This is a genomic window from Autumnicola patrickiae, assembly GCF_031846525.1.
Taxonomy (GTDB): Bacteria; Bacteroidota; Bacteroidia; order Flavobacteriales; family Flavobacteriaceae; genus Autumnicola; species Autumnicola patrickiae.
The window spans coordinates 519,043-576,061 of record NZ_JAVRHM010000001.1; the positions used below are offsets into that span (position 1 = coordinate 519,043).

Below are 57,019 nucleotides of genomic sequence, written 5' to 3' on the forward strand. Positions count from 1 at the left end.
TCCACTTTCTTAAATATCCTTACCGGCGAGATGGAACCAGATTCCGGTAAAGTCGTCATTGGCGATACCATCAAATTCGGATATTACACTCAGCGTGGCATAAAAATCAAACCCGGACAAAAAGTTATTGAAGTTATTCGAGAGTTCGGGGATTTTATTCCGCTAAAGAAAGGGAAACAGATTTCGGCACAACAACTGCTGGAACGCTTTCTGTTTGATCGCAAGAAGCAGTACGATTTTGTGGAGAAACTTAGTGGAGGTGAGAAAAAGCGACTTTATTTATGTACGGTCCTTATTCAGAATCCTAACTTCCTGATCCTGGATGAGCCTACAAACGACCTTGATATCGTGACTCTAAATGTACTGGAGAGTTTTCTGCTTGATTTCCCAGGCTGCGTAATTGTGGTTTCCCACGACAGGTATTTTATGGATAAGATCGTTGACCACCTTTTCGTTTTTAAAGGTGATGCTGAAGTTGAAGATTTTCCCGGAAATTATACCGACTACAGGAGTTATGAGGAAAGTGCTTCCCAGGACACCGAAACTTCTACAGAAAAAGCTGAAGCCAAACAGGATAAAAATGACTGGAAAAAGAACTCTTCAGGATCTAAACTGACGTACAACGAGCAGAAAGAATACGGCAGGCTGGAAAAAGAAATCGCAAAACTGGAAAAGAAAAAAGAAGAAATTCAGAAGGAATTCCTGAAGGATCTTAGCGGCGAAGAAGTCGACAAAACCTCATTAATATTAAAAGATGTTGAAGAAAAAATAGAGCAAAAAACCCAAAGATGGTTTGAGTTGATGGAGAAGAGCGAGATGTGAAATTAGTGGAAGGGAATAATTAATAAATAATTTTAATCAAAATCTCTTTAGGCCGGCTGTCCGATAAAAGAAGTCTGAAATTGTAAGGTTTGGGGGATTCTACCTTCTAATTAAATGCATTCCATCAGCGGAAATGCGAGTTAAATTAAAATATATGTTGCAGAATATTTCCTATAACCGTCCCGCTATCAAGGCTAAAATTGATGCTGAAGTAGGTAAAACATTTACACTCCTGGAGAGAATGCGGTTAAATGGTATAGGTTCTCCTAAGCTGCATATCACCGCCTCCAGTATTGAAATTCAAAATTTACTCATCCTGGATAACAATGCAAAAACCTGTAATATTGAAATGCGTCCCAACGGGATAATTGTCATGTTCCGCAGTATCTTAGAGACTTATGCTTTAATAATCCCATATTACAAGCTTACGCTGTACAAGGGAAAGGCTGAAGAATATTCCATATACCGGGATCATTATTACATAAAAGTTAAGGCTAATTCCCCAGCCATTCATAAATTCTTCAGAAAAGTTATTGATTATAAGGCTGATAACGCACCGTCTCAAATCGATGATCTCTAATTAACAAGCTTCTCTTTAAAACCTGCTGAAAGCATTTTTGGCGTTTGTTTAGACATTTTTCCGCTTAAATCATCGCCGTCTAAAAGCCAGTCCGCCTATAAGTGCGAGTATCCCGAAGCCTATCATTGCATAAGCCTGAGTGTTATCACCATGTGCTTCTACCTGGATTGGTCCCGCATTAATAGCAAATTCCGGAGTAATTACAGCGTAAAGACCATAGGCTATAAGTCCGATGCCTATTAGTAAAAGCACGATCTTCAGGACGTTATTCATTTTATAAAGTTTTATTAAGCATAGGTGAAAGTACTAATATATTCTTTAAATTCTATGCTAAACTACTTACATGCGAATTCTACTTACAGGTGCAAATGGTTATATAGGAATGCGCCTGCTTCCCGAACTTCTGGAGCAGGGCCATGAAGTAGTATGCGCCGTCCGAAACAAAAATCGTTTTTCTTCTTCAAGGGAACTTAGAAAACAGGTGGAAATTGTGGAAATCGATTTTTTAGAAGATAATGAACCACCGGAAAAGGTTCTAAATATTGATATTGCCTACTATCTTATTCATTCTATGTCTGGCTCCACCACAGATTTTGAAGAAAAAGAGGCTAAAGCTGCACACAACTTTAATAAAATGATGGCTGCCACTTCTGTAAACCAGGTCATTTATTTAAGCGGAATTGTTAATGAGGAGCACCTCTCCAAACATTTGGAATCCCGAAAAAAAGTTGAAGACATTCTCTACAAAGGAGATTTTAACACTACAGTTTTAAGGGCAGCTATAATTATAGGTTCAGGGAGTTCCTCTTTTGAAATCTTAAGGGATCTTTGTGAAAAGTTACCGGTCATGATCACTCCGCAATGGGTGAGAACAAAGTGCCAGCCATTGGCAATTAGAGATGTGATCAAATTTCTTACAGGAGTGATTGGCAGGGAAGAATGTTATAATGAATCTTTTGATGTGGGCGGTCCGGACATCCTAAGCTATCAGGAGATGATGGAGCAATATGCAAAAGTGCGCGGATTAAAAATCTGGATATGGAGTGTACCTGTAATGTCACCAAAACTGTCTTCTTACTGGTTGTACTTTATTACCTCTACCTCTTACAAACTAGCGCAAAACCTGGTGGACAGCATGAAAATTGAAGTGGTTACCAAAGATAAGCGACTTCAGGAACTACTGGATATTGAACCTTTACATTATACTGAAGCCATAGAACTTGCTTTTTACAAAATCGAACAAAACCAGGTGATTTCCAGCTGGAAGGATTCCCTGAGCAGCGGACGTTTTAAGAAGGAACTTAATAAATACGTACAGGTACCTAAATACGGTTGTTTAAAAGACGAACAATCTGTAAAAGTTGATCATCCTGAAGAAGTCCTGGGCAGGATCTGGTCTATAGGCGGACTTAAAGGATGGTACTACGGAAACCAGCTTTGGAAATTCCGTGGTTACGTAGATAAATTATTTGGTGGCGTGGGCCTTCGCAGAGGTAGAACCCATCCCACAATGATCGCCAGCGGAGATTCATTGGATTTCTGGCGCGTTTTACTTGCAGACCGGGAAGAAAAACGGCTTCTGTTGTTTGCTGAAATGAAAGTTCCCGGGGAAGCATGGCTGGAATTTAAAATTGATGAAGAGAACATTCTCCATCAAACGGCCACCTTCCGGCCAAAAGGAATTTGGGGAAGACTCTACTGGTATTCTATGTATCCATTTCATTATTTTATCTTTGAAGGAATGCTGAACAGAATAGCCAAAGGAGAACCTCAAAATCAAAGAAGCATTGAACAACTTCAGGAATAAATTTAAAGAGAATCCGCTTTTTTATCTTTCCACCGGTATTCTTCTTATTTTTTCTCTTTTCATTTTCTTCTTTACGGAATTATTCTATGAAGTTATAGAAAGTGGTTCCATTTGGGTAAGGGAAATCTTTGGAGGATTTTATTTATGGCTCGGTCTTATTTGCGTGGTTTTTTTGCTCTTTATAGCATTCTCCAAATTCGGAAACATACGTTTGGGAAAATCCCCTCCGGAATTCGACAGGCTCTCCTGGATTGCAATGCTTTACAGTGCAGGAATGGGCGCAGGAGTACTTTTGCGAGCCGTCCAGGAACCGGTTTATATGTATCTGAATCCGCCACTTTCCACTTCTTCTTCCAATGAAGTTATTGCGCTGGAATACACGTTTTATCAATGGGGCTTTACCGCCTGGGCATTTTATGGCGTTTTTGCCATTGTTATTGGTTCCTCAATTTTTGTAGAAAAAGCAGATGTACGGCTAAGCTCGGGATTAACTAATAGTCGAAAATTGCCATTTTTGGCACTGCCCATAGATCTGCTTACCATTCTTACCACCGTCTTTGGTTTGGTGGCAGCGATTGCGTTAGGAACCACACAAATTGAAGGTGGATTAAGTCATTTATTGCAAAAACCTGCCGGAGAACTTGCTCCTGTTATAGGAATCGTGTTTCTCGTTTGTCTGCTTGCATTCTTTTCTGCCTGGGCAGGTGTACAAAAGGGAATCAGGAGAATTTCAAACCTGAATATCTACACCACGGTTCTCCTTATGCTGTTCGTCCTACTTTCTGGTGATCTTTCGGCGATTTTCAACAACTTTTTCCAGTCGCTTTACCACTATGTGGTAGATTTTATCCCGTTGAGCCTTGCTTTGGGTAATTATGATCCCGGAAAACAGTTCCTAACCGACTGGACGTATTACTACTGGGCATTTTGGCTGGCGTGGGCACCATTTACGGGAATCTTTATCGCCCGGATTTCCAAAGGTCGCAGTCTACGGGAGATGATAATTGCCATTTTACTGGTGCCATCTTTAGGAAGCTTTTTCTGGTTTAGCGTGTTTGGAACTTCAGCATTTGATATTATAGAAGGAATGACTATTTACAATGATGAATTCAGTAATGTTTTCACATCGATGTTCGTCTTTTTTGAAAATTTGCCGTTTTCGGGAATCTCTAGTCTGGTCGTTATTCTACTGCTTATCAGCTTCCTGGTCACTTCGGTAGATTCGGCAATATTTGTGCTGAGTATGTTTAGTGATAAAGGAAAGGAAGAGCCAAAAAAGAAATTGCGACTGGTTTGGGCAATCCTTATCCTTGTTTTTTCTGAAGCTATTATTCTGTTGGGAAATATTAAACCCGAAAGTGACGTACTAACAGCCATGCAGAAGTTTTTAATCATCAGTTCCCTCCCGTTTGCCATTTTTACGGCAGGAATGCTCATTCTTTTTCTGAAGAAACTATTACAGAAAAATTAATCCTTCGGAAGAAAAACTTCGGCCATCATACAACGCGCGCTACCGCCGCCACAGGTTTCAATCATATTTAAATCACTGCTCAAAATTTCACAATGCTTCTCGATTTTCGCAATCTGATCTTTTGTCAAACTCCCGTGGGCCTTTGCACTCATTACAAGGTATTTTTTATCAAAAGCTCCCTGCACCTGCAGCATATTACCGGCAAATTCGTGCATCTGTGCTTCAGAAATTGCAATTATCTCCTTGCCGTCCTGCTTCAGGTGTTTAAGAACATTTTTTCGTTCCTTCGCATCATCTATTGCATCCAGGCAAATCACTGTAAATTCTTCAGCTAAACACATCATCACATTGGTGTGATAAATGGGCTTTCTTTTACCGCCCACGCTCTGGTTTGCTGTAAAAATTACCGGAGTAAATTCAAAATCCTCACAAAATTCAATAAGCAATTCTTCATCTGCGCGGGGAGAAATTGCGCAATAGGCTTTTTGGTTTATCCTGTCTAAAAGCATGCTTCCCGTACCCTCAAGAAATATATCATCTTCTTCGGCTGAAGTATAATCAACGATATTGTTGATTTTAAAGCCTGCTTCTTCAAGACGGGCAAAATATTCCATGCGGCGCTCCTTGCGGCGGTTTGGTGCAAACATGGGATAAAGCGCGATACTTCCGTTTTCATGAAAAGAAACCCAGTTATTCGGAAAAATAGAATCTGGCGTATCCTCTTCAATTACATCGTCTACAACAATTGTTTTAACGCCAACAGCATTTAGTTTCTTTACAAAATCATCAAACTCCTGCTGAGCCTGCTTGTTAACATCTGCATTTTTTATATCCTCCTGAAAATAGTTATTTACGGCTGTTTGTTCATTCATCCTGAATGCTACAGGCCTTACCATTAAGAGCGTATCTGTTATCTGCTTCATAATTGTCAAATTTTAGTCCCTTATCAGGGGTAATGTAGAACAGCGCAATAATCCTTCCTGTTTAGAAATTTCAGCATAAGGAACTTCTTCTACGGCAATGTTGTTCTCCTTTAACCAGTTGTTAAGCCTGCTGAAATTTCTTTCTGAAATCACTACATCTTCAGAAATAGAGAAAACATTGGAATACATGTGGTACATCTCATCCCGCGTAATCTCGAAGATGTTTTTGCTTCCGAAGAGGTTTACCAGCCATCTGTATTCTTTTTCATCCAGGAATCCACCTTTATAGATAATGGCTTTATCCTTCCCTACCTGCTGAAAGCAACAGTCAAGATGCAAAGCATTATCCCTGGCTTCTGTATTTGATTTTTTCAGGTTAAACGGAACCACCTTTTTCTTCGGAAAAATCTCCCGAAGCGCATCTACCGCGTATTTGTTTGTTCTTGCAGTGATATAATTTTTATAATCCTCTCCGGTATACGTCCCCACAAGAATGTAATCCCCAAAAGGCATAACGTCTCCCCCTTCTATATGTGCATTTTCCGGTAGTTCGATAATTTTTTCTGATGGGATCTGGCTCATTATATGACTAATGGCTTCAATTTCCTGCTCCCTGTCTGGCAAGATATTGGCAGTTATAAATTTGTCCTCAATAACAAAAGCGATATCGCGGGCAAAAATCTGATTGTAATTCTCAATCACCTTAGGTCTGTAGACTTCAACATCGTGTTTCTTTAGAACAGCAGCAACAGATTCTATCTCGTTGATCATATCCTCTTCTTTAGGATACGTTCCCGCTTTTATATGTTCAATAGACTTAGGATCGTAAGCTTTAGAGACTTCTGGAATACCGCCTGTACTTTCTGCCGTCCCCAAAACAACCGCCCTTAAACGGCCTGTTTCATTATTGATATTTAGGTGCATCGTGCAATTTTTTGCAAATATAAAAAAAGCTTCATGCAGAGATGAAGCTTTTCTAAGAAATTAATAATATGAGAGCTGTGAATTATCTATTATCCACACTTTTAAATTCTCTATGGCCTTCGCCAATGTATATTTGACGTGGACGCCCAATTGGCTCCTTCATCAATCTCATTTCTCTCCATTGTGCAATCCATCCCGGTAGACGTCCCAGCGCAAACATTACTGTGAACATCTCTACAGGGATTCCCAATGCACGATAGATGATTCCAGAATAGAAATCTACGTTAGGATATAATTTTCTTTTTACGAAATAATCATCTTCCAGAGCTTCTTTTTCAAGACCTTTAGCAATTTCCAGTACAGGATCGTCAATTCCTAATTGTCCCAAAACTTCGTCTGCAGATTTCTTGATGATTTTAGCACGTGGATCGAAGTTTTTGTAAACTCTATGCCCAAAGCCCATTAATCGGAAAGGATCTTCTTTATCCTTAGCTTTAGCCATAAATTTTTTAGTATCCCCTCCATCTTCTTTAATTTTCTCCAGCATTTCAATAACTGCTTGGTTAGCACCTCCATGTAAAGGTCCCCAAAGTGCAGAAATACCTGCTGAAATTGAAGCAAATAGTCCGGCGTGAGAAGATCCAACCATTCTTACTGTTGAAGTAGAACAGTTTTGTTCATGATCTGCATGAAGAATTAAAAGTTTATCCAGAGCATCTATAACAGCTTTATCTACGTTATATTTTTTACCTGGCTTCTCGAACATCATTTTATGCAAATTCTCTACGTATCCAAGAGAGTCATCGCCATAATTAAGAGGATCGCTCTTTTTCTTTCTAAGTGTCCATGCCGCCAATACAGGGAATTTTCCAAGGATTTTCACTATTGCCCTGTACATATCTGCTTCTGAAGAAACATCTACAGAAGACGGGTTAAAAGCAATTAAAGCACTGGTAAGAGAAGAAAGTACACCCATTGGATGTGCAGATTTTGGAAAACCATCCAAAATCTTCTTCATTTCCTCATCTACTTCAGATTCTTCTTTAATATCTGAATAGAATTTGTCAAGCTGTTCCTTGGTTGGAAGCTCACCAAAAATCAACAAGTAAGCTACTTCAAGAAAATCTGCTTTTTCTGCAAGATCTTCAATAGCATATCCCCGGTATCTTAAAATACCTTTTTCCCCATCCAGGAAGGTAATTGCACTTTCGCAACTTCCGGTATTTTTATAACCGCGGTCCAGAGTAATAATACCAGCTTGAGCACGCAGCGTTTTTATATCTACTCCTATTTCATCTTCGGTGCCTTTGACGACCGGAAATTCATATTTTTTTCCTTGATATTCTAATGACGCTTTATCTGACATGTTGATTGTTTCTAATTAGACTTACTATAGTTGCGAAATTAAGAAAAATTAACAAGTATATCAATCGATATTTCGTCTTTAAGGTATAATTAACAGGGGGTGTAGGCGGTTTCACCGCATTATTTTTTTATTCTTCAGAAATTTAGAGAGTACAGGTATTTATAGTAATCGTCTACCGATTTTTTCCAGGTAAATTTTTGTTTTTTAGCATTAGCTGATATTTTTTTCCATTCTTTTTTATCTCTGAAAAAAAGATCTACGGTTTCAGAAAATACTTTTACAAAATCCTCTATCTTTTCCTCGAGAGTATTCCCTGTAAAACTGAAGCCGGTTTTCCCGTGGATCACTGTATCTTTTAACCCTCCCGTATGATGTACCAGACAAGGTTGACCATTCCTCATAGCCAACATTTGGCTAATACCACAGGGTTCAAAAAGACTCGGCATCAGATAAAGATCAGATTCCTGGTACAGCATATCGATAATACTCTCTGATTGTGCATTAATAAAAATAAAGTTTTTATGCTCATAACTGGCGGCCCTAAAAATAGTTTCATATTCTGGTGCACCGGTACCCAAAAGAATAAAAACTCCGTTGTTTTCATTCAGTTTTTCCATAAGTCTCGGCAGAAGATTGGGATCATCTTTAAAAAAATAAAATTTCTGCTCCGTAAGACGTGCGATACTTGCGCAAATAAAATCTGGTTGATCTTCCTGATACCTGGTAAGCTTCTCTCCCGTATGCGCCAGGTAATGCGCTTTGTAATCTTTTTTTTCTTCCTGCAGCCATCTAAATAACCTCCTGATACATTGCCGGAATAAAATTCCTTTCTCTACTTTATTAATATTGGAATAGTTGGATCCGTTTAAGATTCCAAATAGTCGGCCTTCTTTATCGGCCTGTTTCAGTTCTTCTTCCAAACCTTCCCCTCCAATAAACTCCGGTGGTGCGCTGGGCTTAAGAATGTCTTCTTTATAAGAAGGTGATACGGTATGTACAGCATCGGCAAAACGTATTCCTATAGCCATTAAATTTATACAGTCGCGAAACCTGTGATCCTGCAGTTCTTCATAATTAAGATTCAATTCGGGAAACCAGCTTTCAACAGAAGAATAACTTCCTGAGAATGGACGTATTCCCTGAATAGCGAGATTATGGATTGTATATACAAACCTAATCTCTTTTAGCTCTTGATAAGCAGGATGAAATTTCCTCAAAAATAAAACAAGGCTGGCATGCCAGTCATGGAGGTGCACGACATCCAGTTTACCAAAAGCTCCGCTCTTTATAGCTTCGGCTACTGCTGTACAAAAAATAAAAAATTTTATGGCGTCGGTGAAAAAAGGTTCAGTAAGGTCGTTGTGATAGATATGCGCAATATCCCCCGCTTTTATCTCGGGATGATGAATTAGGTAATGGGAAACATTTGCATATTCTTTTTTAGGATTTACCTCGTATAGCTCTGCCGTATAAGTTTCCCTTCTCAGTTGAAAAGTCAGATTAGCTTTAAAGGTTGCGTTTTGGTGTAGACGTGAATAAGATGGTGTTATTACATGAGCACCATCCCCTCTTTCTGAAATCTGCCGTGGCACATCGCGAACGACATCTCCCATTCCACCTGCCTTGCAGGAGGCAATACCATCATTTTCTGCAGCCACAAAAAGAAAATTATTCATAAAAGATCACAAGTTAGTTAGAACTATAAGTTAATTATTTATTTACAAAAATTCCGCTAATGAATTGATAAATATCACAAAAAAACCCCTCATTAAATGAGGGGTTTTGAATAATTTATGATACAAAAAACTATTTTAATTTAAATGCTTTTTCAGCAGGATAATAAGCCATATCCCCAAGCTCTTCTTCTATTCTAATTAACTGATTATATTTTGCCATACGATCACTACGTGAAGCTGATCCAGTTTTAATCTGACCTGTATTTAAAGCCACAGCAAGATCTGCAATCGTATTATCTTCAGTTTCACCGGAACGGTGAGACATTACAGAAGTATAACCTGCATTATGAGCCATATTCACAGCCGAAATAGTTTCGGTTAAAGTACCAATCTGGTTCACTTTAATAAGAATGGAGTTGGCGATTTTTTCGTTAATTCCGCGGGATAATCTTTCTACATTGGTTACAAACAAGTCGTCTCCTACAAGCTGTACTTTATCTCCAATCTTTTCAGTTAAAGCTTTCCAGCCTTCCCAGTCGTTCTCATCCATTCCATCTTCAATAGAAATGATTGGATATTTTGAAGAAAGTTCAGCAAGATAGTCTGCCTGTTCCTGGCTGCTTCTTATTTTTCCTGAATCTCCTTCAAATTTCTTATAATCATATTTTCCGTTCTCATAGAATTCAGCAGCGGCACAATCCAGGGCGATCATAACATCATCACCACCTTTGTAACCTGCATTTTCTATAGCTTTAAGAATAGTATCCAAAGCATCTTCTGTTCCGTCTAAAGTCGGCGCAAAACCACCTTCGTCACCTACAGCAGTACTTAAGCCTCTATCGTGAAGAACTTTTTTAAGGTTATGAAAAATTTCTGTACCCATTTTTAAAGCATGAGAGAAATCTTTAGCCTTTACCGGCATTACCATAAATTCCTGAAATGCGATTGGAGCATCACTATGTGAACCACCGTTGATAATGTTCATCATCGGCACAGGAAGCGTGTTTGCGCTCACTCCACCCACGTAACGATATAAAGGAAGTCCCAGCTCGTTCGCTGCAGCCTTAGCTACGGCAAGAGAAACTCCAAGAATAGCATTGGCTCCAAGCTGAGATTTATTTGGTGTACCATCTAAATCGATCATTGCCTGGTCGATCTGGTTTTGTTGAAAAACCGAGTATCCCAATAATTTTTCTGAAATAGTTTTATTTACATTCTCTACTGCCTTGGTTACTCCTTTTCCCATAAAATCACTTCCACCATCACGAAGCTCTACAGCCTCATGTTCACCTGTTGAAGCACCTGAAGGTACAGCAGCCCTTCCTAAAATTCCATTTTCTGTAATTACATCCACCTCTACTGTAGGATTTCCCCTAGAGTCAAAAATCTGACGTGCATGAATATCTACTATAACACTCATAGTCTGTTTTAATTAGTTAATTGATTAATGTGCAATATACAAAGAAGCCCCAAAAATTGCGAGGAATAGGCTTAGTTTTAAGGCTTTTATAAGAGAAAATCCACTAAATCGTTTTCTTAAGCCTCTTTAAATTAATTTTACAAGATAGAGATGCGGTTTTTTGAAACTTTTAATTCTGAAGTTGCATTTCTTGTAATTAATCAAGAAAATTATCAAAATGAGTCGGGTGAGGCTGAAAAAGTCATTATCACAAGTCGAAAATTGTCATTTTAGACTGAAGCTTTCAGATTAACCTGAAAAACTAGATCTGAAATTGGCTTTGCAGAGGAAAATCAGATCAAAACCCACGATTCTGAGGCAGAATTGCTTCAATTTCGGATATTTTTTGCCTGTTTCCACTCCAGAGAAGGTAAATTTAGGAATGGACTGTTATTCCGGAAGGAGAAAATGCTTTTTAGCCGTCACTTAGAGATGAAAGCGAAAAAAAGAGAGGGGCTAAAAATGACAATTATCGGCCTCACAGTACCTAAAAGTTCAGATATTGGAACGGAAGTAAAATCTTTTGATATCGATAAAAAACAAAGCCCGAAAAATTAAATTTTCGAGCTTTTAATAATATGAAATATATTTTTAACTACGCATTGACAGGCTGGAGCCTATCAAGAAACTCATCAAAGAGATAATGCGCATCATTTGGCCCCGGACTGGCTTCCGGATGATATTGAACTGAAAAACAGTTCTTATTCTTCATCTTTATTCCGGCAACAGTATGATCATTTAAGTGTGTATGGGTAACTTCCACATCGGGATGATTTTCTGCTTCTTCTTTATTGACAGAAAATCCGTGGTTTTGAGAAGTCATTTCCCCTTTTCCAGTCTGTAGGTTAAGGATCGGGTGATTTATACCTCTGTGACCGTGGTGCATTTTATAAGTGCCTATTCCGTTTGCAAGTGCAATGATCTGGTGGCCAAGACAGATACCCATAAGTGGCTTATCATCTTCCATAATATCTTTTGCCACTTGTATAGCGCTTTCCAGTGGTGCGGGATCACCAGGACCATTGGAGAGCAAATAACCATCTGCTTCCCATTCTTTCATTTCACTGTAACTGGTGTCGTATGGAAATACTTTACAGTAAACATCACGATTGGCCAGGTGCTTTAGAATACTCCTTTTCACTCCCACATCCAATACGGCTACTTTATGTTTAGCATCTTTATTTCCGAAGAAATATGGCTCTTTTGTGGAAACTTTCGAAGCCAACTCCAGACCATTCATGTCCGGAACATCAGCAAGTTGTTTTTTAAGTCCTTCAATATTATCAACATCGGAAGAAATAATGGCATTCATTGCACCGTTTTTTCGGATATAAGTTACCAGTGCACGGGTATCTACATCAGAAATAGCGAAAAGGTCACTTTTCTTCAGAAAATCCTGAAGGGACATATCTGCTGCCGGTCTTGAGTGAAAATAGCTAAAGTTTTTACAAATCAGTCCGGAAATTTGGGCTGTATCTGCTTCTTCTTCATTTTCATTGGTTCCATAATTCCCAATATGCCCATTTGTGGTCACCATAATTTGTCCGAAATAAGAAGGATCTGTAAATATTTCCTGATAACCAGTCATTCCTGTATTGAAACAGACTTCCCCAAAGGCAGTACCTCCTTTGTCTCCAACCAATTTTCCATGAAAAATTGTACCATCTGCCAGTAATACAATTGCTTTTTTCTTAGTTTGATATTTCATAGGTAAAAATAAACTTCAGTTAATTTCGCTTTAGTACTTTTTATTTGATCAATGTATATAAAAAAAGGATAAACTCACAGAGCCTATCCTTTTTTCTAATTTATGATTTAAAAGAATCATCTATTCTTCTTTTTTATCTTCTTTGTTTTCTGAAGTAGTTTCTTCAGATTTAGTTTCTTCAGATTTAGTTTCTGCCTGAGGAGCCGGTGTATCTGTAGTAGATTTTTTCTTACCTGCTCTACGAGTAGATTTTTTCTTCTCTGGTTTTTCAAGATTATAAGTTTCATTATAATCTACCAGTTCGATCATTGCCATATCGGCATTATCCCCCAATCTGTTCCCAAGTTTAATCACCCTTGTGTATCCACCCGGACGATCTCCAACTTTAGGAGCAACTTCCCGAAACAATTCACTTACTGAATCCTTATCACGAAGTTTACTAAAAACCAACCTTCTGTTATGAGTAGTGTCTTCTTTAGATTTAGTTACTAAAGGCTCAACAAATACTCTTAAAGCTTTGGCTTTGGCAACAGTGGTATTAATGCGTTTGTGTTCAATTAGGGAACATGCCATATTCGCCAACATAGACTTGCGATGCGCAGTTTTTCTTCCTAAATGATTTATTTTCTTTCCGTGTCTCATTACTATTCTCTTTTAGATCTAGAATTCATTAAAGAATGAACTAGTCTTTATCTAATTTATATTTTGAAAGGTCCATACCAAAGTTCAATCCTTTGTTATTAACAAGCTCTTCAAGTTCTGTCAAAGACTTCTTACCGAAGTTTCTGAATTTCATAAGATCATTCTTGTTATAAGACACGAGGTCTCCAAGGGTATCAACTTCAGCCGCTTTTAAACAATTCAATGCTCTTACTGAAAGGTCCATATCAACCAATTTGGTTTTCAATAATTGTCTCATGTGAAGGGATTCTTCATCATAAGTTTCAGTTTGAGCAATTTCATCAGCTTCAAGAGTTATGCGCTCGTCAGAGAACAACATGAAGTGGTGAATTAAAGTCTTGGCAGCCTCTGTTAAAGCATCTTTAGGATGAATAGAACCATCGCTTATGATTTCAAAAACCAACTTCTCATAGTCAGTTTTTTGCTCTACACGATAGTTTTCGATACTATACTTTACATTCTTTATTGGTGTGTAAATAGAGTCTGTAAAAATAGTTCCCAATGGTGCATTGGACTTTTTATTTTCTTCAGCCGGAACGTAACCTCTACCTTTTTCAATAGTGATTTCCATATTCACGTTCACCTTTTTATCAAGATGACACACAACAAGATCTGGGTTTAAAACCTGAAATCCTGAGATGAATTTCTGAAAATGACCTGCAGTAAGTTGATCCTCTCCGGAAACAGAAATTGTAACGGCTTCGTTATCTATTTCATCAATTTGCCTCTTGAACCTAACTTGCTTCAGGTTCAGTATAATTTCTGTTACATCTTCAACCACTCCCGGAATAGTAGAAAATTCGTGCTCTACTCCTTCAATTCTAACTGAAGTAATCGCGAATCCTTCTAATGAAGATAACAGCACTCTTCTTAAAGCGTTACCAACGGTCAATCCATATCCTGGTTCCAAAGGGCGAAACTCAAATTTCCCTTCGAAATCGGTGGAATCAATCATTATAACTTTATCGGGCTTCTGAAAATTTAGTATTGCCATATTACGACTTCTGTGAATTATTACTTCGAATATAATTCGACGATGAATTGTTCATTTATATTTTCCGGAATCTGAACCCTTCCAGGTACAGAAACGAAAGTTCCTTCTTTTGTCTCATTATTCCAGGTAATCCATTCGTAAACACTGCTAGAATTAGCAAGTGAATCCTGAATTGCCTGCAAAGATTTAGACTTTTCTCTTACTCCAACAACATCTCCAGCTTTTAACTGATAAGAAGGAATATTTACTTGTTCCCCATTTACGGTAATATGCCTGTGGGAAACTAATTGTCTGGCTCCTCTCCTGGATGGAGATATCCCCATTCTGTATACCACGTTATCTAAACGTGACTCACATAATTGTAAAAGCACCTCACCGGTAATTCCAGTTGATCTTGTTGCTTTTTCAAACATGTTTCTAAATTGACGCTCAAGAATACCATAAGTATATTTCGCTTTTTGTTTCTCCATTAACTGGATAGCGTACTCAGATTTCTTTCCACGACGACGGTTGTTCCCGTGCTGTCCCGGAGGATAATTTCTTTTTTCAAAAGATTTATCGTCTCCGAAAATAGCTTCACCGAATTTACGGGCTATTTTAGTCTTTGGACCAGTATATCTTGCCATTAAATTTTAATTTATTAGAAAGGGATTATGAATTAAGGTCACTGTCCTTCGATAATCGTAATATCCTTTCCTATTATTATACTTATTAATTAAACTCTACGTCTTTTTGGAGGACGACATCCATTGTGCGGAAGTGGTGTAACATCAATAATTTCAGTTACTTCAATACCACTGTTATGAAGAGAACGAATAGCAGATTCCCTACCATTCCCAGGTCCTTTCACATAAACTTTTACTTTACGCAAACCTGCTTCGTGAGCTACTTTAGAAGCATCTTCTGCTGCTAATTGAGCCGCATAAGGAGTATTCTTTTTAGAACCTCTAAAGCCCATTTTTCCAGCTGAAGACCAGGAAACAACGTCACCCTTTTTATTTGTTAAAGAGATAATGATGTTATTAAAAGAAGCAGTAACATGCGCCTCTCCATTAGCCTCAACAATAACTTTGCGTTTCTTCTGAACAGCCTTTTTTGTTGCCTTTGCCATATTACTTACTATTTAGTCGCTTTTTTCTTGTTAGCAACTGTTTTTCTTCTACCTTTTCTGGTTCTTGAGTTGTTTTTGGTTCTTTGACCTCTTAAAGGCAAACCAGATCTATGCCTGATCCCTCTATAACTTCCAATATCCATTAGACGTTTGATACTCAATTGAACCTCAGTACGTAATTCTCCTTCGATTTGATAATTACCTACAGCTTCACGAATACGACCAATTTCATCATCGTCCCAATCGGAAACCTTTTTACTCTCATCTACTTTGGCCTCTTCCAGGATGCTTTGAGCCCTGCTTTTGCCAATTCCGAAGATATAGGTCAATGCTATAACTCCTCGCTTTTGTTTAGGTATATCAACCCCTGCAATTCTTGCCATAATTAGCCTTGTCTTTGTTTAAATCTAGGATTCTTTTTGTTAATTACGTAAAGTCTGCCTTTCCTGCGTACAATCTTGCAGTCGGCGCTTCTCTTTTTTATTGATGCTCTAACTTTCATCTCTTCAGTTTTTTATGTTTACCAAATGTAAGGCCGTAACTTTACATCCAATATTTGTGCTAGATAATTTTTTTCAGGTTGCAAAAGTACTGAAAAAAAAATTAAATAGTTCAATTCTAAATTAGTATCTGTATGTAATTCGCGCCTTAGTTAAATCGTAAGGGCTCATTTCAAGCTTCACTTTATCTCCAGGCAACAATTTAATGTAGTGCATACGCATCTTACCAGAGATATGTGCAGTCACAACGTGACCATTTTCTAATTCAACACGAAACATCGCATTTGATAATGCTTCAATAATAGTTCCGTCCTGTTCAATTGCTGGTTGTTTTGCCATAATAATATTAAGCTACTGCTTTTCTGTTCTTACCTGATTTCATTAATCCATCATAATGCCTGTTAAGCAAATATGAGTTCACTTGTTGCATTGTATCAATTGCAACTCCTACCATAATTAAAAGCGAGGTACCTCCAAAAAACAAAGCCCAGTTTTGTTGCACACCCAACAAACTCACCACAATTGCAGGGAACACAGCAATTAAGGCAAGGAAAATAGAACCAGGTAAAGTAATTTGTGACATCACCCGATCTAAAAATTCAGCAGTTTCAGTTCCGGGACGAATTCCCGGTATAAAACCTCCGCTTCTTTTAAGGTCATCAGCCATCTTATTCGTAGGTACAGTGATTGCCGTATAGAAATATGTAAATATAATAATCAATAAAGCAAAAACCAGATTGTACCAAAATCCAAATATATCGCTAAATACCGTTGCTAAACCTTGTGCAGTATCAGAATCTGATACTCCAACCACTGCAAGAGGTATAAACATAATTGCCTGCGCAAAAATGATAGGCATAACTCCGGATGCATTTAGCTTTAACGGTATATATTGTCTTGAACCAAAAACGTTTTTCTCATAACCACCAGACGCACTTCTTCTAGCATATTGCACCGGAATTTGACGAACAGCCATAACCAGCATTACAGAAGCAAGAATAATTGCGAACCAGATTACCAATTCAATCAGTATCATAATTAGTCCTCCGTTAGATTCGAAAACCCTGGAAGCAAATTCCTGTATAAATGCTTGTGGCAGAGTGGCAATAATACCAACCATAATCAATAATGAAATACCATTACCAATACCCTTATCTGTTATTTTCTCTCCTAACCACATGGCGAAAATTGTTCCTGTTGTAAGGATTACCACAGAAGAAGCCACAAAAGTTACAGTATCCCCTAACAAAAAAGCACCCTGCGGAAGGGTAGCAAATAGGTTATAAATGTAACCAGGTCCCTGCACTAAAGTAATAGCTATGGTCAACCAGCGTGTAATTTGGTTAATCTTCCGTCTACCACTCTCACCTTCCTTCTGTAATTTCTGAAGATAAGGAATAGCGATCCCCATCAATTGAACTACAATGGAAGCCGAGATATAAGGCATAATCCCTAAAGCAAAAACAGAGGCATTAGAAAATGCCCCGCCTGTAAACGCATTGAGAAGACCTAAAAGTCCTCCATCGGTCTGATTGGCAAGATTAGCCAACTGAGATGCGTCTATCCCGGGAAGAACAACCTGTGCTCCAAAACGATAAACAAGGAGTAAACCGAGGGTTACTAAAATTCTATTTTTTAGTTCCTCGATTTTCCAAATATTCTGAATAGTATTGATGAATTTCATTTGAATATCTATTATAAAGTAACGACTTCACCTCCGGCAGCTTCAATAGCTTCTTTCGCTGAGGCAGTAAATTTATGAACAGATATTTTCAACTTTGCTTTTAATTCACCTCTACCTAATATCTTAACAAGCTCGTTTTTTCCAGCCAACCCGTTTTCAACAAGAACTTCCATATCTACAGTGTCTTTTATTCTACCCTCGTCTACAAGAGACTGAAGGGTATCCAAATTTACACCTTGATATACCTTACGATTTCTATTGTTGAATCCAAATTTAGGAACACGACGTTGAAGTGGCATCTGCCCACCTTCAAATCCAATCTTCTTGGAGTAACCAGAACGTGACTTGGCCCCTTTATGTCCCCTGGTAGCTGTACCACCTTTTCCGGATCCTTCTCCGCGGCCTACACGCTTGCTATTACTTTTAACTGAACCTTCTGCAGGTCTTAAGTTACTTAAATCCATGTGTATTATTATTTTGTTCCTTCTACAGAAACTAAATGTTTAACTTTATTTACCATACCAAGGATGTTTGGTGTGTCATCATGCTCCACCGTCTGACCAATCTTCTTAAGCCCTAATGATTCCAGGACTAATTTTTGGTTTTTACTACGGTTAATAGCACTTCTTACTTTTGTAACTTTAATCTTTCCCATCTCTGTCCTTGATTTATCCTTTAAAAACCTTATCTAACGAAATTCCCCTTTGCTTAGCAACAGTTTCTGCACTACGCAATTGTAATAAAGCATCAAAAGTTGCTTTAACTACGTTGTGAGGGTTAGAAGATCCCTGGTTTTTAGAAAGTACATCATGCACTCCTACTGATTCCAGTACTGCACGAATTGGACCACCAGCGATAATACCTGTACCGGTAGCAGCTGGAAGCAACAATACTCGCGCACCACCATACTTACCTTTTTGCTCGTGTGGAAGGGTTCCTTTAGTTAGAGGAATTCGCACTAAATTCTTTTTAGCATCTTCTACAGCTTTGGAAATAGCATCGGCAACTTCTTTGGATTTCCCTAAACCTTGCCCTACAACACCATTTTCGTCCCCTACTACTACAATAGCGGAAAAACCAAATGCCCTACCTCCTTTAGTAACTTTTGTAACACGTTGTACACCAACAAGACGATCTTTTAACTCCAATCCTCCCGGTTTTACGTGCTCTACGTTTTTATAATCTTGATACATAATTTCTTAGAATTTTAGTCCTCCTTCTCGAGCACCTTCTGCTAATGATTTAACTCTTCCGTGATACAAGTAACCACCTCTATCGAAAGAAATAGTTTCTATTCCAGCTTCTTTCGCTTTTTCAGCAAGGGCTTTACCTACCAAAGTAGCTTGTTCCATTTTACCTTCAGCTGAAGAAATATCTTTATCCCTTGAAGAAGCTGCGGCCAAAGTTTTACCTTCAACATCATCTATTATCTGAGCATAAATTTCTTTATTACTCCTAAAAACAGATAATCTTGGTCGGGTTCCAGTTCCTGCAATATCCCTACGGATACGCTTCCTTATTTTTTGTCTTCTCTTTTCTTTTGAAAATGCCATATCTAAACTTTATTAAGCTGATTTACCTGCTTTTCTTCTTAATTGTTCACCAACAAACTTAATACCTTTACCTTTGTAAGGCTCTGGAGTTCTAAATGAGCGGATTTTAGCCGCAATCTGTCCAACCAATTGTTTGTCGTAAGAAGTCAGCTTTATGACAGGGTTCTTCCCTTTTTCAGAAACTGTTTCTACTTTAACTTCAGGCGCCAAATCTAGCACAATATTATGGGAATACCCAACAGCCAAATCTAATTTTTGACCTTGGTTAGATGCTCTGTAACCTACACCTACCAATTCCAATTGTTTAGTATATCCTTCAGTAACACCAGTAATCATATTATTAACCAAGGCGCGGTACAAACCATGCTTTGCTTTCTGGTCACTCTTTTCAGAAGAACGCTCAAAAGTTATAACTCCTTCTTCGATTTTAAAATCGATATCGGTAATTTCCTGCTTAAGCTCTCCTAATTTTCCTTTTACCGTTATTACTTTTCCATCGATGTTAACATCAACACCTTCTGGAATCGTAATTGGGCTTTTACCTATTCTTGACATTATTTAAGTCTTTTAAGTATTAGTAAACGTAACACAATACTTCGCCACCAACTTTCTCAGCTTGCGCTTGCTTTCCTGTCATTACTCCATGAGAAGTAGAAACAATAGCAATACCTAAACCATTTAAAATTCTAGGTAGTTCGCCGGCACCGGAATACTTACGTAAACCAGGTTTACTTATTCTCTGAATATCTTTAATTACGGACTCTTTAGTAGTTTTATCGTACTTAAGAGCTATTTTTATACTTCCCTGAGCGGTAGTATCTTCAAATTTGTAACTAAGGATATATCCCTGATCGAATAAAATTTTTGTAATTTCCTTCTTAAGGTTAGAGGCTGGAATCGCAACAACTCTATGGTTTGCCGCAACAGCATTTCTAATCCTCGTCAAATAATCTGCAATCGGATCTGTATTCATTTTTGTTTATTTGTGGTAGTGGTTTTCGGAAAACCCGAACCTTCAACCCATTCTATATTCTTACCAGCTAGCTTTTCTTACTCCGGGAATTAATCCATTGTTAGCCATTTCCCTGAAAGTTACACGTGAAAGACCAAATTGTCTCATATAACCTCGTGGCCGGCCTGTTAGCTTACAACGATTGTGCAAACGTACGGGAGAAGCATTTTTTGGTAATTTTTGTAGCGCCTCGTAATCTCCAGCTTCCTTCAAAGCCTTCCGTTTTTCAGCGTACTTTTCCACCATTTTTTGTCTCTTCACCTCACGGGCTTTCATTGATTCTTTAGCCATAATTAATTCTTTTTAAAAGGTAATCCTAGTTCGGTTAACAATGATTTAGCTTCCTTATCAGTAGCAGCTGTGGTAACAAAAGTGATATCCATTCCAGCAATTCTGTTTACTGCATCAATATCAATTTCAGGAAAAATAATCTGTTCTGTAACACCCAGGTTATAATTTCCCCTACCGTCAAAACCGTTAGCCTTAATTCCATTAAAGTCACGTACACGTGGAAGTGCACTGGTTATCAAACGATCTAAAAATTCATACATTCTATATCCTCGTAAAGTAACTTTTGCCCCAATTGGCATACCTTTACGTAATTTAAATGAAGCAACATCCTTTTTAGAAATTGTAGATACTGCTTTTTGACCGCTAATAGCTGTTAATTCATCTACAGCATAGTCAATAAGTTTCTTATCTGCAACAGCTCCACCAACCCCACGGCTTATCACTATTTTCTCAAGCTTTGGCACTTCCATTATATTGGAGTAGCTAAATTCTTCTGTAAGAGCAGATTTTACTCTGTCATTATACTCTTGTCTAAGTCTTGGTACGTATGCCATAACTATATTACTTCATTAGATTTTTTGGAAAATCTCACTTTCTTTCCATCCTCCGTTTTGTAACCAACTCTTGTTGTCTCACCATTTTTATCGATAAGAGCAAGATTAGATATATGTATAGGAGCTTCTTTCTTTTTAATGCCTCCTTGCGGGTTAGCTGCACTTGGTTTCTCATGTTTAGAGATCTCATTTACACCTTCCACAATAGCCTTATTCTTGTCCAGAAGTACTTTTTGCACTTTACCTTCCTGCCCTTTATGCTCTCCGGCAATAACGCGAACTGTATCTCCTGATTTTATTTTAAGCTTTGTCATCTTTTTAATGTATTAAAGCACTTCTGGTGCCAATGATACAATTTTCATGAATTGCTTATCACGAAGTTCTCTCGCCACCGGGCCAAATACACGTGTACCACGCATTTCTCCGGTTGGGTTTAAAAGAACACAGGCATTATCATCAAAACGGATATAGGATCCATCTGGCCTGCGAACTTCTTTCCTGGTACGCACAACAACTGCTGTTGAAACTGCACCCTTCTTAATGTTTCCGTTAGGTGTAGCTTCTTTTACGCTGACAACTATCTTGTCTCCAACAGAAGCGTATCGTTTCTTTGTACCTCCTAATACACGTATAGCTAAAACTTCTTTAGCACCTGTATTATCTGCTACTCTTAGTCTGGACTCTTGTTGTACCATGGTTTACTTCGCTCTTTCAATTATTTCTACTAATCTCCAACTCTTGGATTTACTTAAAGGTCGTGTCTCCATGATCCTTACAGTATCACCTTCGTTGCAGTCGTTTGTCTCGTCGTGCGCTACGTACTTCTTAGTTTTTAAAACGAACTTTCCGTACATAGGGTGTTTTACTTTCTTAACTTCAGAAACCACAATTGATTTCTGCATTTTATTACTTGTAACCACGCCTACACGCTCTTTTCTTAAGTTTCTTTTTTCCATCTTTCAGCAGAATAACAATTATTGTTGTTCTCTTTTATTTAACTCTGTAGCTAGTCTCGCTATGCTTCTTCTTACAGCTCTTAACTGTATAGGGTTCTCCAGTGGCGAAACTGCATGAGCCATTTTCAAATCTGAATATGCTTTTCTAGATTTTCCAAGCTCTTCTTGTAATTCTGCCACAGACAGTTCTTTTACTTCTGATTGTTTCATAAAATTATATATTAAGCTTGATAATCTCTAGCTACAACAAATTTAGTTTTCACAGGAAGTTTTTGTGCTGCAAGACGCAAAGCCTCTTTAGCGACATCCATTGGCACTCCACCAATTTCAAACATAATTCTTCCTGGTTTTACAACAGCTGCCCAATACTCTACAGCACCTTTACCTTTACCCATACGTACTTCAAGAGGCTTCTTTGTAATTGGCTTATCTGGAAATATTTTAATCCAGATAGACCCTTCCCTTTTCATGTAACGAGTAGCAGCAATACGCGCAGCTTCTATTTGACGAGATGTAATGAAACTGGAATCCATTGATTTGATTCCGAAAGTTCCATTTGAAAGTCTATGCCCTCTTCCGGCATTTCCCTTCATGCGGCCTTTCTGTTGCTTACGATATTTTGTTCTTTTAGGTTGTAACATTTTTCTTTACTTTAAAAAATTACTTTCTACGACGTGATTTATTACCACCTCGTGCGGAACCTCCTCCTTTACCTCCTTGTTTCTTTGCAAGACCAACAAGTGGGGAAAGTTCTCTTTTTCCGTACACTTCACCTTTCATGATCCATACCTTAACACCCAGCCTACCATAAGTAGTATGAGCTTCAACTAAAGCATAATCAATATCGGCCCTAAAAGTAGACAAAGGAATTCTTCCATCTTTGTAGGATTCATTACGTGCCATTTCAGCACCGTTTAAACGCCCGGAAATCTGAATTTTGATTCCCTCAGCATTCATCCTCATTGCAGCCGCAACAGCCATTTTTATTGCACGACGGTAAGAGATACGATTCTCAATTTGTCTCGCAACACTAGACGCCACTAAATGCGCATCAAGCTCTGGCCTTTTAATTTCAAAGATGTTAATTTGAACCTCTTTATCGGTAATCTTCTTAAGCTCTTCTTTCAGCTTGTCTACCTCCTGGCCACCTTTCCCAATAATAATACCGGGTCTGGCAGTGGTGATAGTAACGGTTACAAGCTTTAGGGTACGCTCAATAATCACCCTGGATACACTCGCTTTCGAGAGGCGAGCATGGATATACTTTCTAATCTTATCGTCTTCGGCTAATTTATCGCCGTAGTCATTTCCTCCATACCAGTTGGATTCCCATCCTCTGATAATACCAAGGCGATTTCCGATTGGATTTGTCTTTTGTCCCATACTCTTCTTAGCTTTGTGTATTATTGTTTGCTCCAAGCACCAAAGTTACGTGATTGGATCTCTTTCTAATTCGGTGTGCTCGACCCTGTGGTGCCGGACGAAGTCTCTTCAACATACTCCCACCGTCTACACGAATCTCTTTCACAAATAATTCAGCCTCCTCAAGATTTGCATCTTCATTCTTAGCTTGCCAGTTAGCAATGGCTGAAAGCAAAAGCTTCTCAACGCGTCCCGATGCTTCTTTCTGACTGAATTTTAATATCTGAAGCGCTTTTTCTACTTTCTCTCCACGTACCAAATCCGCAACTAAGCGCATTTTCCTTGGCGAAGTAGGGCAGTTATTTAATTTTGCAAAAGCTACCTGTTTCTTGGCTTCCTTTATTTGCTCTGCTCTTTCTCTTTTACGAACTCCCATAGCTTCAATTATCTTTTACCTTTATTTTTTGCACCAGCATGCCCTCTAAACGAACGAGTTGGTGAAAATTCTCCTAATTTATGCCCTACCATGTTCTCCGTTACATAAACAGGAACAAATTGTTTTCCGTTATGCACCGCTATAGTTTGCCCAACAAAGTCTGGAGTAATCATAGAAGCGCGCGACCAGGTTTTGATAACCGCCTTCTTACCAGACTCAATATTTTGAGAAACTTTTTTATCTAATTTATAGTGAACGTAAGGTCCTTTTTTTAATGAACGTGCCATATCTTATTATTTCTTTCTACGTTCTACAATATATTTATTACTCGATTTTGTTTTAGAACGGGTTTTGAAACCTTTTGCAGGTAAACCTTTTCTAGAACGTGGGTGACCACCTGAAGCTCTACCTTCACCACCACCCATTGGGTGATCCACAGGGTTCATAACAACTGGTCTAGTTCTTGGTCTTCTACCCAACCATCGTTTCCTACCGGCTTTACCAGAAATCTGCAATTGATGATCACTATTTGAAACAGCACCAATTGTAGCCATACATGTAGAAAGTATCCTTCTAATCTCTCCAGAAGGAAGTTTAATAGTTGCATATTTTCCTTCTCTTGCCAATAACTGAGCAAAAGCACCAGCACTACGAGCCATCACCGCTCCCTGACCAGCTCTAAGCTCGATACAAGAAATAACGGTACCAAGAGGAATGTTAGCCAAAGGCATTGCATTTCCAATTTCCGGAGCTGCAGCCTCATTGCTTGATACAACATTTTGTCCTACCTGTAACCCGTTTTGAGCAATAATATACCTTTTTTCACCATCCTGATAATTCAATAAAGCGATAAAGGCCGTTCTATTAGGATCATACTGTATACTAGCTACAGTCGCAGGAATACCCTGCTTATCCCTTTTAAAATCAACTACTCTGTAACGTCTTTTATGACCACCACCTTTATAGCGCATGGTCATTTTTCCCTGACTGTTTCTACCACCTGATTTTTTTATCGGAGCCAATAAACTTTTCTCCGGCTTATCAGTAGTAATGGCGTCAAACCCATTAACTACTCTAAAACGCTGACCAGGGGTGATTGGTTTTAATTTTCTAACTGACATTTTTTAATCTTAAAGATTACTGTATAAATCAATAGTTTCACCTTCCGTCACCTGTACTAAAGCTTTCTTATAAGCTGAAGTTTTACCAGTAATCATACCAGACTTTGTATATCTGGTTTTACGATCCGGACGGACATTCATTGTGCGAACTTTAGTAACTGAAACGCCATAAGCAGACTCAACCGCGTCTTTAATTTCAATCTTATTCGCCTTATTATTTACCACAAAAGAATAGCAGTTATTCAACTCGCTATCAGCCGTGGCCTTCTCTGTAATAATAGGTTTTATTAAGACACTCATACCGTTTATTTACTTAAATTCGACTCAATTCCTTCTAGAGAACCTTCTAAAAACACAATATTATTTGCATTTAATATTTTATAAGTGCTTAATTCTGTGCTACTTATAACTTCTGAGGTTTTCAAATTTCGTGATGACAAATATACGTTTTTATTTGACCCACCCAACACTATCAGAGATTTTTTGTTTTCAATGCCTAAGGCCTTCAAAACATCTTTGAAATTCTTGGTTTTTGGTGCATCAAATTGGAAATCTTCCACAACGATGACTGATTTGTCATTTGCTTTAATAGATAAAGCAGATTTTCTTGCCAAACGCTTTAGGTTTTTATTTAATTTAAAACCATAGTTTCTGGGTCTTGGACCAAAAACACGTCCACCACCTCTAAAAATAGGAGACTTAATACTACCAGCACGTGCTGTACCAGTACCTTTTTGCTTCTTAATTTTTCGAGTACTACCAACAATCTCTGCACGCTCCTTAGCAGCGTGAGTTCCCTGACGCTGATTAGCCAGATACTGCTTAACATCAAGATAAACAGCGTGATCGTTTGGCTCTATAGCGAAAACAGCATCAGAAAGGTTTGCCTTTCTACCTGTTTCTTTTCCTTTTATATCTAAAACTGCTACTTCCATTACTTACTAATGATTACGTATGAGTTCTTGTGTCCCGGAACAGCTCCTTTTACAACCAGGAGGTTCTTATCTGCAACGACTTTTAAAACTCGAAGGTTTTCAACTTTTACTTTTTCTCCACCCATTCTGCCGGCCATCTTCATTCCTTTAAAAACTCTTGCAGGATATGATGCAGCACCAATTGAACCAGGAGCTCTTAAACGGTTATGTTGACCGTGAGTCGCCTGACCTACACCACCAAAACCGTGTCTCTTAACAACACCCTGAAAACCTTTACCTTTAGATGTACCTGCTATATCAACAAATTCACCTTCAGCAAAATGCTCCACAGTTATAGCGTCGCCTAATTTGTAATCCCCATCAAAACCCTGGAATTCAACGACTCTACGCTTTGGAGCGCTTCCTGCTTTTTTAGCGTGCCCTGTAGCAGCTTTATTTGCAGTCTTTGCGTCATCGAAACCAAGTTGAAGTGCTTCGTACCCGTCAACCTCATTGGTTCTGACTTGGGTAATTACGCATGGTCCTGCTTCTATCACGGTACAAGGGATGTTCTTCCCATTTTCGTCAAAGATGCTGGTCATGCCTATTTTTTTTCCTATTAACCCAGACATAATTCTTAATTATTATTATTTTATTTCCCTATTCTTTATCTAAAGTTACTCTCCCTATAGGGCTGGGGAAAGAAACTATTTTAAAAAATTCAGGGCAAAAAATACTTTCGCCCTGAATGTATTTTTTTCCGTTTTTCCCTCGCCAACTGCTCAGGACATGTCACCGAAAATGTCAATTTTCGGCCTGTGATTATCACACTTTGATCTCTACCTCTACCCCACTTGGTAATTCCAGTTTCATCAAAGCATCAATTGTTTTTGATGAAGAACTATAGATATCAAGAAGCCTTTTATAAGAGCTTAACTGAAACTGCTCTCTGGATTTCTTATTCACGTGAGGAGAACGTAATACTGTAAAGATTTTTTTATGTGTAGGTAACGGAATTGGGCCGGTAACTACAGCACCCGTAGTTTTTACGGTTTTTACAATCTTTTCAGCAGACTTGTCTACCAGGTTGTGATCGTAAGATTTTAATTTTATTCTTATTTTCTGACTCATGTTCCTAATATTATTCGTTTGATGTACCCTTTGCTGCTTTTATCACGCTTTCTGAAATATTAGAAGGTGTTTCAGCATAGTGAGAAAATTCCATAGTTGAAGTTGCTCTACCTGAAGACAATGTTCTTAGTGTGGTTACATAACCAAACATTTCAGAAAGTGGTACTTCAGCCTTTACAACTTTAGCTCCAGATCTGTCAGACATATTATTGACCTGACCTCTTCTTCTGTTAAGATCACCAACAATATCACCCATATTTTCTTCCGGAGTAACAACTTCCATTTTCATGATTGGTTCAAGAATAACAGCTCCTGCTTTTTTAGCAGCTGCCTTGTACCCCATTTTTGCAGCCAATTCAAAAGAAAGTTGATCAGAATCCACTGGGTGGAAAGATCCGTCTTTTAAAACAACTTTTAAAGTATCCATCTGGAATCCAGCAAGAGGACCATGTTTCATAGCCTCTGCAAATCCTTTTTGCACTGAAGGAACAAATTCTTTAGGAATACGCCCACCTTTAATTTCATCTACGAATTGCAGACCGGGACCCTCAAAGTCTGCGTCTGCAGGACCCATTTCAAAAACAATATCAGCAAACTTACCACGACCACCAGATTGTTTCTTATAAACCTCCCTATGATCTGCACTCCTGGTTACTGTCTCCTTGTATTCAACCTGAGGCTGACCTTCGTTCACCTCTACTTTAAATTCTCTTTTCAAACGATCCACCAAAATCTCGATATGCAATTCACCCATACCAGAAATGATAGTCTGTCCTGAATTTTCATCGGTTTTCACCTGGAAAGTTGGATCCTCTTCAGCTAATTTAGCCAAAGCCATACCCATCTTATCCACATCGGCCTTAGTTTTAGGCTCGACAGCAATACCAATTACCGGCGCAGGGAACGTCATAGATTCCAAAACAATAGGATGATTTACATCTGTAAGGGTATCTCCTGTTTTAATATCCTTAAATCCTACCGCTGCCCCAATATCTCCAGCTTCAATTTTATCTATAGGCTCCTGTTTGTTAGAATGCATCTGGTAAATACGGGAAATACGCTCTTTTTTACCTGAACGCACGTTTAACACGTAAGAACCAGCATCGAGAGTTCCCGAATACGTTCTAAAGAAAGCCAAACGCCCTACAAAAGGATCGGTAGCAATTTTAAAAGCAAGGGCTGAAAATGGAGAATCCACATTCGGCTTACGCTTCTCTTCTTCACCTGTTTCAGGGTTAGTACCCTCAATAGCTTCCACATCTACCGGAGAAGGCAAATATCTCATAACAGCATCAAGCATTGCCTGAACACCCTTATTTTTAAAGGCAGAACCGCACATCATAGGTATAATAGACATATCTATAGTAGCAGCTCTTAAGGCAGCAATGATCTCGTCTTCTGTAATAGATTCTTCATCTTCGAAGAACTTTTCCATTAATGCTTCATCATACTCGGCTACAGCTTCCACAAGCTCAGTACGGTATTTTTGAACATCTGCTTTAAGCTCTTCTGGAATATCGATGATCTCGTAAGTCATTCCCATATCCTCATCGCTCCAGATAACTGCCTTCTTAGAGATAAGATCTACAACCCCTTTGAAGTCAATTTCATCTCCAATTGGAACTTGCAATGGAACAGGATTACCTCCCAACATCTCTCTAACCTGCTTACACACATTAAAGAAATCGGCACCCTGACGGTCCATTTTATTTACAAATCCTAAACGTGGAACTTTGTACTTATCTGCCTGTCTCCATACAGTTTCAGACTGAGGCTCAACCCCGTCTACTGCACTAAACAAGGCAACCATACCATCCAAGACACGTAACGAACGCTCCACCTCTACAGTAAAGTCAACGTGTCCCGGAGTATCGATAATATTTACCGTAAATTCCTGATCTCTGTACATCCACTTACAATGAGTTGCAGCCGAAGTAATTGTAATACCTCTTTCCTGCTCTTGCTCCATCCAGTCCATTGTTGCTGCACCATCATGAACCTCACCAATTTTGTGACTTACTCCAGTATAATAAAGGATACGCTCTGTTGTCGTTGTTTTACCAGCATCAATATGAGCCGCAATTCCAATATTTCTTGTATATTTTAAATCTCTTTGTGCCATTTTTTTAGAATCTAAAGTGAGAGAATGCCTTATTAGCTTCAGCCATCTTATGAGTATCCACTCTTCTCTTAACTGCAGCACCTTCTTCTTTAGCAGCAGCAAGGATTTCCGCAGCTAATTTTTGAGCCATAGCCTTTTCATTTCTCTTACGAGCAAAGCTAATTAACCACTTCATAGCAGTTGAAACCTTTCTGTCTGGCCTAATTTGCATAGGGATTTGGAATGTTGCACCACCAACACGCCTGCTTCGCACCTCTACGTGCGGCATAACGTTAGAAAGAGCATCTTTCCAAATTTCCAAACCGGTTTTCTCTTCGTCTTGTTTCTTCTGTTCTACAACATCAATTGCGTCGTAGAAAATTTTAAAGGCAACCGACTTCTTTCCATCCCACATCATCATGTTCACAAAACGTGTAACAAGCTGATCATTAAACTTAGGATCTGGTAAAAGTGGTCTTTTTTTGGCCTGTCTTTTTCTCATTTCTTCTTTGTAATAAGTTAATCGTTAATTGTTATCAGTTAAAAAATTCTCTTCTTAACCTTTAACTTCTAACCTTTTGTTACTTCTTAGGGCGTTTTGCACCGTACTTAGATCTACGCTGTGTTCTTCCTTCGACACCAGCGGTATCCAAAGCACCACGAACGATGTGGTATCTAACTCCCGGCAAATCCTTTACCCTTCCACCTCTAACTAATACTATCGAGTGCTCTTGTAAATTGTGACCCTCTCCCGGAATATAAGCATTCACCTCTTTTCCGTTTGTCAACCTTACCCTTGCTACTTTTCTCATAGCCGAGTTAGGTTTTTTAGGAGTGGTAGTATACACACGTGTACACACCCCTCTCCTTTGAGGACACGAATCCAAAGCAGCCGATTTACTCTTCTTAGTTATTTTGGCTCTTCCTTTTCGTACTAATTGTGAAATTGTTGGCATAATTTCTTTTACCTAATTATTAATAAATTTTACCTCCCCATTTTTAAGGGTTTGCAAAGGTAGTAATAAAAACAAATTATTCAAACGATAATGAATTAATTTTCAGCAGTTTTTAATTTATTGTAGTCACCTCCTACAAAAAGAATAAGAAGCAAATTAAATTATTGAATTTTTCCATTAATAGCGAAAACGATGTGTTTAATTTAGATAAAATTAAATTTCATTGAAAATCACGTAAAAATATGAGGCAAAACAGCTCCTTTTTAAAATTTAACATAAAATATTATTAAATCTTACCTCCTCTAAATTAAGGTAGTAGGAGCAGATGATAGGAATTTTGTAGTAAAATGACGATAATTTGGAAATAACTACTTGTATAATAGACCATTTATCCTCACTTTTATAATGGCTAATTCAAACAAATTATAAAAATGAAAACAAAGTTAAGTAGTATTTTAACGCTATTACTGGCGTTTGTTGTGCACATATCCTTTGCACAGGAAAGGACTATTTCTGGTACGGTGACAGACGAAAATGGTCTGCCCCTGCCAGGAGTAAATGTCCTAATTCAGGGAACATCTACAGGTGTTCAAACGGATTTCGATGGAAACTATTCAATTACGGCAACCCAGGGGGACGTTTTGGTTTTTTCCTTTATAGGTCTGGAAACAGCAGAATATGCTGTGACAAACGTAGATGAAATTGATGTAGTTCTTGCTGAAGATGCATCACAGCTGGACGAAGTAGTAGTCACAGCCTTAGGTATTGAAAGAGAAAAGAAATCCTTAGGATATGCCACACAGGAAGTCGATGGTTCTGAAGTCTCTGATGTTCCTACCCAGAACTTCGTGAATTCTTTATCAGGTAAAGTAGCAGGCCTTAAAGTCAGCTCTTCAGGTACCTTAGGAGGATCATCGAACGTGGTTATAAGAGGTAGTTCCTCATTAACGGGAAACAACCAGGCACTTTTCGTTATTGATGGGACTCCAGTTAGTAATGCCAACAATAACTCAGTCGATCAACAAAGAGGAGCTGGAGGATATGATTATGGTAATGCGGCTTCCGATATTAACCCTAATGACATTGCGTCTATTAACGTATTAAAGGGTGCCGCGGCAACGGCGTTGTATGGAGCAAGAGCCGCCAACGGAGCCATTATTATTGAAACTAAGAGAGGTCGTAAAGGCAAAGGCATCGGAGTTTCTTTAACCTCTACATTGATGGTTTCAAACGTAGATAACAGTACACTTCCTACTTATCAGGATCAATATGGTGCTGGTTATGGACCCTATTATGATACTGGTTATTTCAACTTGTATGATGTGGACGGAGATGGCAATCTTGACGAAGTAACTCCATTTACAGAAGATGCTTCCTACGGTGCCGCGTTTGATGGGCAACCGATCTACCAGTGGAACTCAATTTATCCACAACTGGATACTTACCAACAGGCTACTCCTTGGGAAGCAGGAAGAAACACTCCTAACGCTATATGGGAAACAGGCTATACTTCTATAAATTCTGTGGCATTAGATGGAGGAACAGATAAAAGTTCTTTCCGTGTGAGTGCCACTAACTTTGACCAACAAGGGAATCTTCCGAACAGTGAAATCAAAAGAAATACCTTAATGTTTAGTGGTTCTCATGATTTTACAGACAAATTTACCGCACAAACCAATATCACCTATACCAAAACTGACGGTAAAGGCCGTTATGGCACAGGATATAGCTCGCTAAATATCATGCAGCAGTTCAGACAGTGGTATCAGACAAACGTAGATTTGTATGAGCAGAGAGAAGCTTATTTTGCAACAGGAGAAAATATCACGTGGAACCCAAATAGTCCAGAGAATTTATCTCCTATATATTCTGATAACCCATACTGGACATTGTATGAAAATTACCAGACAGATACCCGTAACAGGTATTTTGGTAATGTTAATCTTAACTATGAGATTAATGATGTATTTAGCGTATTGGGACGATTTACTTTTGACACTTTTGATGAGTTACAGGAAGAAAGAATAAATGTAGGTAGCGCTGGTGTTTCCGAGTACAGCAGGTATAATAATCGTGCAGCCGAGTATAACTATGATCTTATCCTCAACTTTAACAAAGACATTAATGAAGATCTTAATGTCGATGGAAATCTTGGTGCAAATATCAGAAGAAACGAAAGGACATATATTGATGCTGCTACAAACGGAGGACTTAATGCTCCTGGTTTTTACGCATTAACAAATTCTGTGAGTCCGATAAATCCACCTACAGAATATGAAATGGCACAAATGCTTGATGGTGTATATGCCAGAGCAGGTCTTGGATACTTAGATACTTACTATCTGGAAGGAACTATTAGGAGAGATCGTTCTTCAACCCTTCCTATGGAAAATAATACCTTCTGGTATCCTTCTATCTCTACCAGTATACTCCTATCTAACGTAATTGAAGCTGACTGGCTAGATTTTGCAAAATTGAGAGGTAACTATGCCGAGGTAGGTAACGATACTGACCCTTACAATGTCTTTAACACTTATCTTCTAGCAAGCCAAGCTGCTGGATCAGAATTCTCAGCATTTGGCAATGCAGGGTGGGCTACTAATGCATCTTCACTTAACAATTTAGAATTACGTCCAGAACGTATGAAATCTTATGAATTTGGCCTTGAAGTAAACTTCCTGCAAAGATTAATAGCTTTTGATGTTTCTTATTATAACTCCAAAACAGAAGACCAAATAACACCTGTTTCTGTTTCTGCTGCGACAGGGTTCACGTCTAAGTTGTTAAATGCCGGAACTATAGAGAATAAAGGTATTGAGGCTCAATTAACCCTTAATCCTATACGAACTGAAGATTTTCGTTGGACAATGAATTTTAACTGGGCTAAAAATGAAAGTGAAGTTCTTGAGCTAGCAGACGGTATAGATAACTTACAGCTAGATAATGGCCTCCAGGGAGGTATTACCATAAATGCTGCTCCAGGACAACCTTATGGTGCTATTAGAGGAACAGACTATGTTTATGATGATAATGGTAACAGACTAATTAATTCTTCAGGATATTATGAGGTTACACCGAACTCCAATTACATTATTGGAAATATTCAGCCAGACTGGACCGGAGGTGTATCAAACACTTTGCAATACAAGAATTTAATTCTTAGCTTTCTTGTTGACATACAAAAAGAGGAGACATTTTCTCCCTTGATACTTGGTACGGTAATGCTACAGGACTATATGAAAGTAGTGTAGGAATTAACGATCTTGGAAATCCTATGAGAAACACTATCTCAAATGGAGGTGGCGTGATTCTGGATGGTGTCCAGGGAGATGTAGAATATAATTCTGATGGGACTTATGATGTAACTAATACTTCACCTAATGGCACGCGAGCAAGAACAGATTATTACGGTAATCCTTTTGGTTATGCCAGAGATGCTAATGCAGGACATGTTTACGATGCTTCCTATGTAAAGCTGAGAGAAGCAAATCTCACCTATAACTTTGGAAATAAGTTTATAGACGCTACACCTTTTACCAGAGCATCTATTTCATTAATTGGAAGAAATTTATGGATTATCCATAAAAACATTCCATATTCTGATCCAGAGGCTGGTCTTAGTTCAGGAAATGTACAGGGATATCAATCAGGTGCGTATCCAACTATGAGAGAAATTGGTGCTAGTCTTAAGTTTAACTTTTAACAAAAACAACTATGAAAAAATATATAGTAGCTATCACAGCTCTTGTTACATTATGGTCCTGCCAGAGTGACGAGGAGTATGAGGATCTTAACAGAGATCCAAAGAATCCGACAGAAGTAGCTTCCGACTTTTTATTCACAGCAGCTACAGTAAGCTTATCCGATAATATGGCCAGTCCTAATGTAAATGATGGCTTGTACAGATTCCTGGCCCAGTATTGGACAACGACAACATATCTGGATGAACCAAACTACGATTTGACATCAAGACAAAACCCCGATAATGTGTGGTCTGAGATTTATAGGGATGTACTTTATGATCTAGAAGATGCGCGTAATATTGTAATGGAAAATGAAGAATTGAGTCAAGCTGAAAAAGATGCTCGTCTAGGACAAATAGAGGTAATTGAAATATATGCATGGCACGTATTGGTGGATACCTTTGGAGACATTCCTTATTCCGAAGCATTACAACCCGATAATTCACTACCTGTTTATGATGATGATTTGACCATTTATGAAGATCTTATAAGTAGATTAGAGTCAGTAGATGTTTTACTTTCTGCCGGTACTGGTTATACTACAGCTGATGTGATTTATGGTGGAGACATGGAACAATGGCTGAAATTTGCCAATTCATTAAGTCTAAGGTTAGGAATGAGAATTTCTCAGTCAAATCCTGATCTTTCCAAGGCCACAGTGGAGAACGCTGTCTCAGATGGAGTTTTCACTTCAAATAATGATAACGCAACTGTGGAATATTTGGGAACTTTTCCAAATACTAATCCATTATGGGAAGATCTGGTACAAAGTGGACGTTCTGATTTTCTTGCTTCTGCTACAATTGTAGATTACATGAACGCTTTGAACGACCCGAGACGGATGGCTTACTTTGATGATAATCTTGGTGAAGGTGTTTACACGGGAGGAGTTTATGGAGGAAGCAACAACTATTCGGCCTACACGCACATTGGAGATCCTTTTCTTGAGCCTACAAGAGAAGGTATTCTACTTGATTATGCAGAAGTAGAGTTTAACCTCTCACGCGCAGCTGAACTCAGTTATTCGGTTCCCGGTGATGCAGAAACGCACTATGAGAATGCAATAGAAGCTTCTATTTTATATTGGGGAGGAACTGAAGCTATGGTCACTGCATATCTTGCACAACCTGCAGTATCTTATGACGGTAGCATTGAACAATTTGCTACTCAATATTGGATTGCTATGTTTGATAACCCTTTTCAGGGGTGGTCATTATGGAGAAAATATGATAATCCCGATCTTGTCCTTCCACAAGAATTTGGAACTCCGGTACCATTGCGCTTCACTTATCCTGTAGACGAGCAGAATTTAAATAACACCAACTATATAGATGCTTCAGATGCTATTGGAGGAGATGATCAACAAACTCCACTCTTTTGGGATGTTGAGTCTGAACTTTAATTAAAATATAAAAACGAAAATAATGAGAAACAATATAAAATACTGGGGCCTTTGCTTATTTATTGCTGTAGGCCTAGCTTCATGTGAAAGCGAAGAAGACGATCTAAAGGACAGAACTTCAGATCTTGGTGGCTATGCGTTATTAACAGATCGTAGTCTTAGCCGTTTTGATACCAATGAAGAATTGAATATCGATCTAATTACTTCTGAAGGTGTTACTGCTGAAACTGTAGAAATTTTACAAGATGGTGAAGTAGTTGGTACTGCAACAGTATCTGGGGAAAGTGCCAGTTTTAATTCTTCCATTCTCGGAAATTTCACTTTTCCAGATGACGATGGAATAGACGAGGAAGAAGGAACTTATCCAGTAAGAATACGAACTACCTATTCAAATGGAAACGTTTCTGAAGACCCATTTACTATTTCTGTAGGAAAAGTTTTATCCCTTGGCAATGCAGCTGATGAATATGACAATCCTAACCAAATTACAATGGACAGTCTTTCATCTGTTAGTCTTGCCTACGAAGTATATTCTTTTTCTGCTCCAATAGATGACGTAAGTCTCATGCTTAAAAAGAATGAAGATGGCACTTATATGCCGAGTGGTGTAGAACTTTCGACAGACGGCGGATATGTGGAACTATCCGAAACTAACTATGAGGAATTGAACCTAATGGTTAATGACACTCTACATTATAAATTCACTGCCACGAGCGGTGAAATGACAGATGTTATCGAATCTACAATAGCGATAACACCCAAGGCTTTTACTACATCCAATTCAGTAACTTTAACTGATGATGCTCTTACCAATCAACTTAATTTAGCTACAGGTGAGATTTCAGAAGAAGGAAATGAAGAAGGTGAAATCCGTTTCCTGGATCCAACCGGGTTTGAAGTCATAAATGATGTTGACATTTCTTTTGTAGAGGTAGAAAGTGAGTTTTTTGAAGAAGCAGATGTGCTAACAGCATGGGAAGCTTTTGAAGCAGGTGATCCTGAAACATCTTTTACAGATCTTGAAAGTGGAGATACTTTCGTATATAAAACTACAAGAGAAGTTGAAGATGAAGACGGTAACGTAGAAACCTATAACTATTACGGTGTTTTGCAAATAAGTAACGTTACTACCGTTGATGGTGAAGTAGTTAGTTATGATGTTGAGTACGCTGAAGGTTACTAGATCTTGAAATGTATTTAAATGATTTTTAAAACCACCCTTCACCGGGTGGTTTTTTTATTTCTCAATATTCAAAAGGAAAAATTTAGAACTATCTTTGTGGCATGAATGAAAATGATACTACTAAAATATTCGGAATAAGAGCAGTTATAGAAGCCATTGAAAGTGGTAAAAGTATAGATAAAATATACCTTCAAAAAGGCCTTTCTGGATACCTGATCAAGGATCTCGAGAATCAAATTAGAAAAGGAGATTACAATATTTCCTATGTTCCTGTGGAAAAGCTTAACAAATTAAGCAAAGGCAATCATCAGGGAGTCGTAGCAAGCATATCTCCTGTGGAATTCAAAAGTATGGATGAGGTTGTGCAGTCCGCTTTTAAAAACACCTCTACCCCGCTTTTTTTACTCCTTGACCAATTGACTGATGTACGTAATTTCGGAGCAATTATTCGAACAGCGGAATGCTGTGGTGTTAATGCTATAATTATCCCGGAAAAGGGAGGTGCACCCCTTAATGCTGATGCTGTAAAAACGTCGGCCGGCGCAGCTTTTAGTGTTCCTATCTGCAAAGTAAATCATATCAAGGACGCAGTATTTTATCTTCAATCCTCTAACGTTCAATTGGTGGCTGCAACTGAAAAAACCAATGATACTATTTACGACATTGATCTAAAAAAACCTACTGCCATAGTTATGGGCAATGAGGCTAAAGGGGTAAGTAGCTCTATATTAAAGTCTGTTGACTACAGAGCCAGATTACCCATGCTGGGAAAAATTGAATCATTAAATGTTTCTGTTGCCTGTGGTGCTATACTGTATGAAGTGGTAAGGCAGAGACTGTAGGGTTCAAGAAAGTTCTTAAAATAAGTGAAATGATTAGGACGGGCTATATCGCTTCTGTTCTTAAATAAAAACCCGGAAATTTTTATTTACCCCCCCTCTCCTTTTCCTGATTTGTGGGCTTATATGAATAAATGTATTCAGTATTTTCATATCCCGGGTCATTCTCTTCCGGTAGCTTTTCAATGAAATTTCCGTTTTCATCAAAATGTTTCATAAAATCATCATTCTCTTCACTGTAACCAGGTCTCTCCCATTCATATTTAGGAGGCTTTGCAATTTTCTTCTTGTAAATAAAGGAAAGGGAAAATCCGGCGATTAGGCCCGACAAATGTCCTTCCCATGAAATTTCCGGATCTATTGGTGTTACATACCATAGCATTCCTCCATAAAGAAAAACTACAATTAGAGAAAGTGCAATAAGTCTGTAGTGTTTAGAGAAAACACCTTTAAAAAATAGAAAAGATGCTAAAACGTATATTATTCCACTTGCACCTATATGATTTGCTTCCCTACCGATAAGCCATGTCAACAATCCAGAAAAAAACATCCCCAGAAAAAGGACCTGCCAGCTAATCTTCCTGTAGAAGTAAAAAAGCGCCATGGAAAGAACAAATAAGGGAATGGTATTATTGAAGAGATGTTTTAGTCCGGAATGAATAAAAGGAGAGAAAATTATCCCTCTTAAGCCTTCCACCTTACCCGGTCTAACTCCAAAATTATTAAAATCGAAGCCAAATCTTATTTCGAACCAGAATACGATCCAAATGGCCAATACAAAAATAATAGGGTATCCTATTACTCCGGGAGAAAAGGTGAATGGGCTGGATTGTTTCAAAATTCTGTTTTAGCATCAATATTACAAAAAAGCAACCAAACCTTTTCCTTATGAAATGTTGTCATCATAATTCTTAATTTAGCCAAATGAACAAACCATTAGCAGAACGATTAAGGCCACAGAAATTAGAAGATTATTTAAGCCAACAGCACCTTATAGGAGAGAAAGGCGCGCTAAAGCAACAACTTAAGCAGAGAATAATACCTTCCATGATTTTTTGGGGGCCTCCGGGAGTCGGAAAAACCACGCTGGCTAATATAATTGCTGAAGAATCTCAGCGTCCTTTTTTTACTTTAAGTGCAATTAGTAGCGGAGTAAAAGATGTTAGAGAAATTATTGAAAAAGCTAAAAAAAGCGACGGACTTTTTACCACCAAAAGTCCAATCCTTTTTATAGATGAAATCCACCGTTTCAGCAAATCACAGCAGGATTCTCTATTAGGAGCAGTAGAGAAAGGTTGGGTTACCCTAATAGGAGCAACCACAGAAAATCCAAGTTTCGAAGTTATCTCTGCACTTCTATCCAGGTGCCAGGTATATATTTTAAAGCCGTTTACAAAAGAGGATCTTATAGCCTTACTTAAGCGTGCTATGAAAGAAGATTCTCTAATTGCTTCCAAAAATATCCAACTAAAAGAAACAGAGGCTCTGCTGCGATTAAGCGGAGGAGATGCCCGAAAACTCCTGAATATATTTGAGTTACTGGTGACTTCAGCTAAAAACGGAGTACAGATAACTAACGATCTGGTCTTTGAAAAAGTTCAGCAAAATACTGTTCTCTATGACAAAACCGGGGAGCAACATTATGACATCGTTTCAGCATTTATAAAATCTATAAGGGGAAGTGATCCAAATGGCGCAGTATACTGGTTGGCTCGTATGATTGAAGGTGGTGAAGACGTTAAATTTATTGCCCGCAGACTGCTTATTCTGGCCAGTGAAGATATTGGAAATGCAAATCCAACAGCCCTGGTTATTGCTAATAATACTTTCCAGGCCGTAAACACCATTGGCTATCCTGAAGCAAGGATAATTTTAAGCCAATGCACTACCTACCTTGCTACATCCCCAAAAAGTAATGCAGCATACATGGCTATTAATAATGCCATAAGCCTTGTAAAGAAAACAGGAAATCTATCTGTTCCTATGGCGATTAGGAATGCCCCAACAAAATTAATGAAAGATCTAGGATACGGTGATAATTACAAGTATGCCCATAACTACGAAGGGAATTTTACGCAGGAAGAATTTTTGCCGCAAGAAATCAAAAACACCATAATCTATCAACCCGGGCAAAACCAACGGGAAAATTCCCAAAGGGAGTTTCTGAAAAAACGCTGGAAGAATAAATATAATTATTAGTCCTGAACCTCATAAACTGTCTTTATCATTTCATTTTTATTCTTGTCGAAATGCTCTACTACAAGATTTTCTTCTTTATCAAAATAGGCAAGTCCTTGTTTAGTAATTGAAGAATAAATATAATTCTCCTGTCCTTTAGATTTAATTAAGGATGCAAAAGGTTCTGCCATTCCTTTTTGAAAAAGGGAGTATCCAGAATCGCTCTTTTCAATAAAGTATACAGCATTATCCAGAATGTAGACTACTGCACTTTTTTCAGTTCCAGTTTCTGTTTTTTTAACTTCTATATCTTCGTCTTCCTGCTCTTCTGCCATGGCAGCTATCATATTCTCTTCCGGGGCTTGAGCAGCCACTTCTCCTTCCTGTTCGGCTTTGGGAGAACTAATAGTTTCAGTAGCTATATTATCAGAGTCTTGCTGAAATTTATAATTAAATTCTTCAAAAGAATTAAAGGCATCCCTTAACGCATCATGATGCGCCCGTTTAAAATCTTTTTTTCGGCTTGAACCTTCACTAGAGCGGTAAACTACTTCTCCATTGCAATTTTCCAGAACCACCGTCAGTTTAGTGACAAAAAGATTAGAGTCATCTTTAACATCTGCATACAATGCCAGGCAACCATTCGCTTTTAAGTCGGATGGTTTTTGTTCAGATTTCATTGTGGCCTTAAAACCGTTCTTTTCAAAAAGAAATTTTGTCAGTGCGTTAAGCTGATATTCATCTGGAGCATTTAAGAATCCGAATGATTCCGGTACTACGACATATTTGTACTTGTTGAGATTTTGAGAATTAAGTGATGTAAAACTCAATATAAGAGCAATGCTAAAAATGGCAGTTTTCATATAAATATATTTGTTAAGAACAAAAATTCACCAACAAGAGTATAATTTGATAAAGCTTATTGTGTTGATCTGTCATCAAAAATAAATTGCATACCCAATTGCAGGGAAGTGCTGTTAGCTTTTGCGAAATTAGCAAATCCAAGCAAATTATTTGCTGCAAGATAAATATTAAAACTTCCAAAAGTTCTATGTGCCATTAATCCGATGTTGGTAAAAGAATAATCATCAATAGTATATGCTGCACGAAAACCAAATTTCTCGGTTATAAGTTTATCGTAATATGCGGCCATGGAAGGTGTTATCCCTTTGGGCCGGCTAACCCCTGAAAGTAAGAGTCCAATTGCATTCATATATCTTACCTCCTCTACGAGACGATAATTACAAGGCAGGAAAGCTCTTCCAAACCCAAACTCCATCGTAGTATTAAATTTAATGGGTCGCCAGGTAACGTAGGATTCATTTAAGGTCTCGTCCTGCAGATTCGCATCAACTTCATCTTCAAAAAGGTCCCAGTAAGGTATTGCGCCGGTGTTCTCTTGCTCAGGGAATAAAGGTTCAATACCTTGAGTTTCATAACTGCCGTAATAGCGATAATTCTCTACATCTGTACGCTGAAACATCATTCCAATATCCTGCACTGCACCTGTAACAATAAATTGCTCGTTCACCTTATAAGTTGCGCCAAGATCTAATCCCATACCAATATTCCCCCCCAACATCGATCTTTTCAGCAAATCTGCAGCAGCCTGATCTACAGTATTATCCTGTTCATCTCTTAAACTGGCAAATCCCGAAGTGTTTACGACAACATCAATATCTGAGGCAGTTTGCCTGTAAAAACCATTGCCTCCCTCGTTAAGAGTGGTTGTAAAGGTTCCCTGATTATCTGTACTCTCGACATTAAAAATACCGGAATAGATCTTAGCCCTTGCTCCAATTGTAAGTTTATTGTTCAGTTTGTGATTAAGACCAACGTGATAAACCGTTAATACTTCAGCAGTAAAAGAAGCCTGGGAAAAATCAAAAGGCTGATTTATGTAATTGGTATTCCCTTCATTTACTAAAACAGCAAGATCTTTAGGAAAATATGAAAAAATATCCATTTCCTGATAGATCCCAGCCGAAAGATAATTACGCCTATTAAGCCTCCAACCAAGGGATAAGATTTCTAACTGCTCATTTGCGGCAAAGTAATCTCTATGGGTAAGGCTACGGATGGCCTTTCTTACCCGTAGATTCACATTTGGGTTGGAATCATCAAAAATATCAAAAGCTGTGACCCCGGTAGATCCAATGGAAAAGTGAATTTGTGAAAAAAAAGGGATACCAAAGTGCCCACGAAAGTTAATTTCTGCACCAGGATTACTCATTAGAGTTTGTGGAAGAGCATCTACATTATAGAGTAAAGGTTTGTTTTGGGCAAATAAGGAAAAGTGTATTAAAATGAAAAAAAAAAAGAAAATCGAAACCCGCATAGCTAAAACTCAAACTTGAAAAGTCCCTTAGAAGCAAATTCAAGATCACCTGTAAAATCTTCTTGATTTGTCTGGACTTCAAGCTCGACAACCATAATAATTGAATTCTTCACTTGCTCAATCCTATCTGCTCCCATCACTTCAATTCTTTCGGTTGATACCGGATTATCAGAACCCCCAGGAGAAATCGGATAAATTATGCTAAACTGCTTTCTCCCCGAAGCTGATAAAAAATGTACTCTGCTAACAAAAGCCTGAGGAAAGGTATTGATATTTCGGAAATAAAACTCTACAGAATTTAAATCATTTTGAATATAATCATCATCTAAGAATTCCAACCTTACAGTATCTCTTATTACTGTCTTCAATTCTTTAGTAACAGGGTCTACAAAATCAGATTCCTCTACTTTATAAAGCACAAGATTCGATTGGATATCCGGACTAAGAACAATATCGTTTGCCTGATTAAAATCTACATCTTTTACACAGCCAACATAAGCGAACATCGCACAACAGAAAAAAAGCACTTTCAATAAACCTGCGTTCCTCTTCTTCATAGCATTCTGAGCTCTAGAATAATGTGAAGCGAACTTAACAAAAGTTTAGGGTTTACAAAAACTTAACAAGGTCTTTTAACGTTTGAATTTGTCTTATGTCGGAAATTTCTGATGACCTATAATAGTCAAAATATATAGATTGTAAGCCATATTTTTCAGATCCCAAAATATCAGCTTCATAATTATCTCCTATCATTACTGAATTAATAGCAGTAGCTCCGGCTTTTTCTAAAGCTATTTTAAAGATAAGTAAATGTGGTTTCTTAACTCCTGCTTCTTCAGAAGTAGTAATCGTATGAAAAAATTCAGCAATACCAGAAGTAGCCATTTTCTTACGTTGCACCTCCTCAAATCCATTCGTAATGATGTGCAGTTTATACTTCCTCTTAAGGTACTGAAGTATTTCCAGTGTTCCGTCCAACAAATGTTTATTTCGGGGCAAAAAATCAATATAATCCTTTGAAAGACCATAAATTACATCATCTGATGTTGTATATTTTAAAGAATCAAAGCTATCTTTTAACCTGCCATAGCGTAAAATTTCCTTGGACACTCTGTTATCCCTATACAATTCCCAATATTTCAGGTTTACTTTTATATAAACCTCCATAAACTCCTCGAGTTTTAAAGATATATTCCACTTTTTAAATATCTCCAAAAATGTAAGGCTGGAATTTTTATCAAAATCCCATAATGTGTGATCCAGATCAAAAAACACATGCTCTATCTTATTTAATTTCATAGATCAATTTTAGCAATTTGTAATTCGTTTCTGCATCAGCATATTCCGAGAAGTCCTGGTTCCTAAAAATTGCCCTGAATTTGCCACCCACTTCCCGCACCTGTTTCAAAGCCTTATTTACATCCCCAAAAGCTTTCTCCGGCTTCTCATTCTCGAAAATACCCGAATTGAAGACATATGGATGAACCAGTAACGGAGTAGTGACTTCCATATTAATATCGTAGAAAAGAAAAGGTGTACAGGTTCCGGCTCTAAATCCAAGCGCATCAGGATAACCCATAGAAAAGTCATTCTTAACCTCCAGTTCGACCAGATTATTATAATTTTCTGGAAGAGAGAGATCGTGACTGGAATTAAGAGAGTATTCCAGGGAACTATGAATGATGTTTTCCATTCTCAGTTTTTCCATTCTAAGGATTTTCATATTTCGAACTCCATAGTATCCCTGAAGCAATCCAACTTTAGCATAATCCCCCACATATTTGATCACCGATCTATACGGAATGCGGTTGTGATTAATATTTCTGTCATGAATTGTAAAATCGCTTAATTGAAACATGAAGTACATCTTCAGTTTATGCTCTTTTATAAGGGCTATTAAATCTTCAAAAATATTGAAAGGATCATTCTTGATTTTAAAAGCGACTTTAAGCCTATCGAAAACTTTAGTTAAATTAAGCCTGAAGAAGTCCCGTTGCATTCCAGCTATACTTCTTAGAATACCCTTGTTTTTATAACCGAAAACATGTTCTACGGCTATGATAGCATTAGATGAGAATTCACGGTGAACCACTTCCATATTGGGAAATCTTTCCTCAAGGACGCTCTGAAATTTTAAAGCCCATTTATCCACTACGGGAGAGTTAAGAAATCCTTTCTGATAAGCAAGGCTTTCTGCTACAGGAAACCGTTCTGCCTCGTCCTTTACGTGCGGAACGTACTCTTCGTACCTGCTCAAAAGAAAAAATGAAGATGCAAAAATATCAAAAGGCAAAGCGCTCATCTCAGAAACCGGAAAAAAACAAACAGAATCTTCCCATGGCAAAACTTTCACTTCAACTTCAGAAAAACCCTGCTCCATTAGCAAATCAACTTTCTGAAAAAATAATTCATTCCCTAGAGCTTGTTTTCCATACGACAGTTTCATCCCGTCATGGGCAATAAATTCTTCTATTTTGGAGGTGAATTTTATCGATATACCTAAAACCCCCGTACATATATGCTTAAAAATATAAATAATGCGGGGCGTGATCTTTTGGGTATAGATGAGTAGCATGCATGAAAATTTAGAGGAGACCTTCGTCTGCAAAGCTAAAGTAGGATTTTTCAGTTACAATAATATGATCCAGCACCTTTATGTCCAAACTTTCAGAGGCTGTTTTTAATTTTTTGGTTAGTTGCTTATCAGCCTCACTGGGATTAAGATTACCAGAGGGGTGATTGTGAGCAAGAATAATAGCAGTAGCTCCTAGTTCCAGCGCCTTTCTTAAGGTTATCCTCACATCTACCAGAGTACCTGTAATCCCTCCCTTACTTAACTGAAGTTGATCAAGCACCTTATTAGAATTATTAAGATATACTATCCAAAATTCTTCATGTGGTAATTCTCCAATTATCGGCTGCATTAATTCAAAAACAGAATTGCTGGATGTGATTTTTTTTCTTTCCAACGCTTCCTCTACCCTTCTTCTTCTTCCGAGTTCCAAAGCAGCGACGATAGTAATAGCTTTGGCTGTGCCAATGCCTTTAAACTCACAAAGCTGGGATATATTTAAGCGACCGAGTTCACTAAGGTTATTTTTTGTGGAAGCCAGAATTCGCTTGCTCAATTCGACAGCACTTTCATCCCTGTTCCCGGATCCAATAAGAATAGCTATAAGTTCTGAATCACTTAAGCTTACCCTGCCTTTCTGAAGTAATTTCTCCCGCGGACGGTCGCCCTCGGCCCAATTTTTTATACTAAATGTTTCACGTTCCCTGGCCATTGTAAAATACAAGATAAAAAATGCTTTTATTTTTACCGCACCAAATCACTGAAAATGAATTATTTGTTCACCCAGCTCTTTACTTCGTCAAAATTTAATCCGCCATAATTACCACTACTCATTAGAAGAAGTACAGAATTCTTCAGCTCCAATTCCCTTAAAGCTGTATGTAGTCGGGCTGGATCGATAAAAACCTTAATGTTGGGGTTTTTAAATGCTGAAGCAATTTGTTTTTCAGAAATAGATTCCAGCTTCTTTATTTTTACAGCTTCAGGCGAGTAAAAAACCATAACTTCATCAGCAGCGTTCAGACTGCCTTCATATTGTTTTAGAAAATCAGCATTTAAGCTGCTGTATGTATGTAATTCTAAACATGCCACTACCTTTCGGGACGAAAACTGTTCTTTTACAGCTATTGTAGTAGCTTTAACTTTTGAAGGACTATGTGCAAAATCTTTAAAAATAACAGCCGATTGAGATTCAGCTATTTTTTCTAATCTTTTAGATGCTCCTTTAAAAGTAGCAATGGCCTCATAAAAATCTGCTTCATCCACCCCCATGTGCTGGCAAATCCACTTAGCACCTGCAAGATTATTCAGATTATGCTTCCCAAAAATTTCAAGAGGCATATTCCCTTCCGGAGTATTTAATATTGTCTTTCCTGCTTCTATAGAATATTCCGGAGTTCGGTAAGCATGTTTTCTTATAGGATTCTTTGTTTCCTCTGCAATTCTTTGCAATTCCGTATCCTCTTCATTATAGACCAGGATTCCGCCATTGACAATAGAATCAACAAATATTCCAAATTGTTCAACATAACCCTTATAATCAGGAAATACGTTTATATGATCCCAGGCTATTCCGCTGAGTAAGGCAATATTAGGCTGATACAAATGGAATTTAGGCCTCCTGTCTATTGGAGAAGATAAATATTCGTCTCCCTCTATAACAATAAAATCATTATCCTCTGTTAAATGCACAGAATTTGCATAACCGTCCAAAGCTGCACCCACCATATAATCCACGGTTTTGTCGTGATAATGCATCACATGAAGAATCATAGAGGTGATGCTGGTTTTACCATGCGATCCTCCTATAACAACCCTTGTCTTATTTTTAGACTGTTCAAAAAGAAATTCAGGATAGGAAAATATTTGAAGTCCGAGTTCTCTGGCTTTTACCAATTCAGGATTATCCTCTTTTGCATGCATGCCGAGAATAACAGCATCCAGATCTGAATTAATTTTGGATGGAAACCAGCCTTCATCTTTGGGCAAAATATTCTTCTCCTGAAGTTTAGATTTAGAAGGCTCGAAGATAGCATCGTCACTACCTGTAATCTCGTGTCCTTTTTCTTTTAATGCTATTGCCAAAGCGTGCATGGCACTACCGCCAACAGCGATAAAATGAAGTTTCATAAAAACAATTTTCTACAAATGTAATTTAATAAATTTTTGATAAATAATCATGGTTGAAAAAAGCTGAATTAAAAATCGTCTATAGAAGCAACTGTTAATAAAACCTGATAAATAGTTTTGCTATTTGAGCGCACCATTTAACCTCATTTGTTATACAAAATCGTACGATAAAAACTGTCTCAAATATTAATATTTGTTAAACCCGCGACAATTTCATTCCATATTGTTAAAAATTATTCCAATATTTGTGCTTAATTAAAAAGTCATTTTAAACCTTAAACCAATAGTTGAATTTTAACACCTAGCCTATGCAAAATTTTACATTAGGTAAAAAAGGGAAAGTATTTTCCATTTTTACCTTTCTTTTATTAATGGGAATATTCCCCTCTTTTGGACAGACGGGAAATTGCCCGGCAGTAAGTGATGAAGAGCAGTCCTTCTGTTATTTATCCACTGTTTCAGATCTTGAAGCCACAGCCGCAAGTGGAACTACCCTAAGATGGTATCGTACTGCTACTTCTACCAATCCTATTCCCGGTAATGAACTTTTAAGGGAGGAGACTTATTTCGCTGGTAATGCAGACGGAACTTGTAATGGAAGTAGACCTTCTGTGACAGTTAGTATTGATGATATCGGCGCACCGGAACCTAGTTTTGGAGTAGTCTTTTCTCCATGCATGTACAGCATGGAAGGAGCAAACACGGTTCAGGAACTTATCGATTTAGTAAATCCAACTAACGACGGAACAAACATTGAAGTTTACACTGAAGAATTTAGTGGAGCCCCACTTAATGAAAACGAGAATCTTTCTCCAGGGGAAAGTTATTTCGTTGGACAAAGAAGTCAGGACGGTTGTCCTTCTTCCAGAGTAGCTGTTCGCTATGACCCTATAGCCGTTGGGCCGCCAACAGGCGTAAGAGAACAAATTTTCTGTGAAGGAGCTACCGTTGCAGATCTTCAGGCCTCGGGAATAAACAGGTGGTATAGTACAGAGGATTCCAATCCTCCATTAGATGAGGACACACCTCTTATAGATGGCGAATTGTATTATGCCACACAAATAATAAACCGCGTAAACTCACCAGAGCCTCCGTGTGAAAGTATGCTGAGATTTGAAGTTGAAGTAACTATCCAAAGTGCAGGTGATGATAGTACTGACAATGTTCTTTGTATTTCTGAAGCAGATACTCAGCTAAATACAGTTGAAAATGCACGTACATATTTTGAAAGTCTTCTGGAAGATGAAGTTCCTCCAGGTGGAAGTTTCTCTCCTTCTCTTCAAAGTATAGTTGATAGCTATGATGGTTCTGCCGATTATTTTGAAACCACCTATACAGCTACTTTTGAAGGTGGGTGTGAAGATGAAGTTGTACTGGGAGTGAATGTTGAAGATCCAAATGCTGGTGATGATATTGATCTGGTATTTTGTACAGCAGAAATTTTCGAAATTGTACAACTAGCACTACAAGATCAAGATGCGGCGATAGCAATCCTAGCTGAAAGAATCGGAGATGATGTAGATTTGGACGGTGAATTTTCCAATCCAACATTGCAGGAAATTGCTTTTCAATTCCTTCAATCTCCACCGAGCTTTCCTGTTACAATCGAAACAACCTACACCGTTGGAGCAGGCACTGAATGTCAAGACTCTGCTGAAATCTCATTAACTATAGAAGAAGCCGGACCAGCAATGGCCGGAGAATTTACTGTTCCAGATACTTGTATAGATGGTGAGATCATAAATCTTACTGAGTTAATTGATCCTCTAACAACCACTCCTGGTGGAACATTTACAGGTGAAGGCGTTACTACCAACGAGGATGGGGATTTTGTTTTCAATCCTTCTTTAGCTGGTGCAGATACGTTTACCATCACCTACTCTATCAGTGCTGAAGATTCACCTTGTATTACTGAAGGAGCATCTTCTGAATTTACAATTACCGTAGATGAAGAGGCTTCGCAAGCTGAAGTTGGTCCAATTGCAAATCAGGAAACTTGTGTGGATGGTGATACTATCAACCTTGCCACCTTATTAAATGCTGACAACACAACCCTTGGCGGAACTTTCTCCGGAACTGGGATAAGTAATGGAATTTTTGACCCATCAACAGCTGGGGCAGGAGAATTCACTATTACCTATGATGTTAACGGTGACGATCTAGAATGTGTAATTGGTGATGCAACAGGAACTTTTACAATCAATGTAGATGAAGAGGCTTCGCAAGCTGAAGTTGGTCCAATTGCAAATCAGGAAACTTGTGTGGATGGTGATACTATCAACCTTGCCACCTTATTAAATGCTGACAACACAACCCTTGGCGGAACTTTCTCCGGAACTGGGGTAAGTAATGGAATTTTTGACCCATCAACAGCTGGGGCAGGAGAATTCACTATTACCTATGATGTTAACGGTGACGATTTAGAATGTGTAATTGGTGATGCAACAGGAACTTTTACAATCAATGTAGATGAAGAGGCTTCGCAAGCTGAAGTTGGTCCAATTGCAAATCAGGAAACTTGTGTGGATGGTGATACTATCAACCTTGCCACCTTATTAAATGCTGACAACACAACCCTTGGCGGAACTTTCTCCGGAACTGGGGTAAGTAATGGAATTTTTGACCCATCAACAGCTGGGGCAGGAGAATTCACTATTACCTATGATGTTAACGGTGACGATTTAGAATGTGTAATTGGTGATGCAACAGGAACTTTTACAATCAATGTAGATGAAGAGGCTTCGCAAGCTGAAGTTGGTCCAATTGCAAATCAGGAAACTTGTGTGGATGGTGATACTATCAACCTTGCCACCTTATTAAATGCTGACAACACAACCCTTGGCGGAACTTTCTCCGGAACTGGGGTAAGTAATGGAATTTTTGACCCATCAACAGCTGGGGCAGGAGAATTCACTATTACCTATGATGTTAACGGTGACGATTTAGAATGTGTAATTGGTGATGCAACAGGAACTTTTACAATCAATGTAGATGAAGAGGCTTCGCAAGCTGAAGTTGGTCCAATTGCAAATCAGGAAACTTGTGTGGATGGTGATACTATCAACCTTGCCACCTTATTAAATGCTGACAACACAACCCTTGGCGGAACTTTCTCCGGAACTGGGGTAAGTAATGGAATTTTTGACCCATCAACAGCTGGGGCAGGAGAATTCACTATTACCTATGATGTTAACGGTGAGGAATTAGAATGTGTGACTGGTACAGCTTCTACAACTTTTGAAATAGAAGTTAATGAAGGTTCAACCACAGTTGCAACAATCGAACGTAATTTCTGTATAGCTGAAGTTCCTGAACTAATCGAGAATCCTGAAGATGCTGTTTCATTATTTAATGATTTATTGGAGGAACAGGGAACTGAAGATTTAACTGGTGTATTTACACCAAATATAGAAGTAGTAGCGGCACAAATTGCTGCTTATCTTGCTAATCCAGAAACTCCTTATCAGGTTTTTGAAACAACTTACACTGTTTCTAACGGAGGTTGTGAATCTTCTACTAACATAGAAGTTACAATCATAGATGAAATTGCTGCCGAGTTAACTGAAGTTGATAATCCTGCACCAATATGTCAGAACGCAGGTATTCAGGATTTAACCGATTTTATTGGTGAAAATCCAGCTTTTGGAGTATTTGAAGGATATGAGGATGGAACATTTAATCCTGGAACAATGGGACCAGGTGAATATGAAATTACTTATTCTTTAGATGAAGAAGATATCTCCTGTGTTACAGGTTCTGCCTCTATCACTTTTACAGTAACGGTACAGGATGCTGCTTATGCAGGATTGGACAATACATTTACTGTTTGTCAAAACGCAGGTATTCAGAACCTTTTCTCCAGATTAGATGCTGACACTGTAGATATGGATGGAGAATGGACATACAACGGAGTTCTTGTTGAAGATGGAATTATAAATCCTTCAGAATTTGAGCCGGACGCTTATGAATTTATATATACAGTTCCGGCAGAAAATGAATGTGGTAATGACACTTCAACACTTCTGTTAACTGTAAGAGGTGTTCCTAATGCAGGATCTAATCCAGATGAACTGACAGTGTGCCAAAACGAAGGAGTTCAGGATCTATTCAGCCTTCTTGATCCTGAAGCAAATATGAATGGAAGATTCACCATTAATGGTAATACAATTCTTAATGGAATGATGGATCCAGCTCTATATGAACCAGATACTTATCTTGTGACTTACATCGTAAGTACAGGTGATGGAAATTGTTCAGATTCTGCAATTTTTACCGTAATTGTTTTAGAATCGGCTAACGCTGGTGCAGACATGGAAATATTTGCCTGTACTAACGAAGGCACTCAAAACCTCTTTGAAGAATTATCTGCAGATGCAGATATGGATGGTACTTTCACTTTAGGTGACGATACTATTGCCGATGGACTTTTTGATCCTGCCACTTATGGTGAAGGTTCTTATGAGGTGATGTACTCAGTAGATTCTGATAACGAACTTTGCGGAATAAGTACTTCTACTATGACTGTAAATGTTACAGTGGCTCCAGATGCACCAACAGTAACAGATCTTACGTTCTGTGCCATAGAAGGTGCAACTGTTGCAGATCTTGGGGTGACCGGAGAAAACATTACTTACTACTCAAACGTGGAGCTAACGGCAGAATTAGAGCCTACAGATTTACTTGTAGAACAGCCTTACTATGTTACAGATGTTAGTTCAGAAGGAGGATGTGTATCTGAGGCGGCTATTATTATGGTTACTATTAACGACGCTCCTGCTCCAACTATAGATCAGACTCAGCTTGAATTATGTGAGCTAGACAATAACACCATACTTGATTTGAATGAGGCTATTAACGAGCCTGGTGATATCAGATGGTATGCTTCTGAAGATGGTGCTGATGCTCTAAGTGTTAATACTCCATTGGAAAACGGCGTTACTTATTATGCGGCTTTATATGATAGTACTGTAGAATGTGAAAGTTCACAAAGACTTGAATATACTGTACAGCTGGAAGATTGTCCATTGGTATTCCCTGAGGGAATTTCACCAAACGACGATGGAAGAAATGACAGGTTTACTGTTATTAATATTGCAGAAAAATATCCTAATTATAACCTTGAGATATTTAACAGGTGGGGTAACACAATTTATGAAGGAAATGCCAACACTCCAGACTGGGATGGTACATCTACTGAATCAGGTCTTGGTGATGATGTTTTGCCTGTGGGTGTTTACTTCTACATCGTGAATTTCAATGATGGATCTACACCTCCAAGACAAGGAAAAATATACTTAAGCAGATAATCAAGGATAAACACTAGATAGAAATGAAAAAAATAACAAAATATTTAATATTCGCAGGCATTATCCTTTTTTCTCTGAAGGGTATGTCTCAACAAGATCCGCTCTTTACTCAATACATGTATAACATGAGTGTAATTAACCCGGCTTATGCTACCGATGATCCCGGTATGCTTAATATGGGAGGGATCTACAGATCTCAATGGGTAGGAATTGACGGTGCACCAAGCACCGCCAATTTCTTCGCTCACACTCCCGTAAGCGAGAGGATTGAACTAGGATTAACAGTTGTTCACGATGAAGTTGGTGACTGGATAAAGGAAAATAACATAACTGCAGATTTCGCTTATGTTCTTCCTGCCGGAGAAACCAGCAAATTATCCTTTGGGGTTAAAGCAGGTTTGACAACTTTTGACACAAATACTTCAGGAATAATTGTCAATGACCCTGATGATCCTGCATTTGAAAACATAAATGAGGTTTTTCCTGTTTTTGGAGTTGGAGCATTCTGGTTTGGTGATAACTATTACTTAGGTTTATCTGCCCCAAACCTTTTTACCTCTAAACATCTGGAAAACGAACAAGAGCTTACGGCTTTTGGAGAAGAAAACATACACTACTTCCTTACAGGGGGGTATGTCTTTGACCTGAACCAGAATTTAAAACTGAAACCTGCTTTTATGGCCAGAGGGGTTGAAGGTGCACCGTTATCTGTTGATGTTACTGCAAATGTCCTTTTATACGAGCGTTTGGAAGCAGGGATAGGTTACAGGTTTGACGAATCTGTTACCGGCCTGGTTAACTTTAAAATCACACCACAACTTCGTGTAGGTTATGCGTATGATTATACCACTTCCAACCTAGGTAACTACAACGACGGTACTCACGAGATCATGTTATTATTTGATTTTGATCTATTCGGGCTTACCAAAGGATACGATAAATCACCGAGATTCTTCTAAAAACAGCATAACATGAAAAATATATATAAAACTATTTTATTAACACTAATAAGCATTTCTGCTTTCGGACAAAAATCCGAAATTAAGAAAGCCGATAAACTTTTTGTGCAACGTGCATACGTTGATGCGGCCTCTGCTTATGAAGATGTTTCTGATAAAAATCAGGAAGTACTTCAAAACCTTGGAGATTCCTATTTTTACACTAACCAAATGCAAAATGCAGCTGAAGTTTACAGACTGCTATTTCTAAGGCATGAGGAAAATGTCGCTCCAGAATACGAATTCAGGTATGCTCACTCCCTTCGCGCAACCGGAGAGAACGATGAGGCAGATGAATATTTTGCTTCCTATTATGATAGGGATATAGCTTTCGAAGATTTTCAGGAGAGTATTATAGATTCCACTAATCTTTTTCTTTACGAAACAGAGCAGTTGGCCACAGGCAACACTGCGTCTTCAGATTTTGGTATTTCATATTTTGGTGATGACAAAATTACATTCGCCTCTACCCGAAATACCGAACGTCCCATTTATCCCTGGAATAAAAAACCAGCTTTGGACCTTTATTCAGGTGACATCTCAGACGAAGGAGAAATTACTAATGTTGTGCTTTTTTCTGATGCTATTAATACAGATGAGCACGAGAGTTCTGCAATTTTTTCTCAGGATGGGCAAACTGTATATTTCGACAGAACAAATGAGAAAAGAGTAAAGGATACCAGTGGAGTAAAAGTAGGGCATATTAGTATTTACAGATCAGAAATGGTAGATGGAGCATGGTCAGAACCAGTAAAACTACCTTTTAGCAGTGAAGAATATTCTGTAGAGCATCCCGCTTTAAGTCCTGATGGTTCCACACTTTTCTTTGCAAGTGACATGCCAGGAGGACAAGGATCTTTCGATCTTTACAAAGTAGCTATAAACGAAGATGGCACTTATGGAAATCCTGAAAATCTAGGCCCTGGTATTAACACAGAGCATAGAGAACAGTTTCCTTTTGTTAGCGAAAACAATACCCTTTATTTTGCTTCAGATGGACATTTAGGTTTTGGGAATCTGGATGTTTACAAATCTGAAGGTGATTATACCGAAGCAGAAAACCTGGGGGAATCACTTAACAGTGCTTATGATGATTTTGCTTTTATTATTAAAGAAGGTGAGAAAAAAGGTTTTTTGGCTTCTAACCGAAGTGGAAATGATAACATCTACTCCTTCGAAAGAACCAGATATGTCAAGAAAACTGTTGAAATCCAAATTCCTCACGAGGACAGGATTTACTTTGAATTTGACAAATCCAATATTACTCCAGAATATCAGGAAGTACTGGATCAAATCATCGATATTCTTAAGAGCAGTGAAGCAACCGAAATTCAAATCGCTTCTCACGCCGATGCAAGAGGTACAGATGAGTACAACATGGATCTTTCACAAAGAAGAGCTGAGTCAACTAAAAATTATTTAGTAGAACATGGTATAGCTGCAAGTGACATTTCTACCAGAGGTTATGGAGAGTCACAACCGGTAAACGATTGTACAGAACCTACAGGTTGTACAGAAGCAGAGTATGCTCAAAACCGAAGAAGCGTTATCACCTTCTCCACTATGGAAGAAGTTGTTGAAGAAGAGACTGAGTAATTTTCAAAAATCTAATATGGGTTAACCACCATATTAGAGAAAAAATTAACCAACCAATTAATTAAGAAGAGCCCCGGATTCGGGGCTTTTTTATACCCATTATTTAGATCACAGAAAAAGATTAAATGGATATCGGAATTTTCAAACTGTTACTAAAAGTACAGGAGAAAAAGACAAACAGAAGTAGCTCTAATCAATAATTCAGAAACAACTACTGTAGATTGATAATTGGCATTTTAACGTATCCATCATTTTCACTTAGGCTGAGATAACACAACAGAACCGGGGAACTTCCTTACGGTTCTGATCAAAATGAAAATAATTTCTTCTGATTAAAAGGAATGAAAAGCCATACAAAAGCTGAAAATTGTCATTCCTGAGCCTCTGCCTATATATAACCAGACACTATTCCTCCAGGAGATACTAAAAAGCAGTTAAAAAAGGATTTAGAGAGGTCCGACTACAACAAGTTAAGCAGTACAAATGATTTCATCTTTCAACCACTACTACTCCCTGTTATTTTAATACTATTGGAAATGAAAATAGGCACACGGAGTGAGGAGTTAAGAAACTATAGTCGATAATTGCCATTTTTTGGTATTCACTGCTTTAAATAAAAGCCACATTCAAAATATAAAATTAAAGCTGCTTTCTGTTTTGCGGAAGAACACAGGTGAAGAAGCTACATATTACTGTAGATCAATAATTATCATTCTCAGTCACTCCTCATTTACAAGAAATAGTCTTCAGCTGAAATACTGCTGCCAATCCCCACTCTTCAAATAGTAAGAAGATTTTATAATAATCAGCAATCTGTCATTAAGTAAAATGTTTCTGTGCGTTCAGAAAAATGAATTAAAAGTCTATTGCCGAAAATGGCAATTTTTGGCATTCTAGTAGGTTACTTCCTGAAAGATTTCAGTTCCTTCTTGAGCTCTTCCATAGATTGCTGTAATTGCTGAAAAAGTCCGCTTTCAGAAGGATTATCAAGATTAAAAGTAAGTTTACTGTTTACCTGCCAAAGTTCCTGGATGTCATTCATCTTAACTTCTATCGGCAGATATTCTTCATTTAAGGAGATTAACAACATTTTGGAAGGATCAGGTAATTTCTGCAGTTTTTTCACCAGTACAGAGTCATAGAGCACCACAACATAAATTTTGTTGTTACTGGCTTCATCTATACCACTCATTGCTTTCCCCATCACCCACTCCCCGGGACGGTAATTAGGCAACATACTATCCCCTTCTATCTGAAATCCACGATAAGTGGCATTTCTAAACTCAGGTAAAGGAATATCGAATGCCGGCAACTGATTGTACCATTCCACATCCTGCACGTTGTGCGGATAACCGGCAGCAGCCTTTTGGCTTACCATCAAAATATTCTCGTTATCTGCACTGTTCACTGTAATAACCTTTGGACTAACATCGCCTTTACTAATCTGAAGGTACTTTTGCCCGCTATCGCCAAAAAGCCAAAGCGGATTAATCCCGAATTGCCGCAAAAGCTCGGCTACTACTTTTCCGGATAGTTTTGTCCTACCGCGCTCAATGTCGGCTGTAGAATTCTTAATTCCGAGAAGCTCAGCAAATTCTGACTGAGTGAAGTTGTTTTCTTCCCTTACTTCCTTAAAGTGCTTAATTTCAATTGTTGCAGGTGTTCCCATAATAATGCTAATTTAGGAAATAATCCAATACAATTCCTTATGCAGTGGAAATTTTCCCATTTATTAATTTCTTCTATTTATTTTTAATTGAATTTGGAAACGCTTAACTTTTAATCCGAATAAAAAAGAAGCTAAATTTGAATAAATGATTGATTAATGAAAAAGGCCGAGACCATACTTTTTACTTTGTTTAGCGTATTTCTAATGTTGTCCTGTGACACCGATATGGATGATATGGATAACAACTTCATTTTACTTGATCTAGAAGGTAATGAAGATCTCAATTTCACAAATCCTGCTTTCACAGTAAACCTGTATGGCGAAAATGATACGATAGCAAATGCTGCTTCAGTTTTGTTAGCCAGCCAGAACTTTGAAGCAGAAGATCTTCCTTTCGAAGTTAGATTGGAAATTCCTCAAGATCCTTATGCTCCCATTCCCGATTTAGAAAATAGTAACAATGCTCGTTTTTACATAGAAATACAATGGGATTCTGATAATAACGGACAGCTGTGCCAGGGCGATATTGATCTTGATTACAGCATTCAAAATGTAGAGCTTATCAACATAAACCGCCGTGATCCACAGGATGTTATGCTAACTACTGTTCCGGAAACCGTACCCTGTGAATGATCCTGCAAATTTTACTAAAACTCAGCTGTAAAGCGAATCTTTTTCACCTTTCAGTAAATACTTGGCGCGTTGTACTTCATAACAAGCCCGCATCATCAATTTAAAATCGCCACCCTGCAGCGCTTCTGTTAAAGCCTCCATTTCGGGAATATAACGACGGGCAAAATTGCAGTCATTTTTAATGATGTCCCGCGTATTATCTATAACATCGGCAAGTTTGATGGTTTTCGCAGCCGCACTCATTTTTGTTTGCCGTTCTACTTCTTTTTGTTTGCGATTCCGGCGATTAAGGTGCTGATATTTTTCTTTTACATACTCATCTGTAAGCTCATGCACCAG

Annotated in this window: 63 protein-coding genes (2 of these 63 running past the window's edge); 14 read left to right on the plus strand and 49 right to left on the minus strand. The window is 38.2% G+C overall.

Annotated elements, in window-relative coordinates:
- Both RM549_RS02405 and RM549_RS02410 read left to right on the plus strand, forming a co-directional pair.
- A protein-coding gene (locus tag RM549_RS02405) for an ABC-F family ATP-binding cassette domain-containing protein (protein WP_311680346.1) crosses the window boundary here: on the plus strand, window positions 1-822 show its final stretch. The gene continues 1,053 nt to the left of window position 1, outside the view; 822 of the gene's 1,875 nt are visible here — the last part of the coding sequence; its start codon lies off the left edge, out of view; the stop codon is at window positions 820-822.
- Between the two features lie 154 nt (window positions 823-976).
- On the plus strand, window positions 977-1,402 hold the full coding sequence (locus tag RM549_RS02410; RefSeq protein WP_311680352.1) for a hypothetical protein: 426 nt from the start codon (window positions 977-979) through the stop codon (window positions 1,400-1,402).
- A gap of 69 nt (window positions 1,403-1,471) precedes the next feature.
- Here the strand turns inward: RM549_RS02410 and RM549_RS02415 are convergent, their stop codons facing one another.
- Window positions 1,472-1,675, minus strand: coding sequence for an LPXTG cell wall anchor domain-containing protein (locus RM549_RS02415; protein WP_311494382.1), 204 nt, complete (start codon window positions 1,673-1,675; stop codon window positions 1,472-1,474).
- A gap of 70 nt (window positions 1,676-1,745) precedes the next feature.
- On the opposite strand from RM549_RS02415, the gene RM549_RS02420 reads away from it, so the two are divergent.
- A complete protein-coding gene (locus tag RM549_RS02420; RefSeq protein WP_311680361.1) occupies window positions 1,746-3,209 on the plus strand; it encodes an SDR family oxidoreductase in 1,464 nt (487 codons plus the stop codon).
- Entirely contained in the window at window positions 3,190-4,680 is a 1,491-nt protein-coding gene (locus tag RM549_RS02425) for a BCCT family transporter (protein WP_311680363.1), read from the plus strand. The genes RM549_RS02420 and RM549_RS02425 overlap by 20 nt, the downstream gene beginning before the upstream one ends.
- Here RM549_RS02425 and ctlX read toward each other — a convergent pair.
- The 38 genes from ctlX to rpsL all read right to left on the minus strand — a co-directional run bounded on the left by ctlX (window position 4,677) and on the right by rpsL (window position 30,093).
- A complete protein-coding gene (gene ctlX / locus RM549_RS02430) occupies window positions 4,677-5,603 on the minus strand; it encodes a citrulline utilization hydrolase CtlX (protein ID WP_311680365.1) in 927 nt (308 codons plus the stop codon). The genes RM549_RS02425 and ctlX overlap by 4 nt on opposite strands.
- Window positions 5,604-5,615: 12 nt before the next feature.
- A complete protein-coding gene (locus tag RM549_RS02435; protein WP_311680367.1) occupies window positions 5,616-6,527 on the minus strand; it encodes a dimethylarginine dimethylaminohydrolase family protein in 912 nt (303 codons plus the stop codon).
- Window positions 6,528-6,609: 82 nt separating this feature from the next.
- Entirely contained in the window at window positions 6,610-7,893 is a 1,284-nt protein-coding gene (locus RM549_RS02440; RefSeq protein WP_311680369.1) for a citrate synthase, read from the minus strand.
- Window positions 7,894-8,027: 134 nt separating this feature from the next.
- The gene (locus tag RM549_RS02445) at window positions 8,028-9,569 is read right to left on the minus strand and encodes a glycogen synthase (RefSeq protein WP_311680371.1); all 1,542 of its coding nucleotides are present in this window, start codon (window positions 9,567-9,569) and stop codon (window positions 8,028-8,030) included.
- A 130-nt stretch (window positions 9,570-9,699) separates the two neighbouring features.
- Window positions 9,700-10,989, minus strand: coding sequence for a phosphopyruvate hydratase (gene eno / locus RM549_RS02450; RefSeq protein WP_311680373.1), 1,290 nt, complete (start codon window positions 10,987-10,989; stop codon window positions 9,700-9,702).
- A 634-nt stretch (window positions 10,990-11,623) separates the two neighbouring features.
- The gene (gene carA, locus RM549_RS02455) at window positions 11,624-12,736 is read right to left on the minus strand and encodes a glutamine-hydrolyzing carbamoyl-phosphate synthase small subunit (RefSeq protein ID WP_311680374.1); all 1,113 of its coding nucleotides are present in this window, start codon (window positions 12,734-12,736) and stop codon (window positions 11,624-11,626) included.
- Between the two features lie 120 nt (window positions 12,737-12,856).
- Window positions 12,857-13,378, minus strand: a complete 522-nt coding sequence (rplQ, locus tag RM549_RS02460) for a 50S ribosomal protein L17 (RefSeq protein ID WP_311680376.1) — start codon at window positions 13,376-13,378, stop codon at window positions 12,857-12,859.
- 40 nt (window positions 13,379-13,418) lie between these two features.
- Window positions 13,419-14,411, minus strand: a complete 993-nt coding sequence (locus tag RM549_RS02465; protein WP_311494394.1) for a DNA-directed RNA polymerase subunit alpha — start codon at window positions 14,409-14,411, stop codon at window positions 13,419-13,421.
- Window positions 14,412-14,431: 20 nt separating this feature from the next.
- Entirely contained in the window at window positions 14,432-15,037 is a 606-nt protein-coding gene (rpsD, locus tag RM549_RS02470; RefSeq protein WP_311498295.1) for a 30S ribosomal protein S4, read from the minus strand.
- A gap of 89 nt (window positions 15,038-15,126) precedes the next feature.
- Window positions 15,127-15,522: a 30S ribosomal protein S11 gene (rpsK, locus tag RM549_RS02475; RefSeq protein ID WP_311486054.1), complete on the minus strand. Its 396-nt coding sequence runs from the start codon at window positions 15,520-15,522 to the stop codon at window positions 15,127-15,129.
- An 8-nt stretch (window positions 15,523-15,530) separates the two neighbouring features.
- On the minus strand, window positions 15,531-15,905 hold the full coding sequence (rpsM, locus tag RM549_RS02480; protein WP_311494396.1) for a 30S ribosomal protein S13: 375 nt from the start codon (window positions 15,903-15,905) through the stop codon (window positions 15,531-15,533).
- Between the two features lie 2 nt (window positions 15,906-15,907).
- On the minus strand, window positions 15,908-16,024 hold the full coding sequence (gene ykgO / locus RM549_RS02485; protein WP_010519235.1) for a type B 50S ribosomal protein L36: 117 nt from the start codon (window positions 16,022-16,024) through the stop codon (window positions 15,908-15,910).
- 121 nt (window positions 16,025-16,145) lie between these two features.
- Window positions 16,146-16,361: a translation initiation factor IF-1 gene (infA, locus tag RM549_RS02490; RefSeq protein WP_014031991.1), complete on the minus strand. Its 216-nt coding sequence runs from the start codon at window positions 16,359-16,361 to the stop codon at window positions 16,146-16,148.
- A 7-nt stretch (window positions 16,362-16,368) separates the two neighbouring features.
- The gene (secY, locus tag RM549_RS02495; RefSeq protein WP_311680380.1) at window positions 16,369-17,706 is read right to left on the minus strand and encodes a preprotein translocase subunit SecY; all 1,338 of its coding nucleotides are present in this window, start codon (window positions 17,704-17,706) and stop codon (window positions 16,369-16,371) included.
- An 11-nt stretch (window positions 17,707-17,717) separates the two neighbouring features.
- On the minus strand, window positions 17,718-18,170 hold the full coding sequence (gene rplO / locus RM549_RS02500; protein ID WP_311680382.1) for a 50S ribosomal protein L15: 453 nt from the start codon (window positions 18,168-18,170) through the stop codon (window positions 17,718-17,720).
- An 8-nt stretch (window positions 18,171-18,178) separates the two neighbouring features.
- Complete coding sequence (gene rpmD / locus RM549_RS02505) at window positions 18,179-18,361, minus strand: 50S ribosomal protein L30 (RefSeq protein ID WP_311680389.1); 183 nt, start codon at window positions 18,359-18,361, stop codon at window positions 18,179-18,181.
- 13 nt (window positions 18,362-18,374) lie between these two features.
- Window positions 18,375-18,899, minus strand: a complete 525-nt coding sequence (rpsE, locus tag RM549_RS02510; protein WP_311494400.1) for a 30S ribosomal protein S5 — start codon at window positions 18,897-18,899, stop codon at window positions 18,375-18,377.
- 6 nt (window positions 18,900-18,905) lie between these two features.
- Window positions 18,906-19,259, minus strand: coding sequence for a 50S ribosomal protein L18 (rplR, locus tag RM549_RS02515; RefSeq protein ID WP_311680411.1), 354 nt, complete (start codon window positions 19,257-19,259; stop codon window positions 18,906-18,908).
- Window positions 19,260-19,271: 12 nt separating this feature from the next.
- On the minus strand, window positions 19,272-19,814 hold the full coding sequence (gene rplF, locus RM549_RS02520; RefSeq protein WP_311680418.1) for a 50S ribosomal protein L6: 543 nt from the start codon (window positions 19,812-19,814) through the stop codon (window positions 19,272-19,274).
- A 19-nt stretch (window positions 19,815-19,833) separates the two neighbouring features.
- On the minus strand, window positions 19,834-20,232 hold the full coding sequence (gene rpsH / locus RM549_RS02525) for a 30S ribosomal protein S8 (protein WP_311680421.1): 399 nt from the start codon (window positions 20,230-20,232) through the stop codon (window positions 19,834-19,836).
- A gap of 60 nt (window positions 20,233-20,292) precedes the next feature.
- Complete coding sequence (gene rpsN / locus RM549_RS02530; protein ID WP_311484693.1) at window positions 20,293-20,562, minus strand: 30S ribosomal protein S14; 270 nt, start codon at window positions 20,560-20,562, stop codon at window positions 20,293-20,295.
- Between the two features lie 2 nt (window positions 20,563-20,564).
- Window positions 20,565-21,116, minus strand: coding sequence for a 50S ribosomal protein L5 (rplE, locus tag RM549_RS02535; RefSeq protein WP_311680431.1), 552 nt, complete (start codon window positions 21,114-21,116; stop codon window positions 20,565-20,567).
- A 2-nt stretch (window positions 21,117-21,118) separates the two neighbouring features.
- Window positions 21,119-21,430, minus strand: a complete 312-nt coding sequence (gene rplX, locus RM549_RS02540; protein WP_311680438.1) for a 50S ribosomal protein L24 — start codon at window positions 21,428-21,430, stop codon at window positions 21,119-21,121.
- 12 nt (window positions 21,431-21,442) lie between these two features.
- Window positions 21,443-21,811, minus strand: coding sequence for a 50S ribosomal protein L14 (rplN, locus tag RM549_RS02545; RefSeq protein WP_311494405.1), 369 nt, complete (start codon window positions 21,809-21,811; stop codon window positions 21,443-21,445).
- 3 nt (window positions 21,812-21,814) lie between these two features.
- Window positions 21,815-22,072 carry a 30S ribosomal protein S17 gene (gene rpsQ, locus RM549_RS02550; RefSeq protein ID WP_311484697.1) on the minus strand — a complete coding sequence of 86 codons (258 nt, stop codon included), beginning with the start codon at window positions 22,070-22,072 and terminating at the stop codon, window positions 21,815-21,817.
- Between the two features lie 18 nt (window positions 22,073-22,090).
- Window positions 22,091-22,282, minus strand: coding sequence for a 50S ribosomal protein L29 (rpmC, locus tag RM549_RS02555; protein WP_311494407.1), 192 nt, complete (start codon window positions 22,280-22,282; stop codon window positions 22,091-22,093).
- A gap of 11 nt (window positions 22,283-22,293) precedes the next feature.
- Entirely contained in the window at window positions 22,294-22,713 is a 420-nt protein-coding gene (rplP, locus tag RM549_RS02560; RefSeq protein WP_311494408.1) for a 50S ribosomal protein L16, read from the minus strand.
- 19 nt (window positions 22,714-22,732) lie between these two features.
- Entirely contained in the window at window positions 22,733-23,455 is a 723-nt protein-coding gene (gene rpsC, locus RM549_RS02565) for a 30S ribosomal protein S3 (RefSeq protein WP_311680458.1), read from the minus strand.
- 7 nt (window positions 23,456-23,462) lie between these two features.
- Complete coding sequence (gene rplV, locus RM549_RS02570; RefSeq protein ID WP_311498300.1) at window positions 23,463-23,870, minus strand: 50S ribosomal protein L22; 408 nt, start codon at window positions 23,868-23,870, stop codon at window positions 23,463-23,465.
- A gap of 8 nt (window positions 23,871-23,878) precedes the next feature.
- Entirely contained in the window at window positions 23,879-24,157 is a 279-nt protein-coding gene (gene rpsS, locus RM549_RS02575) for a 30S ribosomal protein S19 (protein WP_311680460.1), read from the minus strand.
- Between the two features lie 6 nt (window positions 24,158-24,163).
- Window positions 24,164-24,991 carry a 50S ribosomal protein L2 gene (gene rplB / locus RM549_RS02580; protein WP_311680462.1) on the minus strand — a complete coding sequence of 276 codons (828 nt, stop codon included), beginning with the start codon at window positions 24,989-24,991 and terminating at the stop codon, window positions 24,164-24,166.
- Between the two features lie 9 nt (window positions 24,992-25,000).
- Window positions 25,001-25,291 (minus strand): 50S ribosomal protein L23, encoded by a 291-nt coding sequence (rplW, locus tag RM549_RS02585; RefSeq protein WP_311494412.1) that lies wholly within the window; start codon window positions 25,289-25,291, stop codon window positions 25,001-25,003.
- Between the two features lie 5 nt (window positions 25,292-25,296).
- Entirely contained in the window at window positions 25,297-25,926 is a 630-nt protein-coding gene (rplD, locus tag RM549_RS02590) for a 50S ribosomal protein L4 (protein ID WP_311680468.1), read from the minus strand.
- A complete protein-coding gene (gene rplC, locus RM549_RS02595; protein WP_311494414.1) occupies window positions 25,926-26,537 on the minus strand; it encodes a 50S ribosomal protein L3 in 612 nt (203 codons plus the stop codon). The genes rplD and rplC overlap by 1 nt, the downstream gene beginning before the upstream one ends.
- 193 nt (window positions 26,538-26,730) lie before the next feature.
- On the minus strand, window positions 26,731-27,036 hold the full coding sequence (gene rpsJ / locus RM549_RS02600; protein ID WP_007094989.1) for a 30S ribosomal protein S10: 306 nt from the start codon (window positions 27,034-27,036) through the stop codon (window positions 26,731-26,733).
- Between the two features lie 10 nt (window positions 27,037-27,046).
- A complete protein-coding gene (fusA, locus tag RM549_RS02605; protein ID WP_311680489.1) occupies window positions 27,047-29,158 on the minus strand; it encodes an elongation factor G in 2,112 nt (703 codons plus the stop codon).
- A gap of 4 nt (window positions 29,159-29,162) precedes the next feature.
- Window positions 29,163-29,639, minus strand: a complete 477-nt coding sequence (gene rpsG, locus RM549_RS02610) for a 30S ribosomal protein S7 (RefSeq protein ID WP_311484707.1) — start codon at window positions 29,637-29,639, stop codon at window positions 29,163-29,165.
- A gap of 79 nt (window positions 29,640-29,718) precedes the next feature.
- The gene (gene rpsL / locus RM549_RS02615; RefSeq protein WP_010230128.1) at window positions 29,719-30,093 is read right to left on the minus strand and encodes a 30S ribosomal protein S12; all 375 of its coding nucleotides are present in this window, start codon (window positions 30,091-30,093) and stop codon (window positions 29,719-29,721) included.
- A gap of 431 nt (window positions 30,094-30,524) precedes the next feature.
- Between rpsL and RM549_RS02620 the strand changes: the two genes are divergently transcribed.
- The 5 genes from RM549_RS02620 to rlmB all read left to right on the plus strand — a co-directional run bounded on the left by RM549_RS02620 (window position 30,525) and on the right by rlmB (window position 37,263).
- Window positions 30,525-33,344, plus strand: coding sequence for a SusC/RagA family TonB-linked outer membrane protein (locus RM549_RS02620; protein ID WP_311680508.1), 2,820 nt, complete (start codon window positions 30,525-30,527; stop codon window positions 33,342-33,344).
- A gap of 23 nt (window positions 33,345-33,367) precedes the next feature.
- The gene (locus RM549_RS02625) at window positions 33,368-33,796 is read left to right on the plus strand and encodes a hypothetical protein (protein ID WP_311680514.1); all 429 of its coding nucleotides are present in this window, start codon (window positions 33,368-33,370) and stop codon (window positions 33,794-33,796) included.
- 11 nt (window positions 33,797-33,807) lie between these two features.
- Window positions 33,808-35,238 carry a SusD/RagB family nutrient-binding outer membrane lipoprotein gene (locus RM549_RS02630; RefSeq protein WP_311680515.1) on the plus strand — a complete coding sequence of 477 codons (1,431 nt, stop codon included), beginning with the start codon at window positions 33,808-33,810 and terminating at the stop codon, window positions 35,236-35,238.
- A 22-nt stretch (window positions 35,239-35,260) separates the two neighbouring features.
- Entirely contained in the window at window positions 35,261-36,421 is a 1,161-nt protein-coding gene (locus RM549_RS02635; protein ID WP_311680517.1) for a hypothetical protein, read from the plus strand.
- Window positions 36,422-36,522: 101 nt separating this feature from the next.
- The gene (gene rlmB / locus RM549_RS02640) at window positions 36,523-37,263 is read left to right on the plus strand and encodes a 23S rRNA (guanosine(2251)-2'-O)-methyltransferase RlmB (RefSeq protein WP_311680521.1); all 741 of its coding nucleotides are present in this window, start codon (window positions 36,523-36,525) and stop codon (window positions 37,261-37,263) included.
- Between the two features lie 82 nt (window positions 37,264-37,345).
- Here the strand turns inward: rlmB and RM549_RS02645 are convergent, their stop codons facing one another.
- A complete protein-coding gene (locus RM549_RS02645; RefSeq protein ID WP_311680523.1) occupies window positions 37,346-38,098 on the minus strand; it encodes a rhomboid family intramembrane serine protease in 753 nt (250 codons plus the stop codon).
- An 86-nt stretch (window positions 38,099-38,184) separates the two neighbouring features.
- On the opposite strand from RM549_RS02645, the gene RM549_RS02650 reads away from it, so the two are divergent.
- Window positions 38,185-39,459, plus strand: a complete 1,275-nt coding sequence (locus RM549_RS02650) for a replication-associated recombination protein A (RefSeq protein ID WP_311680526.1) — start codon at window positions 38,185-38,187, stop codon at window positions 39,457-39,459.
- Here the strand turns inward: RM549_RS02650 and RM549_RS02655 are convergent.
- The 7 genes from RM549_RS02655 to RM549_RS02685 form a co-directional block, all read right to left on the minus strand.
- A complete protein-coding gene (locus RM549_RS02655) occupies window positions 39,456-40,301 on the minus strand; it encodes a hypothetical protein (protein WP_311680527.1) in 846 nt (281 codons plus the stop codon). The genes RM549_RS02650 and RM549_RS02655 overlap by 4 nt on opposite strands.
- A 56-nt stretch (window positions 40,302-40,357) precedes the next feature.
- On the minus strand, window positions 40,358-41,671 hold the full coding sequence (locus RM549_RS02660; RefSeq protein ID WP_311680531.1) for a DUF5723 family protein: 1,314 nt from the start codon (window positions 41,669-41,671) through the stop codon (window positions 40,358-40,360).
- A gap of 107 nt (window positions 41,672-41,778) precedes the next feature.
- On the minus strand, window positions 41,779-42,333 hold the full coding sequence (locus RM549_RS02665) for a hypothetical protein (RefSeq protein ID WP_311680538.1): 555 nt from the start codon (window positions 42,331-42,333) through the stop codon (window positions 41,779-41,781).
- Between the two features lie 52 nt (window positions 42,334-42,385).
- The gene (locus tag RM549_RS02670) at window positions 42,386-43,075 is read right to left on the minus strand and encodes a YjjG family noncanonical pyrimidine nucleotidase (protein WP_311680545.1); all 690 of its coding nucleotides are present in this window, start codon (window positions 43,073-43,075) and stop codon (window positions 42,386-42,388) included.
- Entirely contained in the window at window positions 43,062-44,351 is a 1,290-nt protein-coding gene (locus tag RM549_RS02675; RefSeq protein ID WP_311680552.1) for a polysaccharide deacetylase family protein, read from the minus strand. The genes RM549_RS02670 and RM549_RS02675 overlap by 14 nt, the downstream gene beginning before the upstream one ends.
- A gap of 10 nt (window positions 44,352-44,361) precedes the next feature.
- Entirely contained in the window at window positions 44,362-45,060 is a 699-nt protein-coding gene (gene radC, locus RM549_RS02680) for a RadC family protein (RefSeq protein ID WP_311680687.1), read from the minus strand.
- A 59-nt stretch (window positions 45,061-45,119) separates the two neighbouring features.
- On the minus strand, window positions 45,120-46,478 hold the full coding sequence (locus tag RM549_RS02685) for a UDP-N-acetylmuramate--L-alanine ligase (protein WP_311680560.1): 1,359 nt from the start codon (window positions 46,476-46,478) through the stop codon (window positions 45,120-45,122).
- 308 nt (window positions 46,479-46,786) lie between these two features.
- Here RM549_RS02685 and RM549_RS02690 point away from each other — a divergent pair, with 308 nt between their 5' ends.
- From RM549_RS02690 to RM549_RS02700, 3 genes are read left to right on the plus strand one after another with little or no spacing between them, the layout of a single operon-like run.
- Complete coding sequence (locus RM549_RS02690; RefSeq protein WP_311680569.1) at window positions 46,787-51,784, plus strand: T9SS type B sorting domain-containing protein; 4,998 nt, start codon at window positions 46,787-46,789, stop codon at window positions 51,782-51,784.
- A gap of 23 nt (window positions 51,785-51,807) precedes the next feature.
- Window positions 51,808-52,743 (plus strand): PorP/SprF family type IX secretion system membrane protein, encoded by a 936-nt coding sequence (locus tag RM549_RS02695; protein WP_311680575.1) that lies wholly within the window; start codon window positions 51,808-51,810, stop codon window positions 52,741-52,743.
- A gap of 12 nt (window positions 52,744-52,755) precedes the next feature.
- Window positions 52,756-54,378: an OmpA family protein gene (locus RM549_RS02700; protein ID WP_311680578.1), complete on the plus strand. Its 1,623-nt coding sequence runs from the start codon at window positions 52,756-52,758 to the stop codon at window positions 54,376-54,378.
- Window positions 54,379-55,279: 901 nt separating this feature from the next.
- Here RM549_RS02700 and RM549_RS02705 read toward each other — a convergent pair.
- Window positions 55,280-56,047: an XRE family transcriptional regulator gene (locus RM549_RS02705; RefSeq protein WP_311680581.1), complete on the minus strand. Its 768-nt coding sequence runs from the start codon at window positions 56,045-56,047 to the stop codon at window positions 55,280-55,282.
- Between the two features lie 156 nt (window positions 56,048-56,203).
- Here RM549_RS02705 and RM549_RS02710 point away from each other — a divergent pair, with 156 nt between their 5' ends.
- Window positions 56,204-56,680, plus strand: coding sequence for a hypothetical protein (locus RM549_RS02710; RefSeq protein ID WP_311680588.1), 477 nt, complete (start codon window positions 56,204-56,206; stop codon window positions 56,678-56,680).
- Between the two features lie 21 nt (window positions 56,681-56,701).
- Here the strand turns inward: RM549_RS02710 and RM549_RS02715 are convergent, their stop codons facing one another.
- Window positions 56,702-57,019: the 3' portion of an HD domain-containing protein gene (locus RM549_RS02715; RefSeq protein WP_311680594.1), read on the minus strand. 225 nt of this gene lie beyond the right edge of the window; the window shows 318 of its 543 coding nt (coding positions 226-543); its start codon lies beyond the right edge, outside the window; its stop codon occupies window positions 56,702-56,704.

Bases quoted from the DNA above. Each gene is read 5' to 3' on its own strand.
- rpsS (WP_311680460.1), bottom strand. From the start codon at position 24,157: ATGGCACGTTCATTAAAAAAAGGACCTTACGTTCACTATAAATTAGAT.
- rplR (WP_311680411.1), bottom strand. From the start codon at position 19,259: ATGGCATTTTCAAAAGAAAAGAGAAGACAAAAAATAAGGAAGCGTATC.
- rpsL (WP_010230128.1), bottom strand. From the start codon at position 30,093: ATGCCAACAATTTCACAATTAGTACGAAAAGGAAGAGCCAAAATAACT.
- RM549_RS02410 (WP_311680352.1), top strand. From the start codon at position 977: ATGTTGCAGAATATTTCCTATAACCGTCCCGCTATCAAGGCTAAAATT.
- RM549_RS02445 (WP_311680371.1), bottom strand. From the start codon at position 9,569: ATGAATAATTTTCTTTTTGTGGCTGCAGAAAATGATGGTATTGCCTCC.
- RM549_RS02685 (WP_311680560.1), bottom strand. From the start codon at position 46,478: ATGAAACTTCATTTTATCGCTGTTGGCGGTAGTGCCATGCACGCTTTG.
- RM549_RS02440 (WP_311680369.1), bottom strand. From the start codon at position 7,893: ATGTCAGATAAAGCGTCATTAGAATATCAAGGAAAAAAATATGAATTT.
- fusA (WP_311680489.1), bottom strand. From the start codon at position 29,158: ATGGCACAAAGAGATTTAAAATATACAAGAAATATTGGAATTGCGGCT.
- RM549_RS02420 (WP_311680361.1), top strand. From the start codon at position 1,746: ATGCGAATTCTACTTACAGGTGCAAATGGTTATATAGGAATGCGCCTG.
- rpsG (WP_311484707.1), bottom strand. From the start codon at position 29,639: ATGAGAAAAAGACAGGCCAAAAAAAGACCACTTTTACCAGATCCTAAG.
- infA (WP_014031991.1), bottom strand. From the start codon at position 16,361: ATGGCAAAACAACCAGCAATTGAACAGGACGGAACTATTATTGAAGCA.
- secY (WP_311680380.1), bottom strand. From the start codon at position 17,706: ATGAAATTCATCAATACTATTCAGAATATTTGGAAAATCGAGGAACTA.
- rpsD (WP_311498295.1), bottom strand. From the start codon at position 15,037: ATGGCAAGATATACTGGTCCAAAGACTAAAATAGCCCGTAAATTCGGT.
- rplW (WP_311494412.1), bottom strand. From the start codon at position 25,291: ATGAGTGTCTTAATAAAACCTATTATTACAGAGAAGGCCACGGCTGAT.
- rplN (WP_311494405.1), bottom strand. From the start codon at position 21,811: ATGGTACAACAAGAGTCCAGACTAAGAGTAGCAGATAATACAGGTGCT.
- radC (WP_311680687.1), bottom strand. From the start codon at position 45,060: ATGGCCAGGGAACGTGAAACATTTAGTATAAAAAATTGGGCCGAGGGC.
- RM549_RS02625 (WP_311680514.1), top strand. From the start codon at position 33,368: ATGAGAAACACTATCTCAAATGGAGGTGGCGTGATTCTGGATGGTGTC.
- RM549_RS02465 (WP_311494394.1), bottom strand. From the start codon at position 14,411: ATGGCAATACTAAATTTTCAGAAGCCCGATAAAGTTATAATGATTGAT.
- carA (WP_311680374.1), bottom strand. From the start codon at position 12,736: ATGAAATATCAAACTAAGAAAAAAGCAATTGTATTACTGGCAGATGGT.
- RM549_RS02710 (WP_311680588.1), top strand. From the start codon at position 56,204: ATGAAAAAGGCCGAGACCATACTTTTTACTTTGTTTAGCGTATTTCTA.
- RM549_RS02635 (WP_311680517.1), top strand. From the start codon at position 35,261: ATGAGAAACAATATAAAATACTGGGGCCTTTGCTTATTTATTGCTGTA.
- RM549_RS02665 (WP_311680538.1), bottom strand. From the start codon at position 42,333: ATGAAGAAGAGGAACGCAGGTTTATTGAAAGTGCTTTTTTTCTGTTGT.
- rplQ (WP_311680376.1), bottom strand. From the start codon at position 13,378: ATGAGACACGGAAAGAAAATAAATCATTTAGGAAGAAAAACTGCGCAT.
- rpsN (WP_311484693.1), bottom strand. From the start codon at position 20,562: ATGGCTAAAGAATCAATGAAAGCCCGTGAGGTGAAGAGACAAAAAATG.
- rplD (WP_311680468.1), bottom strand. From the start codon at position 25,926: ATGGAAGTAGCAGTTTTAGATATAAAAGGAAAAGAAACAGGTAGAAAG.
- eno (WP_311680373.1), bottom strand. From the start codon at position 10,989: ATGAGTGTTATAGTAGATATTCATGCACGTCAGATTTTTGACTCTAGG.
- rplX (WP_311680438.1), bottom strand. From the start codon at position 21,430: ATGACAAAGCTTAAAATAAAATCAGGAGATACAGTTCGCGTTATTGCC.
- rplC (WP_311494414.1), bottom strand. From the start codon at position 26,537: ATGTCTGGGTTAATAGGAAAAAAAATAGGCATGACCAGCATCTTTGAC.
- RM549_RS02435 (WP_311680367.1), bottom strand. From the start codon at position 6,527: ATGCACCTAAATATCAATAATGAAACAGGCCGTTTAAGGGCGGTTGTT.
- RM549_RS02415 (WP_311494382.1), bottom strand. From the start codon at position 1,675: ATGAATAACGTCCTGAAGATCGTGCTTTTACTAATAGGCATCGGACTT.
- ctlX (WP_311680365.1), bottom strand. From the start codon at position 5,603: ATGAAGCAGATAACAGATACGCTCTTAATGGTAAGGCCTGTAGCATTC.
- rpsK (WP_311486054.1), bottom strand. From the start codon at position 15,522: ATGGCAAAGGCAACAAAAAAGGCTGTTCAGAAGAAACGCAAAGTTATT.
- RM549_RS02620 (WP_311680508.1), top strand. From the start codon at position 30,525: ATGAAAACAAAGTTAAGTAGTATTTTAACGCTATTACTGGCGTTTGTT.
- RM549_RS02705 (WP_311680581.1), bottom strand. From the start codon at position 56,047: ATGGGAACACCTGCAACAATTGAAATTAAGCACTTTAAGGAAGTAAGG.
- RM549_RS02690 (WP_311680569.1), top strand. From the start codon at position 46,787: ATGCAAAATTTTACATTAGGTAAAAAAGGGAAAGTATTTTCCATTTTT.
- RM549_RS02700 (WP_311680578.1), top strand. From the start codon at position 52,756: ATGAAAAATATATATAAAACTATTTTATTAACACTAATAAGCATTTCT.
- RM549_RS02675 (WP_311680552.1), bottom strand. From the start codon at position 44,351: ATGCTACTCATCTATACCCAAAAGATCACGCCCCGCATTATTTATATT.
- rplV (WP_311498300.1), bottom strand. From the start codon at position 23,870: ATGGGAGTTCGTAAAAGAGAAAGAGCAGAGCAAATAAAGGAAGCCAAG.
- rplO (WP_311680382.1), bottom strand. From the start codon at position 18,170: ATGGATTTAAGTAACTTAAGACCTGCAGAAGGTTCAGTTAAAAGTAAT.
- RM549_RS02695 (WP_311680575.1), top strand. From the start codon at position 51,808: ATGAAAAAAATAACAAAATATTTAATATTCGCAGGCATTATCCTTTTT.
- rlmB (WP_311680521.1), top strand. From the start codon at position 36,523: ATGAATGAAAATGATACTACTAAAATATTCGGAATAAGAGCAGTTATA.
- rpsJ (WP_007094989.1), bottom strand. From the start codon at position 27,036: ATGAGTCAGAAAATAAGAATAAAATTAAAATCTTACGATCACAACCTG.
- rplB (WP_311680462.1), bottom strand. From the start codon at position 24,991: ATGTCAGTTAGAAAATTAAAACCAATCACCCCTGGTCAGCGTTTTAGA.
- RM549_RS02630 (WP_311680515.1), top strand. From the start codon at position 33,808: ATGAAAAAATATATAGTAGCTATCACAGCTCTTGTTACATTATGGTCC.
- rpsE (WP_311494400.1), bottom strand. From the start codon at position 18,899: ATGTATCAAGATTATAAAAACGTAGAGCACGTAAAACCGGGAGGATTG.
- rpsC (WP_311680458.1), bottom strand. From the start codon at position 23,455: ATGGGACAAAAGACAAATCCAATCGGAAATCGCCTTGGTATTATCAGA.
- rpsM (WP_311494396.1), bottom strand. From the start codon at position 15,905: ATGGCAAGAATTGCAGGGGTTGATATACCTAAACAAAAGCGAGGAGTT.
- RM549_RS02660 (WP_311680531.1), bottom strand. From the start codon at position 41,671: ATGAGTAATCCTGGTGCAGAAATTAACTTTCGTGGGCACTTTGGTATC.
- rpmD (WP_311680389.1), bottom strand. From the start codon at position 18,361: ATGGGAAAGATTAAAGTTACAAAAGTAAGAAGTGCTATTAACCGTAGT.
- RM549_RS02670 (WP_311680545.1), bottom strand. From the start codon at position 43,075: ATGAAATTAAATAAGATAGAGCATGTGTTTTTTGATCTGGATCACACA.
- rplE (WP_311680431.1), bottom strand. From the start codon at position 21,116: ATGGCATACGTACCAAGACTTAGACAAGAGTATAATGACAGAGTAAAA.
- rpsH (WP_311680421.1), bottom strand. From the start codon at position 20,232: ATGAATACAGATCCGATTGCAGATTATTTGACGAGGATTAGAAATGCT.
- RM549_RS02655 (WP_311680527.1), bottom strand. From the start codon at position 40,301: ATGAAAACTGCCATTTTTAGCATTGCTCTTATATTGAGTTTTACATCA.
- ykgO (WP_010519235.1), bottom strand. From the start codon at position 16,024: ATGAAAGTTAGAGCATCAATAAAAAAGAGAAGCGCCGACTGCAAGATT.
- rplP (WP_311494408.1), bottom strand. From the start codon at position 22,713: ATGTTACAACCTAAAAGAACAAAATATCGTAAGCAACAGAAAGGCCGC.
- rpsQ (WP_311484697.1), bottom strand. From the start codon at position 22,072: ATGGAAAAAAGAAACTTAAGAAAAGAGCGTGTAGGCGTGGTTACAAGT.
- rpmC (WP_311494407.1), bottom strand. From the start codon at position 22,282: ATGAAACAATCAGAAGTAAAAGAACTGTCTGTGGCAGAATTACAAGAA.
- rplF (WP_311680418.1), bottom strand. From the start codon at position 19,814: ATGTCAAGAATAGGTAAAAGCCCAATTACGATTCCAGAAGGTGTTGAT.
- RM549_RS02650 (WP_311680526.1), top strand. From the start codon at position 38,185: ATGAACAAACCATTAGCAGAACGATTAAGGCCACAGAAATTAGAAGAT.